At 41.1% G+C, this 57,671-nt stretch carries 58 protein-coding genes, 1 tRNA gene and 1 other annotated feature; of the genes, 53 read left to right on the top strand and 6 right to left on the bottom strand.

The genetic code is table 11. The features are described 5' to 3' along the window. Positions 1-222: 222 nt before the first annotated feature. Both Q0A12_RS13235 and Q0A12_RS13230 read right to left on the bottom strand, forming a co-directional pair. A tRNA-Arg gene (locus Q0A12_RS13235) sits at positions 223-296 on the bottom strand. Positions 297-386: 90 nt separating this feature from the next. After that, entirely contained in the window at positions 387-1,079 is a 693-nt protein-coding gene (locus Q0A12_RS13230) for an O-methyltransferase (protein ID WP_291293106.1), read from the bottom strand. Between the two features lie 607 nt (positions 1,080-1,686). Between Q0A12_RS13230 and Q0A12_RS13225 the strand changes: the two genes are divergently transcribed. Genes Q0A12_RS13225 through leuD form a run of 4 tightly spaced genes read left to right on the top strand, consistent with a single transcriptional unit; the run spans position 1,687 to position 6,211 of the window. Continuing rightward, positions 1,687-3,207 (top strand): 2-isopropylmalate synthase, encoded by a 1,521-nt coding sequence (locus Q0A12_RS13225; RefSeq protein ID WP_291293105.1) that lies wholly within the window; start codon positions 1,687-1,689, stop codon positions 3,205-3,207. Then, complete coding sequence (gene leuB, locus Q0A12_RS13220; RefSeq protein ID WP_291293104.1) at positions 3,204-4,241, top strand: 3-isopropylmalate dehydrogenase; 1,038 nt, start codon at positions 3,204-3,206, stop codon at positions 4,239-4,241. Before Q0A12_RS13225 ends, leuB begins: the two co-directional genes overlap by 4 nt. Further along, complete coding sequence (gene leuC, locus Q0A12_RS13215) at positions 4,242-5,621, top strand: 3-isopropylmalate dehydratase large subunit (protein WP_291293103.1); 1,380 nt, start codon at positions 4,242-4,244, stop codon at positions 5,619-5,621. Further along, positions 5,621-6,211 carry a 3-isopropylmalate dehydratase small subunit gene (gene leuD / locus Q0A12_RS13210; RefSeq protein WP_291293102.1) on the top strand — a complete coding sequence of 197 codons (591 nt, stop codon included), beginning with the start codon at positions 5,621-5,623 and terminating at the stop codon, positions 6,209-6,211. The genes leuC and leuD overlap by 1 nt, the downstream gene beginning before the upstream one ends. Before the next feature lie 18 nt (positions 6,212-6,229). Here leuD and Q0A12_RS13205 read toward each other — a convergent pair whose 3' ends face one another. Continuing rightward, on the bottom strand, positions 6,230-6,877 hold the full coding sequence (locus tag Q0A12_RS13205; protein ID WP_291293101.1) for a uracil-DNA glycosylase: 648 nt from the start codon (positions 6,875-6,877) through the stop codon (positions 6,230-6,232). Between the two features lie 145 nt (positions 6,878-7,022). After that, positions 7,023-7,094, top strand: a sequence feature (ribosomal protein L21 leader region). Between the two features lie 19 nt (positions 7,095-7,113). Here Q0A12_RS13205 and rplU point away from each other — a divergent pair. The 42 genes from rplU to Q0A12_RS12995 all read left to right on the top strand — a co-directional run bounded on the left by rplU (position 7,114) and on the right by Q0A12_RS12995 (position 47,713). Then, positions 7,114-7,422, top strand: a complete 309-nt coding sequence (gene rplU, locus Q0A12_RS13200) for a 50S ribosomal protein L21 (RefSeq protein ID WP_291293100.1) — start codon at positions 7,114-7,116, stop codon at positions 7,420-7,422. Positions 7,423-7,449: 27 nt separating this feature from the next. Then, entirely contained in the window at positions 7,450-7,794 is a 345-nt protein-coding gene (locus Q0A12_RS13195) for a ribosomal-processing cysteine protease Prp (RefSeq protein ID WP_291293109.1), read from the top strand. A gap of 12 nt (positions 7,795-7,806) precedes the next feature. Continuing rightward, positions 7,807-8,100, top strand: coding sequence for a 50S ribosomal protein L27 (gene rpmA, locus Q0A12_RS13190; protein WP_003126181.1), 294 nt, complete (start codon positions 7,807-7,809; stop codon positions 8,098-8,100). A 93-nt stretch (positions 8,101-8,193) separates the two neighbouring features. Then, positions 8,194-8,646: a GNAT family N-acetyltransferase gene (locus Q0A12_RS13185; RefSeq protein ID WP_291293099.1), complete on the top strand. Its 453-nt coding sequence runs from the start codon at positions 8,194-8,196 to the stop codon at positions 8,644-8,646. A gap of 515 nt (positions 8,647-9,161) precedes the next feature. Beyond that, a complete protein-coding gene (locus tag Q0A12_RS13180; protein WP_291293098.1) occupies positions 9,162-10,088 on the top strand; it encodes a phosphate/phosphite/phosphonate ABC transporter substrate-binding protein in 927 nt (308 codons plus the stop codon). A gap of 79 nt (positions 10,089-10,167) precedes the next feature. Then, entirely contained in the window at positions 10,168-10,956 is a 789-nt protein-coding gene (phnC, locus tag Q0A12_RS13175; RefSeq protein WP_291293097.1) for a phosphonate ABC transporter ATP-binding protein, read from the top strand. Beyond that, positions 10,953-11,735 (top strand): phosphonate ABC transporter, permease protein PhnE, encoded by a 783-nt coding sequence (gene phnE / locus Q0A12_RS13170; RefSeq protein WP_291293096.1) that lies wholly within the window; start codon positions 10,953-10,955, stop codon positions 11,733-11,735. The genes phnC and phnE (Q0A12_RS13170) overlap by 4 nt, the downstream gene beginning before the upstream one ends. After that, entirely contained in the window at positions 11,732-12,517 is a 786-nt protein-coding gene (gene phnE, locus Q0A12_RS13165) for a phosphonate ABC transporter, permease protein PhnE (protein WP_291293095.1), read from the top strand. The genes phnE (Q0A12_RS13170) and phnE (Q0A12_RS13165) overlap by 4 nt, the downstream gene beginning before the upstream one ends. 129 nt (positions 12,518-12,646) lie before the next feature. Beyond that, positions 12,647-13,552, top strand: a complete 906-nt coding sequence (locus tag Q0A12_RS13160) for a diacylglycerol kinase family protein (protein WP_291293094.1) — start codon at positions 12,647-12,649, stop codon at positions 13,550-13,552. A 96-nt stretch (positions 13,553-13,648) separates the two neighbouring features. Then, positions 13,649-14,182, top strand: coding sequence for a GNAT family N-acetyltransferase (locus Q0A12_RS13155; RefSeq protein ID WP_291293093.1), 534 nt, complete (start codon positions 13,649-13,651; stop codon positions 14,180-14,182). 241 nt (positions 14,183-14,423) lie between these two features. After that, the gene (locus Q0A12_RS13150) at positions 14,424-17,249 is read left to right on the top strand and encodes a sigma-54-dependent transcriptional regulator (protein WP_291293092.1); all 2,826 of its coding nucleotides are present in this window, start codon (positions 14,424-14,426) and stop codon (positions 17,247-17,249) included. 225 nt (positions 17,250-17,474) lie between these two features. Continuing rightward, complete coding sequence (locus tag Q0A12_RS13145; RefSeq protein WP_291293108.1) at positions 17,475-17,969, top strand: mannose/fructose/sorbose PTS transporter subunit IIB; 495 nt, start codon at positions 17,475-17,477, stop codon at positions 17,967-17,969. 70 nt (positions 17,970-18,039) lie between these two features. After that, the gene (locus tag Q0A12_RS13140) at positions 18,040-19,029 is read left to right on the top strand and encodes a mannose/fructose/sorbose PTS transporter subunit IIA (RefSeq protein ID WP_291293091.1); all 990 of its coding nucleotides are present in this window, start codon (positions 18,040-18,042) and stop codon (positions 19,027-19,029) included. A 30-nt stretch (positions 19,030-19,059) separates the two neighbouring features. Beyond that, positions 19,060-19,863 (top strand): PTS mannose/fructose/sorbose transporter subunit IIC, encoded by an 804-nt coding sequence (locus Q0A12_RS13135; RefSeq protein WP_291293090.1) that lies wholly within the window; start codon positions 19,060-19,062, stop codon positions 19,861-19,863. Positions 19,864-19,883: 20 nt separating this feature from the next. Beyond that, the gene (locus Q0A12_RS13130; RefSeq protein WP_291293089.1) at positions 19,884-20,795 is read left to right on the top strand and encodes a PTS system mannose/fructose/sorbose family transporter subunit IID; all 912 of its coding nucleotides are present in this window, start codon (positions 19,884-19,886) and stop codon (positions 20,793-20,795) included. A 115-nt stretch (positions 20,796-20,910) separates the two neighbouring features. Continuing rightward, positions 20,911-21,276, top strand: a complete 366-nt coding sequence (locus tag Q0A12_RS13125; RefSeq protein WP_291293088.1) for a DUF956 family protein — start codon at positions 20,911-20,913, stop codon at positions 21,274-21,276. A gap of 72 nt (positions 21,277-21,348) precedes the next feature. Next, entirely contained in the window at positions 21,349-21,588 is a 240-nt protein-coding gene (locus Q0A12_RS13120) for a GlsB/YeaQ/YmgE family stress response membrane protein (RefSeq protein WP_005471142.1), read from the top strand. Positions 21,589-21,678: 90 nt separating this feature from the next. Then, a complete protein-coding gene (locus tag Q0A12_RS13115; protein ID WP_291293087.1) occupies positions 21,679-22,188 on the top strand; it encodes an RNA polymerase sigma factor in 510 nt (169 codons plus the stop codon). Continuing rightward, positions 22,181-23,239: an anti sigma factor C-terminal domain-containing protein gene (locus Q0A12_RS13110; RefSeq protein ID WP_291293086.1), complete on the top strand. Its 1,059-nt coding sequence runs from the start codon at positions 22,181-22,183 to the stop codon at positions 23,237-23,239. Before Q0A12_RS13115 ends, Q0A12_RS13110 begins: the two co-directional genes overlap by 8 nt. A gap of 103 nt (positions 23,240-23,342) precedes the next feature. Then, positions 23,343-24,407, top strand: coding sequence for a Xaa-Pro peptidase family protein (locus Q0A12_RS13105; protein ID WP_291293085.1), 1,065 nt, complete (start codon positions 23,343-23,345; stop codon positions 24,405-24,407). 202 nt (positions 24,408-24,609) lie between these two features. After that, positions 24,610-25,035 carry an Asp23/Gls24 family envelope stress response protein gene (locus Q0A12_RS13100; RefSeq protein ID WP_291293084.1) on the top strand — a complete coding sequence of 142 codons (426 nt, stop codon included), beginning with the start codon at positions 24,610-24,612 and terminating at the stop codon, positions 25,033-25,035. Then, entirely contained in the window at positions 25,028-25,480 is a 453-nt protein-coding gene (gene nusB / locus Q0A12_RS13095; protein ID WP_291293083.1) for a transcription antitermination factor NusB, read from the top strand. The genes Q0A12_RS13100 and nusB overlap by 8 nt, the downstream gene beginning before the upstream one ends. 127 nt (positions 25,481-25,607) lie before the next feature. Then, the gene (locus tag Q0A12_RS13090) at positions 25,608-26,006 is read left to right on the top strand and encodes a hypothetical protein (protein ID WP_291293082.1); all 399 of its coding nucleotides are present in this window, start codon (positions 25,608-25,610) and stop codon (positions 26,004-26,006) included. A gap of 13 nt (positions 26,007-26,019) precedes the next feature. Continuing rightward, positions 26,020-26,871 carry a bifunctional methylenetetrahydrofolate dehydrogenase/methenyltetrahydrofolate cyclohydrolase gene (locus Q0A12_RS13085; protein WP_291293081.1) on the top strand — a complete coding sequence of 284 codons (852 nt, stop codon included), beginning with the start codon at positions 26,020-26,022 and terminating at the stop codon, positions 26,869-26,871. A gap of 1 nt (position 26,872) precedes the next feature. Continuing rightward, on the top strand, positions 26,873-28,225 hold the full coding sequence (xseA, locus tag Q0A12_RS13080) for an exodeoxyribonuclease VII large subunit (RefSeq protein ID WP_291293080.1): 1,353 nt from the start codon (positions 26,873-26,875) through the stop codon (positions 28,223-28,225). Then, positions 28,206-28,424, top strand: a complete 219-nt coding sequence (locus tag Q0A12_RS13075; protein ID WP_291293079.1) for an exodeoxyribonuclease VII small subunit — start codon at positions 28,206-28,208, stop codon at positions 28,422-28,424. Before xseA ends, Q0A12_RS13075 begins: the two co-directional genes overlap by 20 nt. A gap of 8 nt (positions 28,425-28,432) precedes the next feature. Then, positions 28,433-29,320 carry a polyprenyl synthetase family protein gene (locus tag Q0A12_RS13070; RefSeq protein WP_291293107.1) on the top strand — a complete coding sequence of 296 codons (888 nt, stop codon included), beginning with the start codon at positions 28,433-28,435 and terminating at the stop codon, positions 29,318-29,320. Next, on the top strand, positions 29,317-30,138 hold the full coding sequence (locus tag Q0A12_RS13065) for a TlyA family RNA methyltransferase (protein WP_291293078.1): 822 nt from the start codon (positions 29,317-29,319) through the stop codon (positions 30,136-30,138). Before Q0A12_RS13070 ends, Q0A12_RS13065 begins: the two co-directional genes overlap by 4 nt. A gap of 94 nt (positions 30,139-30,232) precedes the next feature. Beyond that, complete coding sequence (argR, locus tag Q0A12_RS13060) at positions 30,233-30,682, top strand: arginine repressor (RefSeq protein ID WP_291293077.1); 450 nt, start codon at positions 30,233-30,235, stop codon at positions 30,680-30,682. Positions 30,683-30,694: 12 nt separating this feature from the next. Next, positions 30,695-32,365 (top strand): DNA repair protein RecN, encoded by a 1,671-nt coding sequence (recN, locus tag Q0A12_RS13055; protein ID WP_291293076.1) that lies wholly within the window; start codon positions 30,695-30,697, stop codon positions 32,363-32,365. Between the two features lie 111 nt (positions 32,366-32,476). Beyond that, complete coding sequence (locus tag Q0A12_RS13050) at positions 32,477-33,196, top strand: alpha/beta hydrolase (protein ID WP_291293075.1); 720 nt, start codon at positions 32,477-32,479, stop codon at positions 33,194-33,196. Positions 33,197-33,614: 418 nt separating this feature from the next. After that, positions 33,615-34,469, top strand: a complete 855-nt coding sequence (locus tag Q0A12_RS13045) for a phosphate ABC transporter substrate-binding protein PstS (protein WP_291293074.1) — start codon at positions 33,615-33,617, stop codon at positions 34,467-34,469. A 118-nt stretch (positions 34,470-34,587) separates the two neighbouring features. Next, positions 34,588-35,508 carry a phosphate ABC transporter permease subunit PstC gene (gene pstC, locus Q0A12_RS13040; RefSeq protein WP_291293073.1) on the top strand — a complete coding sequence of 307 codons (921 nt, stop codon included), beginning with the start codon at positions 34,588-34,590 and terminating at the stop codon, positions 35,506-35,508. Then, entirely contained in the window at positions 35,508-36,392 is an 885-nt protein-coding gene (gene pstA, locus Q0A12_RS13035) for a phosphate ABC transporter permease PstA (protein WP_291293072.1), read from the top strand. The genes pstC and pstA overlap by 1 nt, the downstream gene beginning before the upstream one ends. Positions 36,393-36,405: 13 nt before the next feature. Then, on the top strand, positions 36,406-37,212 hold the full coding sequence (pstB, locus tag Q0A12_RS13030) for a phosphate ABC transporter ATP-binding protein PstB (RefSeq protein ID WP_291293071.1): 807 nt from the start codon (positions 36,406-36,408) through the stop codon (positions 37,210-37,212). Between the two features lie 31 nt (positions 37,213-37,243). Next, positions 37,244-38,002 carry a phosphate ABC transporter ATP-binding protein PstB gene (gene pstB, locus Q0A12_RS13025; protein ID WP_291293070.1) on the top strand — a complete coding sequence of 253 codons (759 nt, stop codon included), beginning with the start codon at positions 37,244-37,246 and terminating at the stop codon, positions 38,000-38,002. A 12-nt stretch (positions 38,003-38,014) separates the two neighbouring features. Next, positions 38,015-38,692 carry a phosphate signaling complex protein PhoU gene (phoU, locus tag Q0A12_RS13020; protein WP_291293069.1) on the top strand — a complete coding sequence of 226 codons (678 nt, stop codon included), beginning with the start codon at positions 38,015-38,017 and terminating at the stop codon, positions 38,690-38,692. 376 nt (positions 38,693-39,068) lie between these two features. Next, positions 39,069-40,637 (top strand): daptomycin-sensing surface protein LiaX, encoded by a 1,569-nt coding sequence (liaX, locus tag Q0A12_RS13015; RefSeq protein ID WP_291293068.1) that lies wholly within the window; start codon positions 39,069-39,071, stop codon positions 40,635-40,637. A gap of 51 nt (positions 40,638-40,688) precedes the next feature. Continuing rightward, positions 40,689-40,994 (top strand): PspC domain-containing protein, encoded by a 306-nt coding sequence (locus Q0A12_RS13010; protein ID WP_291293067.1) that lies wholly within the window; start codon positions 40,689-40,691, stop codon positions 40,992-40,994. After that, a complete protein-coding gene (locus tag Q0A12_RS13005) occupies positions 40,994-41,353 on the top strand; it encodes a phage holin family protein (protein ID WP_291293066.1) in 360 nt (119 codons plus the stop codon). The genes Q0A12_RS13010 and Q0A12_RS13005 overlap by 1 nt, the downstream gene beginning before the upstream one ends. Before the next feature lie 611 nt (positions 41,354-41,964). Next, positions 41,965-42,690, top strand: a complete 726-nt coding sequence (locus Q0A12_RS13000; protein ID WP_291293065.1) for a LytTR family DNA-binding domain-containing protein — start codon at positions 41,965-41,967, stop codon at positions 42,688-42,690. A 28-nt stretch (positions 42,691-42,718) separates the two neighbouring features. After that, positions 42,719-47,713 carry a bacterial Ig-like domain-containing protein gene (locus tag Q0A12_RS12995; RefSeq protein ID WP_291293064.1) on the top strand — a complete coding sequence of 1,665 codons (4,995 nt, stop codon included), beginning with the start codon at positions 42,719-42,721 and terminating at the stop codon, positions 47,711-47,713. A 217-nt stretch (positions 47,714-47,930) separates the two neighbouring features. On the opposite strand, the gene Q0A12_RS12990 is transcribed toward Q0A12_RS12995, so the two are convergent. After that, entirely contained in the window at positions 47,931-49,631 is a 1,701-nt protein-coding gene (locus tag Q0A12_RS12990; protein ID WP_291293063.1) for a M3 family oligoendopeptidase, read from the bottom strand. Positions 49,632-49,792: 161 nt separating this feature from the next. On the opposite strand from Q0A12_RS12990, the gene hprK reads away from it, so the two are divergent. The 6 genes from hprK to Q0A12_RS12960 all read left to right on the top strand — a co-directional run bounded on the left by hprK (position 49,793) and on the right by Q0A12_RS12960 (position 54,901). Next, complete coding sequence (gene hprK, locus Q0A12_RS12985; RefSeq protein ID WP_291293062.1) at positions 49,793-50,728, top strand: HPr(Ser) kinase/phosphatase; 936 nt, start codon at positions 49,793-49,795, stop codon at positions 50,726-50,728. Positions 50,729-50,743: 15 nt separating this feature from the next. Continuing rightward, positions 50,744-51,574: a prolipoprotein diacylglyceryl transferase gene (gene lgt, locus Q0A12_RS12980; RefSeq protein WP_291293061.1), complete on the top strand. Its 831-nt coding sequence runs from the start codon at positions 50,744-50,746 to the stop codon at positions 51,572-51,574. Positions 51,575-51,648: 74 nt separating this feature from the next. Continuing rightward, on the top strand, positions 51,649-52,671 hold the full coding sequence (locus Q0A12_RS12975) for an NAD(P)H-dependent glycerol-3-phosphate dehydrogenase (RefSeq protein WP_291293060.1): 1,023 nt from the start codon (positions 51,649-51,651) through the stop codon (positions 52,669-52,671). Positions 52,672-52,689: 18 nt separating this feature from the next. Next, the gene (galU, locus tag Q0A12_RS12970) at positions 52,690-53,610 is read left to right on the top strand and encodes a UTP--glucose-1-phosphate uridylyltransferase GalU (protein ID WP_291293059.1); all 921 of its coding nucleotides are present in this window, start codon (positions 52,690-52,692) and stop codon (positions 53,608-53,610) included. Positions 53,611-53,780: 170 nt separating this feature from the next. Next, a complete protein-coding gene (locus tag Q0A12_RS12965) occupies positions 53,781-54,206 on the top strand; it encodes a DUF948 domain-containing protein (protein WP_291293058.1) in 426 nt (141 codons plus the stop codon). A 14-nt stretch (positions 54,207-54,220) separates the two neighbouring features. Beyond that, the gene (locus Q0A12_RS12960; RefSeq protein WP_291293057.1) at positions 54,221-54,901 is read left to right on the top strand and encodes a YtxH domain-containing protein; all 681 of its coding nucleotides are present in this window, start codon (positions 54,221-54,223) and stop codon (positions 54,899-54,901) included. Between the two features lie 301 nt (positions 54,902-55,202). On the opposite strand, the gene Q0A12_RS12955 is transcribed toward Q0A12_RS12960, so the two are convergent. Then, positions 55,203-56,075 (bottom strand): NAD-dependent epimerase/dehydratase family protein, encoded by an 873-nt coding sequence (locus tag Q0A12_RS12955; protein ID WP_291293056.1) that lies wholly within the window; start codon positions 56,073-56,075, stop codon positions 55,203-55,205. A 15-nt stretch (positions 56,076-56,090) separates the two neighbouring features. After that, positions 56,091-57,191, bottom strand: coding sequence for a Xaa-Pro peptidase family protein (locus Q0A12_RS12950; RefSeq protein ID WP_291293055.1), 1,101 nt, complete (start codon positions 57,189-57,191; stop codon positions 56,091-56,093). A gap of 195 nt (positions 57,192-57,386) precedes the next feature. Here Q0A12_RS12950 and Q0A12_RS12945 point away from each other — a divergent pair. Further along, a partial coding sequence (locus Q0A12_RS12945; protein WP_291293054.1) for a LacI family DNA-binding transcriptional regulator occupies positions 57,387-57,671 on the top strand: 285 nt, incomplete at its 3' end.

Raw genomic sequence — 57,671 nt, 5'->3', positions numbered from 1 at the left:
GGCACACAAAAAAACGTGTGAAACTTTCGATACAACGGATCCAGAGTTTGCCATTTTTCTTTTCGGCACAATTTTATTGTTGGTAGGCGTATATTCATTTCTGATGTGACGAAAATCTGATGAGTGTCGAAAAAATGTCCCATGTTGCTTATGAATGGCAAACAAAAACCGCTAGGAATTGATAGCCCTAACGGTTTGTCTGTAGTTCCTATTATAATATAACGTCACAGGAGGGATTCGAACCCCCGACCGTCCGCTTAGAAGGCGGATGCTCTATCCAGCTGAGCTACTATGACAAGTTAGCAACAAATAACATTATAGGAAAAGAAGTATCTAATGTCAATCACTTTTTGTTCTTTTAGCTAACTTTTCTCGGAAATAATTTCTTATTCGTTAGTGTCCAGTTCTACATGATCTGTTTCTTTTGTAATCAGAATCACACCGTCGCCTAAAGGCACTAAACTAGAAGTCAATTGAGGATGATCCATCACTGTATCTAGGAAAAGATTTAACTTACGATGAATCGCCCGCTGACCTCGGGGGATTTCTTCAATAGGTTGCAAAATCGTACCACCTTGAAAAATGTCATCTACCATCAATACGCCACCTTTACGCAAAAGGCGCAAACATTCTGGCAAAAACTCGATGTATTTAGACTTTGCGCTGTCCATGAAAATAAAATCGTAAGGGCCTTCAAGGGTTGGTAAAACATCTGCTGCTTGACCTTCGAGAAGCGTGATTTTATCTTCAAGTTCCAATTGTTGGTAAGTTTCTTTTGCTTTTTTGATCATGACATCATAGCGATCGATAGTTGTGACATGACCATCACCAACATATTGTGCCATCAGACTAGAGGAAAATCCGATGGCTGTGCCGATCTCTAATATTTGCTTTGGTTTTATTTGTCCTAATAAGAATTGCAGGAACACCACTGTCTCATGGGGAATGATTGGTACTTCTTTTTCATGAGCCACTTGTTCGATTTGACCTAATTTCCCAGTTAATTGCTTTTGTTTTTCCCGCATAAACGCCACTAGTTCTTTTTTTACTACTGGACGATGCATCATTTCGTTACGCATCCTGATCCTCCTAAATAATTACTGTTACTTATTATACGGATAACTATCGTTGAGTTCAATCTTTTCTACTTTGAAAAAAGAGCAAGGACTTTCCCATAAAGCAAAAAAACCAGTCGAAGGACTGGTAGGGGAGAAAGGTTGAAAAATTATTTTTGGTATACATAGATAGTAGCAAATCATTGTTTAAATTGTGTTAAGAGTCTGTGAAGATATGCCCAGTATTTACTGAAAAAAATCTGTTTTAAATGGAGGTCTGACAAAAGGTTTCTAATGGATGAGAAAATAAAAGCGCTCGTTTTTCTCTGAATTTTCTATCTAAATATTCAGAAAATTCAATTAAAAGCATTGACAGATGATCGAGCTTTCGGTATCTTCTTATATAAGGCAACAAGAAACCGAAAGCGACAGGTGAGCGGCATGAGAAAAAATAACCAAATGAACACAAACAACTTATTATTATTGTAGGGACTCTTTTTTGTATTTCATGGTCAGACGACGTGAAGACGTGAAACAGAAGAGTCCTATTCGCATTGCATAAAGGAAACCCCTTTATGGAGTGCTTTTTTTATACACTAAAAAGAAAAATGAACCAGAGGAGGAAATGAAAATGAGAAGGATTCAATTTTTTGACACGACCCTTCGTGATGGGGAACAAACGCCAGGAGTGAATTTTAATACGAAAGAAAAGGTTCAGCTAGCTTTACAGTTGGAAAAGTGGGGGATCGATACGATCGAGGCTGGTTTTCCGATTGCTTCGGAAGGTGATTTTGCTGCTGTTCAAGCAATTGCTGCGGCTGTAACCACGATGACCGTTGCAGGATTGGCTCGTTGTCAAAAAAAAGATATCGATCGCGCGTATGAAGCATTGAAGGATGCTGTAAGTCCTCAGATCCATGTGTTTTTGGCAACCAGTGAAGTCCACCGCCGCTATAAATTAGCGATGTCAAAAGAAGAAGTGATTCAGTCAATCAAAGAACACGTTGCTTATGCCAGAACATTATTCGACAAAGTTCAGTTTTCGCCAGAAGATGCGACTCGTACGGAAAAGGAATTCCTGTTGGAGGCGGTCCAGGCTGCGATTGATGCTGGGGCGACAATCATCAATATCCCCGATACAGTCGGCTATAGCAACCCTACTGCCTATGGCGAATTATTTGCTTTTTTGATTGCTAATACAACGAGCAAGGAGCCAATCATGTTTTCTTCTCATTGTCATGATGATCTGGGAATGGCAACGGCGAACGCACTAGCTGCTATTGAAAATGGTGCCACTCGTGTGGAAGGAACCATCAATGGCATTGGTGAGCGGGCAGGGAATACGGCGTTAGAAGAGGTAGCGTTGGCGTTGCATATTCGCCAAGATTTTTATGATTGTACAACAAAGATCCAGTTGGAAGAGACTAAGCGAACCAGTGATCTGGTTGCCCGTTTATCAGGTATTGCTGTTCCCAAAAATAAAGCAATCGTCGGCGGAAATGCATTTGCCCATGAATCAGGGATCCATCAAGACGGTATGTTGAAAAATCCTGAAACTTACGAGATCATTACTCCGCAATTAGTTGGTGTTCAGACGAATGAACTGCCATTAGGAAAATTATCTGGTCGCCATGCATTTGTCGAAAAAATGAAGCAGTTAGGCTATCAGTTCGATGCAGAAGAAACCAATGCTTTGTTTAAGCGATTTAAAGAATTGGCAGATAAAAAGAAACAAGTAACCGATCAAGACTTGCTGGCATTGGCTGCAGATCAAGGACGAACACAAGTGGAAGGTGTGGACTTGGAGTCTGTCCAACTGCAATATGTTTCCAATGGTCATCAAGGGGCCATCGTATCGATCATAAAAGAGCAGCAGCCCCATGTTGCTTCAGCAATTGGTGCTGGGAGTATCCAAGCAATCTATAATTCGATCGATCAGATTTTTGAACAGCAACCGAAATTGTTGAATTATGAAATCACCGCACTGACTAGTGGAGAAGATGCGCAAGCAGAAGTGCATGTAACTATCGAATCTGCAAAAACGAAACAACAAATTAGTGGCATTGGTGTGGACTTTGATGTGTTGCAAGCTTCTGCCAAAGCTTATGTCCAAGCCAGTGCAGCGTTGAAGAATCGAGGGGAGAAGAAATGAAAAAGATTGTCGTTCTTGCTGGCGACGGCATCGGACCAGAGATCATGGCTAGCGCATTAGAAATCCTAAAGGTGTGTTTACCTCAAAGGGCCGACTTTTCTTTTGTGCATTGCGCTTTCGGCGGACAAGCTATTGAAGCTTATGGTACTCCACTGCCAGAAGAAACCTTAGCAGCTTGCCAACAAGCGGATGCGATTTTGCTTGGAGCAGTCGGAGCGCCAAAATGGGAAGATGCGGTCTATTCTCCTGAGAAAGGGTTGCTAGATTTAAGACGTGCCCTTGGACTTTACGCCAACATTCGTCCCATCAAAGTGACGGATGCCTTTTTACCTCTTTCACCACTAAAAGAAGAAATCGTTAAAGGAACCGATCTGGTTTTGGTACGAGAGTTGACCAGCGGCATCTACTTTGGCGAGAAAAAGATCTCGGCCACCGACGCTTCTGATTTGAATTATTATCATAGTGAAGAAATTCGGCGAATCTTACGAAAAGCATTTCAGATTGCAAGAACCAGACAACGCCGGGTGGTCTCTGTGGATAAAGCCAATGTTTTGGCAACAAGTAAATTATGGCGAAGGCTTGCGGAGGAAGTGGCAAAGGAATTTCCTGACTGCCAGCTGAGCCATCAATATGTGGATTCGGCAGCCATGAAGATTGTGCAGCAACCGACAGCCTTTGATGTGATTGTTACTGAAAATCTTTTTGGTGACATTCTCAGTGATGAAGCGTCAGTTCTTCCTGGATCATTGGGGGTTTTGCCTAGTGCGAGCCATAGCCTTTCAGGGGTTTCGCTGTATGAACCGATTCACGGTTCCGCACCAGACATTGCCGGCAAAGGCATTGCCAATCCAATTTCAATGATTCTATCGGTGGGCATGATGCTAAATACTTTCGGGATGCAATCACTGGCTAATCAAATGGAGCAAGCTTGTTATCAAGTGATGGAGGACGGGATCGTGACTTGTGATCTTGGCGGACAAGCGACGACAAAAGAATTTACGGATGCCGTAATCAAACAGTTAGGGGGTTACTGAATGGGCAAAACACTCTTTGATAAACTCTGGGAACGCCATGTAGTGCTGAAAGAAGGCGAAGCACAGTTGTTATACGTCGATTTGCACCTGATCCATGAAGTGACTTCTCCTCAAGCCTTTGAAGGATTGCGGCAAGCAGGTCGTCGTGTGCGTTGCCCAGAAAAAACCTTCGCAACAATGGATCACAATGTACCCACTAAAGACATTTTTACGATCACTGATTTAATTGCAAAGAAACAGATGGATACATTGCGTTCCAACTGCCAAGAATTCGGGATAGACTTGTGTGACAACGGCTCCGATAAACAAGGAATCGTGCATATGGTGGGACCGGAAGTTGGTCTGACGCAACCAGGCAAAATAATTGTTTGTGGGGATTCACATACAGCCACTCATGGCGCATTCGGTGCTATCGCCTTTGGGATTGGAACCAGTGAAGTGGAGCATGTGTTTGCGACGCAAACCATTTGGCAAACCAAACCAAAACGTATGGGGATCGAGATTAAGGGAACGCTTCAACCGGGGGTGTATGCCAAAGACATCATTCTTGCGTTGATCGCTGCTCACGGCACAGATTTTGGCGTCGGTCATGCCATTGAATTTTATGGCGAAACAATCCGGAATTTGTCGATGGAGGAACGCATGACGATTTGTAATATGTCGATTGAAGGTGGGGCGAAGATGGGATTGATCGCCCCTGATGAGACGACATTTACCTATATTGCTGGTCGGGAATATGCACCAAAAGAGCTAGCTGATGCGATTGCAGATTGGCAGACATTGCGAACCGACGAAGACGCTATTTTTGATACACAGCTGACGATTGATGCCTCTCAGTTAGAACCATATATCACTTGGGGCACTACTCCTGAGATGGGGGTGCCAGTCAGCGAGCAATTTCCAGAAATCCGTGATCATAATGACGAACAAGCTTACCAGTACATGGCACTCCATCCGGGACAGCGAGCCCAAGATATTCCAATCGAATACATCTTTATCGGTTCTTGCACCAATGGCAGACTATCGGATCTGCAAGAAGCTGCCGCTATCTTAGCAGGCAAAAAAATCAAAGCAGGCGTCACTGGCATTGTCGTTCCCGGATCGCGACCGGTCAAAAGGGCTGCAGAAAAACTAGGATTAGATCAAGTGTTTAAAGAGGCTGGATTTGAATGGCGAGAGCCTGGATGTTCCATGTGTTTAGGGATGAATCCCGATAAAGTACCTGCTGGTGTTCATTGTGCGTCTACTTCAAACCGAAATTTCGTCGGCCGTCAAGGAAAAAATGCCCGAACTCATTTATGTAGTCCTGCTATGGCCGCTGCTGCCGCTGTCCATGGTCACTTTGTAGATGTTCGAGAAATAGTTGGGAGGAAAAGTTGATGGAAGCCTTCACTTACTATCAAGGAAAAACAATCCCGTTAATGAATGACAATATTGATACCGATCAAATTTTACCGAAAAATTATTTAAAACGGGTTGAAAAGACCGGCTTTGGCCAATACCTTTTTGATGACTGGCGCTATTTGACAAAGCGCCAACCCAATCCTGAATTTATTTTGAATTTTCCCGAATACCAAGAAGCATCGATTCTCATAACAGGAGATAATTTCGGGGCGGGTTCTTCCCGTGAGCATGCGGCTTGGGCGTTGATGGATTATGGCTTTCACGCGGTGATTGCTGGAAGCTTTAGCGATATTTTCTATATGAATGCAACAAAAAACGGCTTATTGCCCATCGTTTTGCCACTGCCCGTTCGACAGGAATTAGCTGCTTTGCCACCTGATGAAAAAATTGCGATTGATCTTCCTAACCAGCAAGTGATCGTCAAACAAACAAGTTATGCATTTGAGATCGATGCCACATGGAAGCATAAGCTAGTCAATGGATTGGATGAAATTGGTATCACATTGCAAGAAGGAGAGAAAATCACTGCTTATGAAAAGACGATACCAAATTATCGCAGCAACTGAATGCCGCATTCTAAGTGGTTATGATAAAAGGTGTGCTCGAATACGATTCAAATCAGACCAGTCTTGCTGGATCCGCTCAGCCAATGTTCGATTATAAAAAATGGCAGCGGGATGATACATAGGAACGATCGTGTATTGTTTGTCAGACCATATATAGCCATTTTTTTCAGCATTTGTCTGTTGGATCACACTTTTGATTGGCTGTCCATGGACCTCTGTAATGGAGAACCGATTACCTAATAACCGCTGCAATCCGATATTTCCAACCGTAGCAATCAAAGGCGGGTCTACTTTTTGGATTTCGTAATCTAGTAAAGGAGCGTGTAATAAGACTTCTTTTTTTGTTGGTGTTCGATTAGGATGCACTATTTCAGGAGCACCCGTTCGTTTATTGATTCGCTCTTTGATCGAATAAGGGCGGCTGCGTACAGCACTTGTGATGTATACATCCTCACGTGTCAGTCCGGCTAACGCTAAAGAGGCCATCAGCTCTTTGCCTGCTTGCCCACTGAAAGGAATAAAGTTCTCGATTTCAGTACGTCCAGGTGCTTCACCAACGATCATTAATTTAGGGTTAAGGGGACCTTGTCCTGGGACAAAACCTTCAAGCTGAAAGGCTTTCGATTGTTCAATAACCAAATCAGCCAGCTTTTTTGGGTAGTTCATTTTAACACCTCATTTGTTTCTTTCTTCTATAGTAAAACAACTTACTTAAAAAAAATAGTAAAGTGACATGACGAAAATAAATCCTTATTTTTCATTGACTTTACGGAAACATTTTGATAAAGTTAATCTGTTGTAATTGTGGACTCCACAGCTACAACCGCACAGAACAAGTTATTAAGTACGAAAGTCACTTGGGATGGCGAGTCTAAGTATAATAGAAGGAGGTGCTTTAGAGCATGTACGCAATTATCAAAACTGGTGGAAAACAAGTAAAAGTTGAAGTGGGTCAAGCAATCTATGTTGAAAAATTAGATGTAGAAGCTGGACAAAAAGTTACTTTTGATGAAGTGATCTTAGTAGGTGGCGAATCAACAAAAGTTGGTGCCCCAATCGTTGCTGGTGCAACTGTTGAAGGAACTGTAGAAAAACACGGCAAACAAAAGAAAGTCGTAACTTTCAAATACAAACCTAAAAAACATACACACCGTAAACAAGGTCACCGTCAACCTTACACAAAAGTTGTTATTGACGCAATCAATGCATAATTCTTACGAAAAAGTAGGGTAATGAATATGATCATAGGGACATTCAAGCGTAATGACTCTGGTCGGATTATTTCTTTTGAACTTACCGGTCACGCGCAAGCAGGAGAATATGGCAAAGACATCGTCTGCGCAGCTGCTTCAGCATTAGCGATCAGTGCGGTAAATGGGATCGATGCTTTGGCTGGTGTAACGCCAATCGTTGAAGCGAACAATGAGGAAGGTGGCTACCTTCTTGTTAAACTTGTTCCTCGATTGACCCAGGAGCAGTCGAATATCTCTCAGATTCTTTTAGAGAATCTATTGATTGGTCTGCAATCTGTTCAAGAAGAATACAGCGATTATATCCAAATCAAAACAATCAAAGAAAATTAGGAGGTGCATCTCATGTTGATGAAAATGAATTTGCAATTCTTCGCTCACAAAAAAGGTGGCGGTTCTACTTCTAACGGACGCGACTCTCAATCAAAACGTTTAGGTGCTAAACGTGCTGATGGTCAAACTGTTTCAGGTGGATCAATCCTTTATCGCCAACGCGGTACTAAAATTTACCCAGGAGTAAACGTAGGTATCGGTGGAGATGATACATTATTTGCAAAAGTTGACGGCGTTGTTCGTTTCGAACGCAAAGGCCGCGACAAAAAGCAAGTTTCTGTATACCCAGTAGCGCAAGAAGCTTAATAAAAACAGCCAGATGATTTACTATATTTTTAGTGAATCATCTGTTTTTTTGTTTATTGGACTTGAAAGCGATTTAATTAGTGGAGGTGGAAAATGATCCAGTTAAAACCAATCATAAAAGAGAATTATCGCAGTTGTATCGAACTGAAAACCACTGCAGCGCAAGAAAATTTTGTTAGTCCTAATTGGTACTCTTTGCTAGAAGCTGTATATGAAGAACCGCGGCAGGCTTTCGCGATTTATCACCAGGAAGAAATGATCGGTTTCTTATTGTTTAGTTATTATGAAGCGGATGAAGATTATGCCAAAGAATCATGGTGGATCGAGCGATTTATGATTGATCATCGCTTTCAGCAAAAAGGATATGGGACACAGGCAATGGAAGCAGCGATTGAATGGTTTCGGCAGACGATCCAAGCAAAAGAACTAAGGATTTCTTCGGTGAAAGAAAATACGATCGCTAAACAGATGTACGAAGGTTTTGGATTTGTGGCAACAGGAGAACTTGTAAATGACGAGACTGTGTTGTTGAAAGAATGGCGATAATCCAGCCGAAAATAAACTCATGGTGTTGTTGGATGTGAGGATCCGACAGCCATGAGTTTTTTTGCGCTTGAAAGACTGCTGTAAGTGCGGGGAAGAATAGGCGGTCATCTTTTCGATGTGTCTCTTCAAAATTTTGGTAATTTCGTCAAACTAGCTGCTGGTAGATGAGGAGAGAGAATTGTAGCCTCAAAAAAGGAATGTTTTCTGATTGATGACATGTCCAATAGATCACAACTATCTCCGAGAGGGTTAACAGAAACTTTACGTGTTGTAAATACAAACAATAAATTGCTTTGGTACTCTTTTTAAAGTAGAGCAAAGCAATTGACAGACTGTGAAATACACTTTGATTGAGAAAAGACACACAAGTTAATGTTCGTGATTCGCTTGATTTAACTAAAAAAATACCCATTTATAGCGAAAAAAAGTTGTAATTAAATGTACGTTTTTCTATAATCAAAAAGGTAAAGTTCGTTAATTGGTTGTTCTAATTTTTAACACAAAGGAGAAGAAGAATGAAGGTTTGGAAAAAGGTAGGAATCGTTGGATTAGGGTTAGTAACTGGATTGGCATTAGCAGCTTGTGGAGCGGGAGAATCTAGTTCGAGTGCAGAGGATCAATATGTTCCAGAAAAGTTGACAGTTCAGTTTGTGCCTTCGCAAGCAGCAGAAACGCTAGAGGCTAAAGCAAAACCGCTGGAAAAGCTGCTAAGTGATAAACTAGGAATTCCAGTTACAGTAAGTGTTTCAACGGATTACAATACGATCGTCGAAGCTATGGCTTCTAAGCAAGTGGATGTGGGCTTTTTGCCTCCGAATGCTTATGTTTTGGCCCATGAACAAAGCAATGTAAAAGTGTTGCTGCAGGCACAACGATATGGGATCAAACAGCCTGGTGGGGAAGCGACAGATGAATTGGTGGATAGCTATCGATCAATGGTTGTGGTCAAGAGCGGCAGCGATATCAAGGAATTGGCTGATTTGAAAGGGAAGACGATCGCTACACAAGACGTGACTTCTTCGGCGGGGTATGTTTGGCCAGTCGCGGAACTTCAAAAAGAAGGGATAGACATCAACAAGGATGTAACGACAGTCCAAGTCAAAGGACATGACCAAGCAGTCTTGGCTGTCTTAAACGGAGATGTGGATGCGGCTTTCGTTTTTGAAGATGCGCGAAATACAGTGAAAAAAGATTATCCAGAAATTATGAATGACGTCGAACCGATGTATTATACGGAACCAATCCCGAATGACACCATTAGTGTTCGTAGTGATATGAGTGAAGAATGGGACAAAAAAATCCAAGATGCCTTCATCGCCATTGGTAAAGATGAAGAGGGGCATCAGATCATTTCGGATATTTACTCTCATGAAGGCTATGTCGTTTCCAAAGATAGTAATTTTGATATTGTTCGTGAATATGCAAAACAAGTAGGACAATAAGCAGTGGGAAAGGGTATCGTAGCAAGAGATACCCTTTTCAATTGTATAGGAGTAGGAAATAAGAGAAAGTAGGAGAACCATGGCATTAGCAAATGAACCGATCATTTCGTTTAGAAATGTAACAAAAGAATATCCCAATGGTGTGTTGGGATTAAAAGACTTGAACATTGACATCAATCAAGGGGAATTCGTGATCGTTGTTGGTTTGTCCGGGGCGGGGAAATCCACCATGCTGCGCTCCATCAATCGTTTGCACGAAATTACCAGTGGGGAAATTTTGATTGATAATCGCTCCATTACAAAAGCAAAGGGCAAAGAACTGCGCTTGATTCGCCGAGACATTGGCATGATTTTCCAAAGTTTCAATTTGGTGAAACGTTCGAGTGTCTTAAGAAATGTTCTTACAGGACGAGTGGCTTACCATCCAACGTTAAGGATGCTTTTGGGACTGTTTCCTCAAGGGGATAAAGAATTAGCCTATCAGTCGCTGCAAAGAGTGAATCTAGCCGAAAAAGTCTACACAAGAGCTGATCAGTTGTCTGGTGGCCAGCAACAGCGGGTCTCGATTGCACGGGCATTGACTCAGGAGCCAAAAATCATTTTAGCGGATGAGCCGGTTGCTTCTCTGGATCCCATGACAACAGAAAAGGTTATGAGTGATTTAAAGCGGATCAATCAAGAGTTGGGTATTACGATCGTCGTTAATTTGCATTCCGTGCAATTGGCGAGAGACTATGGTACACGGATCATTGGGTTACGTGATGGTCGTCTTGTTTTTGATGGTCCTGTTCGTGAAGCCACTGATCAAAAATTAAAAGAAATCTACGGCAGTGAGATTATCGAAGAGCAAGGAGGCAAAGAAGAATGACCACTCAACTGTTGCCTAAACGTAGTGGGCTATGGAAAAATCTCCTTTGGTTGGTGCTTTTTTTGCTCGTTCTGATTTTGAGTGGTTCGATTACGGGCGTCGATCTTCGCCGTTTTTTTGAAAATGCGGATCAAATGAATGTGATACTGATAAAAATGCTACAGCCGGATTGGTCCTATAGTACGATTATTGTGGAGCCTCTTCTCCAAACCATTCAAATGGCGATTGTCGGAACAACCTTTGGCGCACTCGTTGCTTTGCCCTTTTCTTTGCTGGCAGCCAGAAATATTATAACCATTCCTTGGTTATCGGGGCTTTTTCGCTTCCTTTTGAATATTGTACGAACGATTCCCGATTTGATGTTGGCAGCCTTGTTCGTGGCCATTGTCGGTATTGGTCCGGTAGCTGGTGTGATTTCAATTTCCATCTTTTCATTTGGAATGATTACGAAATTATTTTATGAGTCGATTGAAACGATTGATGCGGGACCGATCGAGGCTGTCACAGCATCAGGTGGATCGAAACTGGCGATTATCCGTTACGCGGTACTTCCGCAGGTGATGAGTCATTTTTTGAGTTATCTGTTGTACGCTTTTGAGATCAATGTGCGGGCCTCAACGATCTTAGGGTATATCGGCGCAGGAGGAATCGGTGTCTTTTTGCAACGGTCATTGAGTCAATTTCGCTACGATCAAACGGCAATTATCGTTTTGGCGATTTTTATCGTTGTTCTTCTGATTGATACCATCAGTAATAGAGTAAGGGAGCGATTGCTATGATGTTGCCAGCAGAACCGAAAAAGAAACGAAAATGGGTACTTTTTCTTATTTTAGCAGCGATTTATATTTGGGCATTTGCAGGAATTCCCTTAGCAGGTATCAAAGAAAATGTTGGCCAAATTTTAGGGGCGATCTTTTATGGATTGATTCATCCGGATTGGAGTTATGTCTATACCGGAGATGGTGAAGATTTGATCAGTCTAATGGTCGAAACTGTAGCGATTGCATTTGTGGGAACTTTTATTTCTTCTTTGCTCAGTATTCCTTTTGCATTTTGGGCGGCCCGGAGCAAAAATACGCCTCGCTTATTATCGGGGACTGGAAAAGTCATCTTGACAGCGATCCGTACCTTTCCTGAGATTGTTCTAGCTATCCTGTTTATTAAAACGGTCGGTCCGGGATCTTTTGCAGGTGTTTTAGCCGTAAGTGTCCATTCCATAGGGATGTTGGCAAAATTATACAGTGAAGCAATAGAAAACATGGATCAAGGACCTTCGGAATCGGTTATTAGTGCAGGAGGAAACCGGTGGAGTGTGTTAGGATTTGCAACTTTGCCGCAGTTGATCCCAGAATTCTTGTCGTTTACTTTATATCGTTTTGAACTAGCAGTTCGTTCGGCATCGATTCTTGGCATGGTAGGAGCTGGAGGGATCGGTACGCCGATGATTTTTGCAATTAATGCACGGTCCTGGAGCCGTGTAGGGATTATTTTGCTTGGGATTATCCTGACCGTCACCTGTATTGATTTCATTTCGGGACGTTTACGCAAACGATTAGTCTAAAAAACACTCGGTTGATTAGGCAAAGTAAACAAACTAGCGAAGGATTAGCGATAAGTTGCAAAAAAAGACAGATTGAGTAGCTCTTTGTTATACTAATCTATGAAAAGGACTAACAAGGAGGCAGCGTAAATGAAAGCATTATTGATTGTGAATCCTAGCTCAGGAGGCGAGAAGGCCACAGAGTACGAGGAATTGGCAACAAAAAAATTGCAGGAACTATTTGATGAAGTGTCTGTTGCACACACCGAAAAAGCTGGTGATGCCCAGCGTTTTGCATCTGAAGCGGTCGGCTCCGTCGACAGTGTGTTTGCAATGGGTGGCGATGGGACGGTCAATGAAGCAATCAGTGGTCTTGCTAGTCATGAGGAGCGTCCGCGTTTTGGCTTTTTTCCTTTAGGGACAGTCAATGACTTGGCTCGTGCATTGGCTATTCCTCTTGATCCTAAAGAAGCGATCGAATCGTTTTCGCTGGATCATTCTCGCAACATCGATATTGGGAAAATCAATGATGCTTATTTTATGAATGTAGTGGCGATTGGCATCATTCCAGCGGCTATCAACAATGTGGAAGTTGAAGAAAAAACGAAACTTGGAAAAATGGCTTATTTCCTTTCTGGGTTGCGGGAAGTCCGCAAAAATGAAAGTCATCCCTTTGAAATTATCACTAGTGGTCAAGAGGCAATAGAAACCACCGTAGAAAGTAGTACACTGATTATAGGCTCATCGAATTCAATTGGTGGGTTTGAATCGTTGTTACCAAAAGCAAGTACGAGTGACGGAAAGCTACACTTAATCTACATTAAAGATAGTAATCTTTGGGAAACTATCAAGAGTATTCCTGAATTGCTAAAAGGAGTAACAGAATCCAACGAATCCATCGGGTATTTGGCTTTTGAGAAAGCACAGATCAATATTCTGGATGAAGCAACGATCGAAACCAATGTCGATGGAGACCCTGGCCCAAAATTACCGATTACACTGCAAGTATTGCCGCAACATCTTACAGTGTTTTGTGGAGAAAACCATCAAGGGTAACGTAAAGTGAAAAGATGATCCTGATTTTAAATCAAGGATTGTCTTTTTTTTGTTGGAAAGGTATACTGATAAAAATTTGAAGAGAGAAGGAATGATATGAACATTCGCCAGGCTACTAGCGCAGATGCCAGAGCATTGCTGAAAATTTATGCCCCTTATGTGACCCAAACGGCTATTACTTTTGAAACCGAGATCCCGACGGAAGAAGCATTTGCTCAGCGGATTGCAGAGACCCTTCAGCGTTATCCTTATTTGATTGCGGAAGAGAATGGGGTTATCTTGGGGTACGCTTATGCCACCGCTTATAAAACACGAGCGGCATACGATTGGACGACAGAAGTGACAGTTTACATTGATCAAGAGGTAAAAGCAAAAGGGATAGGCACCAGGCTTTATCAACAGTTAGAGTCTGAATTGAAAAAGCAAAACATCGTGAATTTGACAGCCTGCATTACCGCTGGAAATGAGGGCAGTGTACGATTCCATCAGAAATTCGGCTATAAAGAAGTAGCTTTTTTTCCAAAAATCGGTCACAAATTTAATCAGTGGTACGATGTCTTATGGATGCAAAAAGAACTACAGCAGTTTGACGGCGAGATTCCTAGTTTTGTGCCATATGCTTCCCTGTAATAGTTCAAATAGCTTTTGATTGTCTTTTTTTTGATAAATGCTTTATTCTTATGTTAGTCAAAAGACGTTTAAAACAGGATATCGAACCATTTTTAGTGCGGTTATTTTCTCTAAGCGTAGGATCAAACATCAATGGATGAAGGAATGGGTTGTTTCGTGCAAATTTTTTAGGAAGAATTTGCAATTTTTGTTCAAACCCATTAAAGTATTCAAGAATAAAACTTTCAAGGAGGCGGAGCTGTTGGGGAAACGGATTGAGCGTATTTATCAATTTTTATTGGAAAATACAGAAAATGGCTTAAATGAAAAAGGAATGACAACATCAGAGGTCGCTGATCAATTGATGATCCAACGTAGCAATGCCAGCAAAGATTTGAATCAACTCGTTAAGGAAGGTCGGGTTCAAAAAAGTGACTCTCGACCGGTAAGGTATTGGGTAACGAATAATGCACGAGATCTGCAAGATAAATATGTACCGAGTTACAAGGAAAATCGGTCTCAACGCGAGAAAGCCGCCCCTCAAAGAGTTGACGTCAAATTAGGAAATCGCGATATTTTTTCAACGATCATTGGCGTGAATGGCAGCATGAAAAATGCTGTTGAACAGGCGAAAGCTGCAATTTTGTATCCACCAAAAGGATTGAACTGTTTGATTACCGGGCCTACCGGTTCAGGAAAAACGTACTTTGCCCATGCGATGTTTCAGTTTGCAAAAAGCAATCAAGTGATCGAAGAAGAAAAAGAGCTGATCGTTTTCAACTGTGCGGATTATGCCAATAATCCAGAACTATTGATGAGTCATTTGTTTGGTTACGTTCGAGGTGCCTTTACCGGGGCAGACCAAGAAAAGACGGGGATCATTGATGAGGCAGACGAAAGTATGTTGTTCCTTGATGAAATTCATCGGTTGCCTCCTGAAGGGCAAGAAATGATCTTTTATTTTATGGATCATGGCACCTTTAGCCGATTGGGTGAAACAGGGAAAAATCATCAAGCCAATGTCCGGATCGTTGGAGCGACGACGGAAGATCCTAATTCCACCTTGCTAGATACCTTTACCCGGAGAATCCCTATCAATATCCAGCTGCCTTTTTTTGAAAAACGGCCTGCATCGGAAAAAGTGGATCTCGTTCGCGTACTGGTTGGACAAGAAGCTACCCGAATCCAGCGGACGATCACATTGAGCGAAGATGTGGTGAAAGCGTTGATTGGCAGTGTCAGCTTTGGCAATATCGGTCAGTTGAAATCGAATGTTCAATTAGTCTGTGCTCGTGGTTTTTTGAACCATATGCAACAAGAAGAAATAGAGATTGATTTAGATGAACTTCCTGAAGGTATCCGTTCAGGATTGATGGTATTAGGAAATCGGCGAGATGAGTTGGCAGAATTGTCCAAGATACTTGAACCGACTGTACGTGTGCAACCCAATCAAAACCTGAATAATATTCAATCGGATGCCTATGAATTGCCTTATAATCTTTATGATATCATCGGTGATAAAGCCGCTTTGTTAAAAGCTGATGGATTGGATCAAGAAGCCATCAATCACTTTATTTCTACCGACATCAATGTTCACTTAAAATCCTTCTACAAAGACCACGGTTTCTCTTTCAATTCAGAAAATAAATTAAGTGAGTTCGTTGATCAAAAGGTGATCACTGTGACAAATCATATCTATGATTTGGTGCGGGCCCGTTTGAACTATGAATTTCAGCAGAATTTTGTTTACGCAATGAGTTTGCACATTAGTTCCTTTTTGAAAAAAATCCATCTTGGAGAAGAACGACATACCAATGACAATATTCGTCAAATGGTGGCCGATTATCCGAAAGAGTTTGAAGTCGCGAAAGAGATTCGCACATTTATCGGGGATAGTTTCAAAGTATCGATTCCCGAAAGCGAAACTTACTATTTAGCTGTTCTCCTTGTTTCCTTACGAACTGCTCATTCCTCTGGCAAGATTGGCGTGGTGGTCGCGGCTCACGGGAACAGTACGGCAAGCAGTATGGTTCAAGTGGTTCAACAGTTGTTAGAAGTGGATCAAGTTGCCGCAGTAGATATGCCCTTAGATATGCCTCCCACCGTGGCACTGAAAAAAATTGAGGAAAGTGTTCAAGCGGTAAATGATGGCAGTGGGGTAATCTTGTTAGTGGATATGGGCTCGCTGGCTACTTTCAATAATGAGATTCAAAGGGAAACCGGAGTGATTGTCCGAACGGTCGACATGGTCACGACGTCGATTGTTTTGGAAACTGTCCGCAAAGCGTCAGTCATTGGCACGGATATCGATAGTTTGTATGAATCACTAAGAAAATTCCGTGGATATGGTTCGGTGGAACAACCGGAGGAACATCAAACGAACCACCATCGAAAAGCCATTTTGGCAGTCTGTGCCTCCGGACAAGGAACGGCACAAAGAATCAAAGAGTTGATCCAAAACTCGCTTTCAAAACGGCAAAATCAAAATGTCACCGTCGTCACTCTTTCAGTAGCGGATTTAAAGACGGAACTAGAACCGATTCAAAGACAATACCAACTGATTGCTGCAACGGGAATCATTGATCCGAAAATCGATGCTCCTTTTATCTCTCTTGAACGATTTATTGATCAAGATGTGGACCAACTATTAGAGGAAATCTTATTAGAGAATGATCTAAGTTTTGAACAAGATGTGGCGCTTGGAGAAGAGCAAGCAAAAGAAGTTTGTCTAAAGTATATGGAGCAAAATCTGACTTTTGTGAATCCGCAAAAAGTGATTGAGCCGTTATGGCAATTTGGGTATCAATTGATCCATGATTTAGAATTGATCGATGCAATACCTGGGTTTCAGATTAATTTTGTTCTTCATTCTGCCGGGATGATTGAACGGATCGTGTTACAACAACCTTTGACAGTGGATGAGGCTCTTGTTTCAGCATTGAAGCAAGAAGCGTTATACCAAAAGCTTCATGTTCACGTGCGATCTTTTTCTCGTTTGATGAATGTAGAAATCCCGGAAAGCGAAGAATACTTTCTCGCTGAATTGGTCAAAAACCATCAAGAAAAAACGATTTTGGCGGAACAATGATACATTATACAAAGAATACACTAAAAAGATACACTATTTTGCAGTGTGTCTTTTTTAGTGTATCGATAAAAAGGTGATTCTTAAAGGTTTTAAAAGATTAGTGTATCGATTCAAAGTTGGCACGCTTCTTGCTTCTATATAGATGGATACAGGAGGTGAATGAAAAAGTAAGGGATCCATAAATAGCCAACGGATCGATGGATGTAGGAGGTTTTTACGATGGGAATGGATATTCGTCTTGCTCGGATCGATGATCGTTTGATTCATGGTCAAGTAGCAACAGCTTGGTCAAAGATGACTGGGATTAACCGAATCATCGTTGTCAGTGATGAAGTAGCAAATGATCAGCTTCGTAAGTTTTTGTTGAAAGAAGCTGCACCACCAGGAATTAAATCCAACGTTGTCACAGTAGCGAAAATGCTTGAGGTTGCACACAACGCATTATTTGATACACAAAAAGTCATGTTATTATTTACCAATCCTCAAGATGTGGTCACACTTGTCAAAGGTGGATTGCCGATTCATTCAGTCAATATTGGTGGAATGAGTTTTTCAATAGGGAAACGGATGATCACTAATTTTGTTTCTGTCAATGATCAAGACATAGCTTCATTGCTTTATTTGCAAAAACAAGGCATTGAAGTTGAAATTCGGAAAGTTCCTGCTGATCGTAAAATCTATTTGATGGATATTTTGGAAAAAGAGGGTAGTCACACTTGATTTTTTCTTCGTTGCTTTTTTCGTTCATTTAAGTGTCACATTTATCGATTTTGAAATAGGAGGTAAAAAGATGGTAGGAATTATCCTAGCAAGTCATGGAGAATTTGCAAACGGCATTTTGCAATCTGGTTCAATGATTTTCGGCGAACAAGAAAATGTTAAAGCTGTAACATTGATGCCAAGTGAAGGCCCAGATGATATCAAAGCAAAAATGCAAGAAGCAATCGCCACATTTGATGATCAAGAAGAAGTATTATTCTTAGTTGATCTTTGGGGCGGTACACCTTTCAACCAAGCAAACAGCTTGTTTGAAGACCACAAAGACAAATGGGCGATCGTAGCTGGTATGAATTTACCGATGGTCATCGAGGCATACGCTTCACGTTTTTCAATGAATACAGCGCATGAAATTGCTGCGCATATCATTGAAACAGCGAAAGAAGGGGTCAAGGTCAAACCAGAAGAGCTTGAACCTGTAACAGCAGCAGCTCCAGCTGCAGTAAACGATCAACCTAAAGGATCACTTCCTCCAGGTACTGTACTGGGTGATGGCAAGATCAAGATCGTGTTGGCTCGTGTAGACTCACGTTTGCTTCATGGTCAAGTAGCAACTGCATGGACAAAATCAGTGAATCCATCACGGATCATTGTAGTATCCGATGCCGTTGCCAAAGACGACTTGCGTAAAAAATTGATTGAACAAGCAGCTCCTCCAGGAGTAAAAGCCAATGTTATTCCAGTAGACAAAATGATTGAAGTGTCAAAAGACCCTCGTTTTGGAAATACGAAAGCATTGCTGTTGTTCGAAAATCCAGAAGATGTATTGCGAGTTGTAGAAGGCGGCGTAGACATTCAAGAAGTCAATGTTGGTTCAATGGCTCACTCAGTCGGTAAAGTTGTTGTAAGTAAAGTCTTGTCTATGGGTACGGAAGATGTGGAAACGTTTGAAGAACTAAAATCACGGGGCATCAAATTTGATGTGCGTAAAGTGCCAAATGATTCCCGAGACAACATGGATGAAATTTTGCGTAAAGCGAAAAGCGAATTAGCGAACAAGTAAAAAAGTTTACAACTAAATAGGAGGTCTATCATGTCTATTATATCTATGGTATTAGTAGTAGTCGTTGCCTTTTTAGCTGGTATGGAAGGGATCTTGGATGAATTCCAATTCCACCAACCGCTAGTGGCATGTACATTGATCGGTCTAGTGACCGGTAACTTAGAAGCATGTATTATTTTGGGTGGATCATTACAAATGATCGCACTAGGATGGGCTAACATTGGTGCCGCTGTCGCACCGGATGCTGCATTGGCATCTGTTGCATCTGCAATTATTTTAGTTCTAGGTGGACAAGGAACAGGCGGCGTTGACACAGCGATTGCTGTTGCAATTCCTTTGGCTGTAGCTGGTCTATTCTTAACAATGATCGTTCGTACGTTAGCTGTGCCAATCGTTCACTTTATGGATGCAGCTGCTGAAGAAGGTAATATTCGTAAAATTGAAATGTGGCATGTGATTGCCGTATGTATGCAAGGGATTCGTATTGCAATCCCAGCAGCAGCATTGTTAGCAATTCCTGCTCAAACAGTTCAAAGCTTCCTAGAATCTATGCCTGCTTGGTTAACTGATGGTATGGCTATCGGTGGTGGAATGGTCGTTGCCGTTGGTTACGCAATGGTTATCAACATGATGGCAACTCGTGAAGTATGGCCATTCTTCATCATTGGTTTTGTGATTGCAGCGATTTCTGAATTGACATTGATCGCGATCGGTGCATTGGCAGTCGCTATTGCATTGATTTACTTGAACATCACAAAAATGGGCGGATCATCAAATGGAGGCGGCGGCAGCAACACTGGCGACCCTCTAGGCGATATCTTGAATGACTATTAGAATCGAAGGAGGAGAAAAAAATGGCAGAAAAAATTCAATTAAATAAAAAAGATCGTTTAGCCGTAGCATGGCGCTCTACCTTCATTCAAGGTTCATGGAACTATGAACGTATGCAAAATGGTGGTTGGGCATTCTCAATGATTCCAGCAATCAAAAAATTATACAAAACAAAAGAAGATCGTGCCGCTGCTTTGAAGCGTCACTTGGAATTCTTTAATACTCACCCATATATTGCTTCACCAATCTTAGGGGTAACCTTAGCACTAGAAGAAGAACGTGCCAATGGTGCTGCAGTTGATGATGTAGCGATCCAAGGGGTGAAAGTTGGGATGATGGGTCCTTTAGCCGGTGTCGGTGACCCAGTGTTCTGGTTTACTGTTCGTCCAATGTTAGGTGCATTAGGTGCTTCTCTAGCGTTAGGTGGAAATATCTTAGGTCCAATCATCTTCTTCTTGGCTTGGAATATCATCCGTTGGGCATTTATGTGGTATACACAAGAGTTCGGTTACCGTGCTGGATCAAAAATCACAGATGACCTTTCAGGTGGTTTATTGCAAGACGTTACAAAAGGCGCTTCTATCCTAGGGATGTTCGTTTTAGGTTCCCTTGTTCAACGTTGGGTATCCATTTCCTTTGCGCCAGTTGTTTCAAGCGTACCCCTTGATGAAGGTGCGTATGTGGATTGGGCAAAATTACCTTCAGGTCCTGAAGGGCTACAACAAGCATTCCAACAAGTCGCTGAAGGCCGTGCATTAACAGATACGAAAGTAACAACATTGCAAAATAACTTGGATCAATTGATTCCTGGATTGGCTGCACTATTGCTTACTTTGTTATGTATGTGGTTATTGAAGAAAAAAGTTTCTCCAATCATCATCATTATCGGTTTGTTCTTAGTCGGTATCGGTGGACACTTGATCGGATTGTTATAATCTTTCAATTAAAAAGTGCTTGGGGAAAACCCAAGCACTTTTTATCTATTCGCCAAAAAACATCAGAACAAGTATAATAGGATACAATCAGACATAGAAATGGGGCATATAAATTATGGTACAATCCCTAAATACCAAAGTTGATTTGACGATCGATGCGACTTCGTTTTTGGGTATCAATGAATATGGCAAAATTATGATCGGCGACAAGGCTTTTGAATTTTATAATGATCGTGACCAACGGAAATTTATTCAGATTCCTTGGGAAGATGTCGATTATGTCATTGCCTCTGTCATGTTCAAAGGTCGTTGGATCCCAAGGTACGCCATTCGGACGAAAAAAAATGGCACCTATACTTTTTCTTCGAAAGAGCCTAAGAAAGTTTTGCGGGCGATCCGTGTCTATGTTGATCCGGATCATATGGTTCATTCTCTTGGCTTTTTTGATGTGTTAAAGCGGTCATTCACTCGCAGAAAATAACATACAAGCATATTTTTGTTCAAACTATAATTGATATGGTACCCTTTTATTAGAAAGTTTAGGAGGGGTATTATGCATTTTTTATGGACATTGATCGTGGGTGCGGTCATCGGATCAATCGGAGGCGCAATCGCTGGTGAGAAACGCGGTTGTATCTTTGATATCGTAGCAGGGCTAGTTGGAGCATCGATTGGCCAAGCGCTATTTGGAACATGGGGACCACAGATTGCTGGAATGGCAATTGTTCCTGCCATTATCGGAGCGGTCATATTTGTCGCTGTCGTTTCGTTCTTCTTGGGACGTAGAAAATAACTTGCAGTCATTCATTTTTTAATGAATGGCTTTTTTTTTGTGACTTTTTCTCTGTGAATTCGTATAGTAGATATAAAGGGGTGTGGGTCTGTGTCGGGGGATGAACTCTTAGCGAAGATGTATCAAAAATATGCGCAGGACTGTTATTTGTATGCGTTTTACTTCACGAAAAACAAAGAACAAGCACAAGACTTAGTTGGTGAGGCGTTTCTCGTCTTAGCGGAATCTCTTGATGAGATGAAGGAGAAACAGATCAAGTTTTTTTTGTTAAAAATAATCAAAAATCGCTTTATTGACTGGACGCGTAAACAACAAGTACGCCATCGATGGTGGCAATCACCGCAAGTGCAAACTTTCGAAATAGAAGGCGTGAATCAATTGACTCCATTAGATGAAATGATGGTACAAGAGAAAAAAAGAGCGTTGTATATCGGTATTGAAAAACTGCCTCAAGATACGCGAGAAGTGATTTTGCTTTACTATTTTTTAGACTGGAGAATCGATGACATCGCAACCTATAAAGAGTGGAGCTACACACAAGCGAAGAATCGCTTGTATCGGGGAAGACAATTACTCAAGGAGGATCTGACAAATGAATGAACCCTTTCACTTTGAACAACTGCAAAAAAAAATCAAAAAACAACGCTACAAACGAGGTGTCTACTTTTTATTAGCAACAATAGTGGTGACAACAGCAGTCATCCTCGCATTGCCAAAGTTTGTGTCTTTTTTTTATTATGATCCACGGCAAAGCAGCCTCCAAGTCAATCGAGATAGTTACATCATGAACCGTCAAATCAATAATGAATTGACGACTCAAAATCATTTTTTGTCCAATTATGACATTCGATCTTTAGGTTTTGGTAAGTATGAGGTGTCAGAAGTTTACCAAAACCGCGATCAGAATCAGTCTACAGTTCAAACCGTTACCATCGATAAAAATCACTTGTTGAGAAATCCTCTCTCTAGTCGACAAGAAACTGATGTTCTTTTTGAATTGCGAATGCGAAACTCATCAAGTAAAGAATTCTCTGAGAATCAGTCAGCGCAACAAAACCTTTTAGCCAATCTAAAAAAGCTGCCCAAAAGTACATCTTTGATAACCACGCTTATTTTTGAAAAAGACGTATCATTGGAAGAATTGAAAGAATGGCAACAATATCAAATGTCCGATGGGGAAGTTCTCTGGACGGCTGTTCGGACAGGGGTTCCAACTGGAGATCAGGATTTTCAGCCAATTGGGTTTGCTAATAGTTTTTCTAGTGTCATTCCTGAAGAAAAATCAGTAGATGAAAGTTTTTTAAAAGACTTTCCTTTCTTAGACCCTTTTGAAGCAACGGACAAGCAGCAAAGGGATTATTCCGAAACAGAACAATCCGCTGCACATTTTGAATCGATGTTAAACTATTTGCTTACTCAAAAAGACTTTTTAGCATTGGAAGCGAATGATGCTCGTGATATTCTATCGGAGGAACAAATTGAAGAAGCGCTAGCCTATATTAAAAAAAACGGTATACGATCCTATGGTGTTTCAGCCGTCATGACTGTTGATGCCTTAATCAAATTGCTTGAAGAGGGGGAGAATATTTTAACAGCACGTGTAATGGAGACAAATGTCTTTCCTTTGATGAGTCAGACAGTTCAGAAGTAAAGAATAAGGAAGAGTAGAAAATTTTTAAGGATATTTTTTCATTCTTTTCGCTTTTCTGGGAAGTTTGCTATAATAATACAGAATAAGAAAGTGGGGAGAATAAATGATAAGAGTTGAGAAATTAAGAGAAGCAATGAGAAAAGACGCTGTGGATGGCTTTTTGATCACGAGCCCATACAATTTACGTTATCTAACGAACTTTACTGGCACAACTGGTTTAGCAGTTATTACGTTAGAGAAAGCATTTTTCGTTACTGATTTTCGTTATACAGAGCAAGCTGCTGCTCAAGCACAAGGATTTGAAATCGTTAAGAACAGCGGACCGATTTTTGAAGAAGTAGCGACTATTTGTGAAAACGAAGAAATTAATGTACTTGCTTTTGAAGAGAGCCATGTGAGCTTTGCGGATTACTCAGTGTTAGAAGAGATCATCGAAGAAACATCGTTAGCTCCTGTTTCAGGGATGATAGAATCTTTACGAGAAGTGAAAGATGAATCGGAAATTGCTCTGATTCAACAAGCTTGCCATATTGCAGACCAAGGATTTGAACACATTTTAAAAGTGATTCGTCCAGGAATGACAGAAATAGAAGTAGCCAATCAGTTAGACTTCTTTATGCGTTCATTAGGCGCCACAAGTGTCTCTTTCGATACGATCGTGGCAAGTGGATTGCGCTCTGCAATGCCTCATGGAGTAGCTAGCGAAAAAGTGATTGAACATGGCGATTTAATCACTCTTGATTTTGGGTGTTACTATCAAGGCTACGTGTCGGATATGACCCGCACCTTCGCCGTTGGTGACCCCGGGGATAAATTAAAAGAAATTTATCAAATCGTTCTCGAAGCACAAGAAAAAGTTTTGGCAGCAGCAAAACCTGGTATGACGGGTATTGAATTAGATGCGATTGCACGAGACCATATTGCCTCTTTCGGGTATGGAGAAGCCTTTGGCCATTCGACAGGTCACGGAATCGGTCTAGAAATCCATGAAGGACCAAATGTTTCTTTCCGGGCAGACAAAGCGTTTGTTGCAGGGAATGTCATTACGGATGAACCAGGAATCTATCTTCCAGGCATCGGTGGGGTCCGAATCGAAGATGATTTATTGATTACAGAAACGGGCAATCAAGTTTTGACGCATTCCCCTAAAGAATTGATCATCTTATAGATCAAAAACCTCGTTTGTTTCAGAAAATTCATTGAGAATAGTGGGTTATTATAGATTCTCAGTGCAGAAAATGATAAACTTAGAGCGAGAAGGAACCTCTATGCAAGTGGAATGGTCTATCTAAGCGATCGCTGGTCAAAAGGATTCCCTGTTTGACAAGATAGATAACAATGTGTGGAAGTTTAGAATGGAGGCAAAACTTATGAATGAAGATAAAAATCTAGTTTTAGACGCAAGTCCTGAATTAGGAGAAATCGTAATCGCACCGGAAGTTATCGAGATTATTATCGGTATCGCAGCATCTAAAATTGAAGGTGTCTATGGGATGCGCGGTACATTCGCAAATAACGTGACAGAATTGCTAGGTCGTTCTGCTCATGGCAAAGGTGTCTACTTGACCATCGATGAGACTGGCATCAAAGTGGATCTTTATTGCTACTTGAGTTATGGTGTTTCAGTACCTAAGGTAGCGATGGAAATTCAAGATCGTGTAAAACAGCAAGTATTGTTCATGACAGATGTTCATTTAGCGGAAGTCAATGTCCATGTGGTAGCTGTTGTGCCAGAGAAAATCGAACAACCAGATATTGAAGAATTATTCGGAAGCGACGAGGAAGAAAATGAGTAAAGAATTATCGCGTCATGAGATTCGGAAAATGGCATTGCAAGCCTTATTTCCTTTAGATTTTAATAAAGATTTGACCAAACAAGATGCAATCATCCATGCCATTGAACTGGAACACCATGAATTAGTTGATGAAGAGCAGGAGCACTTCGTTCCCGCCTACTTAGATCAACTTGTGGCTGGTGTCTGTCATTACAAGGAATCTTTAGATGAAGTGATCCAATCTCACTTGAAATCAGGATGGAAGATTCAACGATTGTCAAAAATGGATGTGACGATTTTACGCATCGCATTGTATGAGATGCTGTATGTCGACAATGTTCCTAATCGAGTGGCATTAAATGAAGCCATCGAATTAGCTAAAACATTCAGCGATGACCAATCCAGAAAATTTGTGAATGGCATTCTTTCCAATGTCAACAGTGAAATTGAAACCGTAGAAGGTTAATAAGCCATGAAAACCAGTTTCAGCAATAGGCTGAAGCTGGTTTTTTCTCTACCCAAATTTTAAATTCTGTTTATGACCGCTTATTAGATGATGCCAACACTACTCATGCTTGGGATGAAAACAAGCGGTGGGAAACGATGACTGCTGCCAAAAAAGGACTGATGGAAACAACTGCCGGTATGATCCTTATCAGCCAAAATCAAAACTCAGTGTTGCAAAAACCTTCGATTTCGGAATTAAACTACCACACTTTTGCGGCACCAATGACTCTCAGAAACCCTGTGAAAAAATAAGCCCAACAAAGATCGCTCAATTTGATTTGTTTAAAGTGAATCCTTTTATTTTATATAGTAGTGAAATCCTTGCAGTCCTTTTTGAAAAGGGCTGCTTTTTGTTATCTGCACAAAGCATTGATGAAGCAGAGGTTGGAAGAAAATGCTATGATACTAGAGATGAGAAACTACGATTTTCCTGCCGGAAATCATTTTTCTTCAAAGCGAACTATGCTAGAATAGAAAAAAGTTAGAGGAGTTGTCGATATGGGTATTTTGATTAATGGAAAAGAATTAGCAGAGAAGATGCAAGCGGATCTTACTGCAGAAACCGCCCTTTTAAAAGAGCAAGGGATTATTCCCGGACTAGTTGTTTTGCTCGTGGGTGAAGATAAAGCAAGTCAAACATATGTCCGAAACAAAGAACTTGCTGCGGCAAGAATCGGCATACGATCTAAAGTTGAACATTATCCCGAGTCGATAACGGAAGAAGAACTGCTTAGCGAAATCGATAAGTACAACAAGGATCCAGAATTTCATGGGATCTTAGTCCAGCTCCCATTGCCTGAACAAATTAATGAAGAGAAAGTATTGCTGTCGATTCGACCAGAAAAAGATGTTGATGGCTTCCATCCCATCAACCTAGGTAAATTATTCGCTGGTGTTCCAGATCGAATTCCATGTACGCCTTACGGTATCATGAAGATGTTTGAAGCATATGATATTCCTCTTGAAGGCAAAAATGCCCTGGTGATCGGCCGAAGCAATATCGTAGGCAAACCAATGGCGCATTTGCTTTTGGGAAAAAATGCTACTGTCACTATCGCTCATTCAAAAACCCAAAATTTACCGGCATTGGCTCGTCAAGCCGATATCTTAGTGGTGGCGATTGGACGTGGCCATTTTGTAACCAAAGAATTTATCAAAGAAGGAGCCGTCGTTATTGATGTGGGAATGAATCGTGATGAAGCAGGCAAATTGATCGGGGATGTGAAATTTGACGAAGTCGAACCCATCGCCAGCTATATCACCCCAGTTCCCCGTGGTGTTGGACCAATGACGATCACGATGCTGATGGCACAGACTATAGCAGCGGCAAAGGAGACGTTAAAGAGATAATATGGCACAACAATATTTAACTGTGACCGCATTAACCAAATATTTAAAACGCAAGTTTGACGCTGATCCATACTTGGAACGGGTGTATTTGACGGGGGAAATCTCCAATTTTCGCAGACGACCCAACCATCAATATTTTAGCTTAAAAGACGATGGAGCCAAAATTTCAACGGTTATGTTCAAAGGCGCCTTTGATAAGCTGCGCTTTCAGCCAGAAGAAGGCATGAAAGTGTTGGCTGTTGGCCGTATCTCACTTTATGAGGCTAGCGGCAATTATCAAATGTACATTGAACATATGGAGCCGGATGGAGTAGGCGCATTGTATCAAGCCTATGAACAGCTTAAGAAAAAGTTGGCAGAAGAAGGTCTTTTTTCAGCGCCCAAAAAAGTGCTCCCAAGGTATCCGAAACGGATCGCAGTCCTTACCAGTCCTAGCGGGGCAGTGATTCGAGATATCATTACAACAGCGCAGCGCCGCTACCCGATTGCTGAAATCGTCTTGTTTCCAACAGTTGTCCAAGGAGACAAAGCAGCAGATGATGTCGTGAAAAACATCCAACGAGTGGAAGCAGACGGCGCTTTCGATACTATGATCATTGGCCGTGGTGGGGGTTCTATTGAAGATCTTTGGCCCTTTAACGAGGAACGGGTTGCTCGTGCGATATTTGCCGCCCAGACACCAGTCATTTCTTCGGTAGGGCATGAGACGGATACCACGATTGCTGATTTAGTCGCTGATGTCCGGGCAGCTACACCAACTGCTGCTGCAGAATTGGCAGTCCCTGTTCTCTCAGAAGAAATTTTGCGGATCGAAGAGAAACAGACAAGGCTTGAACAAGCATTTATGTATCAGATTCAGCGAAAACAGGAACGGTTTCAACGGGCAGTCGGTTCTTATATTTTTCGCCAGCCGGAGCGCTTGTATGAAGCGCAAGCAATCAAACTGGATCAGCTGCAGCAACGGATGAATCAATCACTGCAAACGCAGCTTTACGATAAAGAGAAATTGGCTAGCCAATTGATCCATCGTTTGGAACAGCAGCTTCCCAAAGCACGATTAACAGCTGCCGAACAAGAGGTCAACTACTTGACGCAGCGATTAGAAAAAGCCATCCAGTTGAGTGTTGAGAAAAAAGAACAGCGCTTTTTAAGCGCCCTCCAATCACTGGACCTTTTGAGTCCACTAAAAATCATGGGACGTGGCTACAGCTTTACCACGAAAGATGACCAAGTTGTTAAAACGATCCAAGATATTGAAACTGGTGATGAGCTGAATGTTCACTACCAAGATGGTTTGGCACTTGTTAAAGTTATCGCAACAGAAGGAGAAGAATATGGCAAATCCAACATTTGAAGAATCATTACAAGAATTGGAACAAATCGTTACTCGGCTAGAGCAAGGCGATGTTCCATTAGAAGAAGCGCTTGATGCCTTTCAAAAAGGAATGGTGTTAAGTAAACAGTGTAAAGATACATTGGCAAAGGCAGAAAAATCATTGACAAAAATGATGACTGAAAACAATGAAGAAGTTCTTTTTGACGAGGAAAACTAATGGATAATATGCAACAATTTCAAGAAAAATATCTTTCAGAGATCGAAGCAGTCATTGTTCGTTTTTTAGAAGAACACACCAGTGATCAAACCTTGAAAGACAGCATGCTTTACTCCATCCATGCTGGCGGCAAACGCATACGGCCACTTCTCTTAGCCGCAACCGTTGCTTCTTTTCGCAAACCTATGACTTTGGGGGCCTATCAGACTGCGGCAGCATTGGAAATGATTCATACGTATTCATTGATACATGATGATTTACCAGCGATGGACGATGATGCGCTGCGTCGAGGCAAGCCCACCAACCATACTGTTTATGGTGAAGCGTTAGCAATTCTTGCCGGAGATGGGCTGCTGACGGCTGCATTTCAGCTTTTGTCATTGGCTGATATTGAATCGAATAAGAAAATTCTGCTATTGCAGCAACTTAGTCAGGCTGCCGGTACAGCGGGAATGGTGGCTGGACAAGCAGCAGATATCCAAGGAGAAAATCAACAGCTTACTCTTGAAGAGTTGATTGCGGTTCATGAACGAAAAACTGGGGAGCTGATTCGTTTTGCTGTGATTGCTGGTGGGATTTTGGCCGATCAGACAGAAGAAGTCATTGATCTATTGGATCAGTTCGCTCGTCATTTGGGCTTGGCTTTTCAGATTCGCGATGATCTGTTGGATGTCACTAGTACCACAGAAGCACTGGGGAAAATCGTCCATCGGGATGATGCGTTAGCCAAAAGTACGTATCCGGCTTTACTGGGGCTTGAAGGCGCTCATCAGGCATTAACCGATGAGTTAACGCAGGCCTATGCACGATTAAATGAGTTGAGTCATTTCGGACATTTCGAGCAAGACTTGCTCGCAGCCGTTGTCAAACAATTCGAGATTAGAGGAAAGCAATGAAAAAAGAACGAGTAGATGTGTTAGCAGTCCAACAAGGGCTTTTTGAAACAAGAGAGCAAGCAAAACGCGGTGTCATGGCTGGGTTAGTTTATACAGAAAAAAACGAACGCTTGGACAAGCCAGGGGAAAAAATTAGTAGTGAGACCGAACTTCAAATCAAAGGGAAAAAACTGCCTTATGTTTCTCGGGGGGGATTGAAGCTTGAGAAAGCATTGAAAACCTTCGACTTTGATGTCAAAGACAAGATTCTTTTAGACATTGGGGCTTCCACCGGAGGCTTTACTGATGCCGCTCTACAAAACGGTGCGAAAATGAGTTATGCGCTAGATGTCGGTTACAATCAGTTGGCGTGGAAGTTACGGCAAGATCCGCGGGTCGTCGTGATGGAGCGAGTGAACTTTCGTTATGCCAAACCGACTGATTTCTTAGAAGGATTGCCAGAAAGAGCGACCATCGATGTATCATTTATTTCCTTGAAGTTGATCTTGCCGCCTTTACATGAAATTTTAGTTGACCAAGGGGAAGTCATTGCCTTGATCAAGCCGCAATTTGAAGCAGGAAAAGCATTTGTTGGGAAAAATGGTATTGTTCGAGACCCAGCTGTCCATCAACGGGTTCTGGAAGAAATCTTGGACTTTGCTCAGTCAAATGGTTTTTCTATCCTTGATCTTAGTTTTTCACCGATCACCGGTGGGGAGGGCAATATTGAATTTCTAGTTCATTTGCAAAAAGGGACAGGGAGCAGTCAAGCAGAAATTTCGATTCCTCAAGTCGTGGCTGAAGCACATGAAACTTTTCATCATCCTAAAACGTATTGATTTATGTGGAGCTGGTATTTTGCGTACTGGCTCTCTTTCTTTCTGTTTCAAAATAGGATAAAATTAGTAGGAATTCAATCAGGAGGAACGAGAGATGAGAAAAAAAGAGCGTCATCGTTTGATAACACGATTGCTTAGTGAGCAAGATATTCAAAAGCAGGAAGAATTTGTCGAATTGCTTCAGGAAAAAGGAGTATCGGTGACACAGGCGACGATCTCCCGCGACATTAAAGAAATGAAGCTAGTCAAAGTCCCTTCACAAAAAGGCGGGTATCGCTACAGTATTCCTCAAGAAACAACGGAAGATGTCATAGCTAAATTAGAAAAGATTTTGAAAGCCGCTTTTGTTTCTGTTGATCGAATGGATAAATTTGTTATCTTACGCACGTTGCCAGGAAATGCTTCGGCATTGGCAAATTTGATCGATAAACAATATGCAAAGGAACTGTTTGGCACCTTAAATGATGATGACAATGTTTTGATGATCACTAAAACCGAAGCAGATGCCGACACATTGTTTAAAGACTTTCAACGATTTATCTAGAGGAGGTAATTCATGCTTTTAGAGTTGACCATTCAAAATTTCGCAATTATTTCCCATTTGCACCTTTCCTTTCACGAGGGAATGACCGCTTTGACAGGAGAGACCGGGGCTGGCAAATCGATCATCATTGATGCAATGGGCTTGTTAGCCGGTGGTCGCGGATCCACTGATTACTTGCGGCAAGGCACAGAAAAATGTCGACTGGAAGGCCTATTTGAATGGCCAAAACAGCCTGAATTTCAAGAACTGACAGAAGAGCTAGGGATTGACCAAGAAGATGTCCTGATCGTTCAACGGGATATCTCACAATCAGGAAAAACAATTTGTCGGGTCAACGGTCGTACAGTCACCTTAGCAAGTTTACGAAAAATCGGTCTTTTTCTAGTGGATATTCAAGGACAAAATGAGCATCAAGAATTATTGCAGCCGGAAAGACACCTAAGTTTAGTAGATGGTTTCGGGGATGATGCGTTCAAAGAAGATCTCTTGCAGTATCAAGCAGCATATCAAGAATACCGTAATTTAGAAAAGCAAGTTCGTCATATTCAGGAAAATGAACAACTATATGTTCAACGAATGGATATGTTGCGATTCCAACAAGAAGAAATTGCGCAGGCTGAATTGATCGAAGGTGAAGAAGAAACCTTGATCGAGGAACGGGAGAAGTTGACCAACTATCAGAAAATCGTCGATGCGTTAGGTCAAAGTTATGGCGCGCTCTCCTCGGAAGAAATGAGCAGTGTTGACGGAGTAAGCGTGGCACTATCCGAGATCCAATCGATCGCCCACTTAGATCAAGCCTATGAGAAGATCAGTGAAACGATCCAAAGTGCTTACTATTTGTTGCAGGATGCCGCTTCAGACATTTCGAGACAACTGGATAACCTTGAACTTGATGAAGGACGACTGGAAGAAGTCAATAACCGTCTGGAAATCATTCGGCAGTTGAAACGCAAATATGGAGAATCAATCTCTGTCATTTTGGCCTATTATGAAGAAATCAGTCAAGAAATTGCTGAATCTGCCTATACGGAAGGTCAGTTAGAACAATTAGAAGAGCAGTTGACAGCTAAGGCAGATGCGGTCTGGGCACTTGCTGAGCAGCTGCATGTCAAACGCCGAGAGATTGCGCATCGCTTGGAAAAAGAGATTGTGCAGGAGTTGAATGATCTCTATATGGAACATGCACAATTTGAAGTTCGTTTTACCAATAGCAAACAACTTTCGGCAACCGGTTTTGATAGTGTAGCTTTTTATCTCACGACCAATCCGGGGGAAGGGATGAAACCTCTTGTTCGGGTGGCATCGGGTGGTGAGCTGTCCCGTATCTTATTAGCATTAAAATCGATTTTTTCACGGAAACAAGGGATTACCAGTATTGTTTTTGATGAAGTCGATACCGGAGTCAGTGGGCGCGTGGCGCAGGCAATCGCTGAAAAAATCTCAAAAATCGCCTTGAATTCACAAGTGTTGTGTATCACGCATTTGCCACAAGTGGCGGCAGTAGCTGACTATCAATACTTTATTGAAAAAGCGATCCAAGAAGGACGAACGGAGACGCGAGTCAGTCAATTATCGTATGAAGCGCGTGTGACTGAGATTGCTCGTATGCTTTCGGGAGCTGAGATCACAGACTTGACGGTGGAACATGCCCGCGAATTACTTGCTTTAGCCCATCAGTAAAATATAAAAAATAAAACATGAAATGGAAACGCCAAAGCAAGTGCTCCTAATGGAAATGAGTCGACAACTTGCTTTACGCGGGTCCATTTTGTTTCTTTTGGAGGATGGAAAATGAAAAAATATCAAAAAATCTTACTTGGTCTCTTGATAGGCCTGTTTCTTTTAGGCGCAGGCGGCTGGTTTGGCTGGCAAAAATTGCATTATTCAGCAAGTGAAGCCGCTCAAACTGCTCTTGCAAAAGGGCAAGTGAAACAAGACGCGCTTTATTTCTCTGGGGATCCAGAAAAACCGTTAGTTGTTTTTTATCCCGGGGCTTTGGTTGATGCAGAAAGTTACAGTGTTTGGGCAGAATCCTTATCAGCAAAGGGATATGCGGTTGCAATCGTCAAAATGCCTTTTGATTTAGCGGTTCTAGGCGGTAATCGAGCAGAAGACATTTTGAAAGAATTTCCTCATACTGGCTATGTGATTGGCGGTCATTCACTGGGAGGGGTAATGGCTAGCCGTTACGCTGCGAGTCATGAAGATGGACTGAAGGGCGTCTTTTTCTTAGCAAGTTATCCTGATGAAAAAGGGAGTCTAGCTGATACCAATTTGTCCGTTCTTTCTCTGACGGCCAGCAAAGATGGCGTGTTGGATCAAGAGAATTATCAAGGGGCAAAAGAGTATTTGCCAGATTCAGCGCTTTTTGAAACAATCTCAGGAGGCAATCATGCTGGTTTTGGCAGCTACGGCCCGCAGCGAGGCGATGGAGTGGCCACCATCTCAAATGAAGAACAGCAGCAACAAATTGAGAATAAGCTAATAGAATGGTTAGAAAAACTGGAGTAAACTAGCTGGTTTATGAGAAAGAACAAACAAAAAGACGGCAGAAGCAGGCACCTAAGTGACCGCTTCTGCCGTTTTGATTCAACATACATTTGGGGAAATGTTGATGAAATCACGAAAACGTCGAACATAATTCAGGGCAATTCTTGATTGGGGAAGCAAGAAAGGTTATTATGTTCTTTTAATAATTGTTTTCTTATCCAGTATATCACAGGAGGAATTGACAATATAGTTATTTTTTCTAATTGAAAAAAATTTTTAATTTTAGAATTTTAGTTATTTTCTGTAAGTATTTTCTAGGAAAGGAGTAAATTTTTGAGCATAGTAGGAAATATTAGCAAATAATAATTTTCAACAATTTCATAAAATGGTAAAATGGAAATAATTGTATTTAACTTTCAAGAGAACAAGGAGCGTTATCATGAAAAAATTGAAATTTTTGGGACCAGTTTTAGGCTTGGTCATTCTTTTATCCGGCTGTGCAAAGTGGATTGATCAAGGAGAATCAATTACTGCTGTAGGCTCTTCCGCACTGCAACCATTAGTAGAGACTGTGGCAGAAGAATTCCAAAACGAAAATCCTGGCAGATTTATCAACGTCCAAGGTGGCGGTAGTGGTACTGGATTGAGTCAAGTGCAGGCGGGGGCTGTCGAAATCGGTAATTCAGATCTTTTTGCAGAAGAGAAATCAGGAATTGATGCCGATGCACTTGTGGATCATAAAGTAGCAGTTGTTGGCATTACGCCGATTGTAAATAAAAATGTCGGTGTTTCTGATATCTCTACAGAAAATTTACGTAAGATTTTCTTAGGTGAGATCACCAACTGGAAAGAAGTAGGGGGGAATGATCAAAAAATCGTTCTGCTGAACCGTGCAGCAGGTAGCGGAACCCGGGGAACTTTTGAAAAATGGATCATGGATGGAGAAACAGCGATTCCATCCCAAGAGCAAGATTCCAGCGGTATGGTGCGTTCGATCGTTTCCGATACCCCTGGGGCAATTAGTTATGTTGCCTTTTCTTATGTAACGGACGACGTCAACGTTCTTTCCATTGATGGTGTGGCGCCAACTGATGAAAATGTCACTACAAATGACTGGAAAGTCTGGGCGTACGAACATATGTATACAAATGGTGAACCGGAAGCACTGACAGCGGAATTTCTTGAGTATATTCTTTCGGATGAAGTGCAAGAACATATTGTAGGGGATCTTGGTTATATCCCTATTTCAAAAATGCAAATTGAGCGGGACGCGGAAGGAAACGTCATCGAGTAATCTTTACACAAAATTTACAAAGTTGGCGAAAAATTTACAAAAGGTTTAACTGAAATTGATGTTCGAGCGATAAACTAATATTTGTGAATTTAGTTTGATTTTTGAGGAGGAATCCCTCGTGGAAAATGTAAAAGAAGTGTTAACGAAAAAGTCTAAGCGAGCAAGAATGGAGCAGCGGGGAAGGCTCATTAGTTTTCTTTGTATCGCATTGATCGTTTTGGTTGTGATCTCAATTTTCTATTTTGTAGCAAGTCGTGGACTGGCCACGTTTTTCGTTGATAAAGTAAATGTATTTGATTTCTTATTTGGTACCCAATGGAACCCTAGCGCTGTTGGACCAGACGGACAGCCGCTTGTCGGCGCATTGCCGATGATCATTGGCTCCTTTGTCGTCACTTTCTTATCAGCAATCATCGCTACGCCATTTGCGATTGGTGCGGCTGTCTTTATGGTAGAGATTTCCCCTAAAAATGGTGAGAAAATTTTACAACCCGTTATTGAATTATTGGTGGGTATTCCTTCTGTCGTTTATGGTTTTATCGGGCTATCTGTGATCGTGCCAGCTGTTCGTTCTGTTTTTGGCGGTACAGGTTTCGGGATCTTGGCAGGAACATTCGTCCTTTTCATCATGATTTTACCGACAGTGACAACCATGACTGTCGATGCCTTGAGAGCAGTCCCAAGACATTATCGTGAAGCTTCACTTGCTCTTGGTGCAACCAGATGGCAAACGATTTACAAAGTTGTCTTGCGGGCAGCAGTTCCCGGAATTTTGACAGCAGTTGTTTTTGGGATGGCTCGGGCTTTTGGTGAAGCTTTGGCGATCCAAATGGTAATTGGGAATGCGGCATTGATGCCATCTAGTTTGGTCACCCCAGCTTCCACTCTAACATCGATTCTAACAATGGGAATCGGAAATACGATCATGGGAACTGTTGAAAATAACGTGCTGTGGTCATTAGCGTTGATCTTGTTATTGATGTCATTATTATTCAATGTTGTGATTCGATTGATTGGTAAGAAAGGAGCGTTGAAATAATGAATGCGAAACGCTCAGATAAAATCGCTACCGGCGTCCTTTATACGGTAGCAGGAATCATTGTTTTGATTTTAGCTTCTTTATTGCTGTATATTCTAGTCCGAGGAATTCCTCATATTAGTTGGGAATTTTTGACTTCTCCTTCTAAAGCGTACCAAGAAGGCGGAGGAATTGGGATTCAGCTATTCAACTCATTGTATCTGTTATTGGTTACAATGATTATTAGTTTCCCAATTTCGTTAGGTGCTGGGATTTATTTATCGGAATATGCGAAGAAAAATTGGTTTACAGATGTGGTAAGAACGTCGATTGAGATTCTTAGTTCATTGCCTTCAGTGGTTGTCGGACTTTTTGGTTTCTTAGTCTTTGTTATTCAATTCGGCTATGGTTTCTCGATTATTTCCGGGGCGTTAGCATTAACCTTTTTCAATTTGCCTTTACTCACTAGAAACGTGGAAGAATCGCTGCAGGCCATTCATTATACACAACGAGAAGCTGGCTTATCATTAGGCTTGTCCCGCTGGGAAACAGTTACCCGAATCATCGTTCCAGAAGCAACTCCGGGAATCTTGACCGGTGTCATCTTGAGTTCAGGACGTATTTTTGGAGAGGCCGCTGCATTGATCTATACTGCCGGACAAAGTGCTCCAGCATTAGATTTTTCAAATTGGAACCCGCTGAGTGTTTCCAGCCCGATCAGCATTTTCCGACAAGCGGAAACATTGGCTGTCCATATCTGGAAAGTCAATACAGAAGGAACGATGCCTGATGGGATGCAAGTCTCAGCAGGTGCTTCAGCAGTCTTGATCATCGCTGTTCTATTGTTTAACTTTGGCGCTCGCGCAGTCGGTAAACGATTGTATAAGAAAATGACGTCAGCATAAGGAGAATAACTGTATGAATGATTATAATTGGGAAGAACGGAATATCATTACCTTTGATCGACCAGAAGACGTCGCTCTTTACACAAATGATCTGCACGTATGGTATGGAACGAATGAAGCCATCAAAGGAATTGATCTGCAATTTGAAAAAAATAAAATCACTGCTTTGATTGGACCGTCTGGTTGCGGAAAATCGACCTATCTCCGTTCATTGAATCGCATGAACGACGGTATTGCCAATACGAAAGTCACGGGACAAATTATGTACAAAGGTGTCGATGTCAACACCAAAGAAGTCGATGTCTATGAAATGCGTAAACGGATCGGCATGGTTTTCCAGCGTCCAAATCCTTTTAGTAAATCGATCTATGACAATATTGCCTTTGCTTTGCGTCGTCATGGCGAAAAGGACAAGAAAAAATTAGACGAGATCGTTGAAACAAGTTTGAAACAAGCCGCTTTGTGGGATCAAGTCAAAGACAGTTTGGATAAAAGTGCCCTTGCATTGTCTGGGGGACAACAACAACGTCTGTGTATTGCTCGTGCCATTGCTATGAAACCAGATATTTTACTTTTGGATGAACCAGCAAGTGCACTTGATCCAATTTCAACCGGAACGGTTGAAGAAACATTGGTCAACTTAAAGCAAGATTATTCCATCATTATCGTGACGCATAATATGCAACAGGCTGCACGGATCAGTGACTATACCGCATTCTTTTATTTGGGAAATGCGATTGAATATGATCACACACGAAAAATATTTACACGTCCTAAGATCCAAGCAACAGAAGATTATGTATCAGGTCACTTTGGCTAATCTGATCCGATCAGTAAACGGAGGCTAAGAAATGGCAGAAGAAATTATCACATCAAAAGATCTGCATTTGTATTATGGAAAAAAAGAAGCACTTAAAGGAATCGATCTTTCCATCAACAAAGGAGAAATCACCGCAATGATTGGACCTTCTGGTTGTGGCAAATCGACGTATCTTCGTTCGTTGAATCGGATGAACGATCTGATTCCCGGCGTCACGATTACAGGAAGTGTCGTCTATAAAGGGAAAGATATCTACAGTCCCAAACAAGATACAGTAGATTTACGGAAAGAAATCGGCATGGTTTTCCAACAACCAAATCCTTTTCCTTTTTCAATTTACGAAAACGTTATTTATGGGTTAAAATTAAAGGGTGTCAAAGACAAAGAGATTCTCGATAAAACAGTGGAAGAAAGTTTGAAAGCTGCCTCAGTCTGGGAGGATGTCAAAGATAAGCTTCATCAAAGTGCGCTTTCTTTGTCTGGTGGTCAGCAACAGCGGGTCTGTATTGCCCGGGTATTGGCTGTCGATCCGGAAATCATTTTATTAGATGAGCCAACGAGTGCGTTGGATCCTATATCATCAGGTAAAATCGAAAACACCCTTTTAGCACTGAAAGAACGCTACACAATGATCATTGTGACTCATAACATGTCTCAAGCTTCAAGAATCTCTGACAAAACAGCCTTCTTCTTAGACGGCAACTTGATCGAATTCAATGATACCAAGAAAGTATTCTTGAGTCCGAAAGAGAAAGAAACGGAAGACTATATTTCAGGAAGATTTGGTTAGGAGGAAAAAGCAATGTTGCGTACACAATTTGAAGAAGAATTACTGAATCTTCATAATCAATTTTATGAAATGGGGATGCTTGTAAGTAATGCGATCCATAAATCTGTTCGTGCGTATGTGAAGCATGATAAAGGAATCGCGCAAGAAGTCATTGAGAATGATGAAGCAATTAACAATATGGAAGTGCGATTAGAGAAAAAAAGTTTTGAAATGATTGCATTACAACAGCCTGTGACCACTGATTTGCGAATGATCATTACGGTGATGAAAGCCAGTTCAGATTTAGAACGTATGGGCGATCACGCAGTATCTATTGCAAAGTCGACGATTCGTGTCAAAGGAGAAACTCGGATTGCGGAGATCGAAAAAGAAATTTCCGATATGTCTGACTATGTCAAAAAAATGGTGGACAATGTTTTGGTCGCTTATGTAAAAACAGACCAAGAAGACGCTCGGATGATTGCGCAAATGGATGAGCGTGTCAACGAATTCTATAAGGATATCTATTACAAAACAATTGAAAGTATGAAGGCCAATCCTGAGACAGTAGTCAGTGGTACCGACTATCTTTCAGTTGCTCAATACCTTGAAAGAATCGGAGACTATGTGACTAATATTTGTGAGTGGATCGTTTACTTAGCTACTGGTAAAATCAGTGAGTTAAATACCAATCGCACAGAAATGATCTAATGAATATTCCTTTGTCTCAGAAGTAATGATTCATTGCTGTGTTTCATTGTGACTTGTACTATACTATAGAGGGGGAAATAGTTTACCTAGAGCTATGGATTCTTGGGAAACTATTGAATAAGTTTGCGGATCTTCTTCCGCTAGCTGCCTCAGCTATAGTATATTTTTTTGCTTTTCGATTTTGAGCAATTGGCATTTTGTTTAGAAAAGGGTTCTTTTTTACTTTAATACTGTGTTGTGGCATGATTTTTTTTGAAAGAACTTCGGATTGATAAAAACTTGGTACTTTAGACCTATGACAGTTTCCAGAAAAACAGGCATAATATGTTCGTAAGCTAAACTTGCAAACAAAAATTTGCTGAAGGAGGCAATTTCCATGAACGAAAGAGAACGTGTATTGGATTTAGTGAAAAAAGGTGTGCTTTCTACAGAAGAAGCATTGGATTTGCTTGAAGGAATGGCAAAAGCCAAAGATGAGAATCAAATCAACAAAGCTGCAGCTGAAGTATCTGCTGATAAGACAAATAATGACTTTTTTGTAGAAGTTGAAAAAAACCACGAAAAAGAAGAAGCTTCTTTTGATGGGGAAGAAAAACTACGACAAAATGAAGCGCAAGATAAAGAAAATCTTGAAAAAATTTTGGATGAATTGGCGACTGAGGCAAATCAAGCTTCTGCTGAATTAGATGAAATCAATGTAGAAATTCAAGGTGTGAAAGCAGAACTGAAAGAAGCACAAGAAGTTCTCATGCAGTTGAATACGAAAGAAGAATTGGATCAGTTATCTGAAGAAGAATTGGCAACCCGTCATGAAACGGAAGCGACGATTGGTTCTCTAGAAGATTCACTTGATCGCTTGAGTGAAGAAAAAGCGACATTAGATGCGAAACTAAAAAATATTCGCAAAGACCAATGGTCACAAACCAAAGAAAAAATTAGTCAAAAATTAGATATTCCAGATGACTGGAAAGAGCAAGCAACAGATACATTCACTCAAGTCAGTGAAAAAATGGTTGATGCAGGAACTCAATTTGGTCAATTCTTGAAAAAAACCGTTCGTGCTGTATCTGAATCAGTGAATGACAACATGGAATGGAAAGATATCAACTTGAAAGTTCCTGGCGTTGCAGCAACGAAATTTGAGCATACTTTTGAATATGCTGAAACAGAAGCGACACTGATCGATGTGAAATTAGCGAACGGAAATGTTGAATTCCGCTTGTGGGATGAACCAGGTGTGAAAGTCGACGCGAAAATCAAGCTTTATGGTAAAATGGACGCGGCTACACCTTTTGATGCATTCGATGCCCGAAGCCAAATTGATGTGGACGATGAACGTATTTCCTTCCAAATTCCGAACAAACGTATCCGTGCGGACTTGGTCTTCTATCTACCAACTCGTACCTATGATCACGTTGCAGTGAAATTGTTGAATGGGAATGTAACGTTTACCGAATTAGTGGCAAAAGATGTCTATACGAAATCTACCAATGGTACGATCGATTTCCGCAAAGTAGATGCTACGATGTTGGAAATTGAAGGTGTGAATGGTAACATCTTAGTTCAAGAAGGCGATATTCTTGATGCAATCATTGAAACTGTCAATGGGGATGTTACACTTACAGCAACACCGCAAAACACAGGAATCTCACTAGTGAACGGTAATATCCGTGTCACCTACAAAGAAGATCGGGTACAAAAATTGAATGCCAGCTCAGTTAACGGAAATGTTAAAGTAGCTTTACCACAATCTGTTGGTTTTGAAGGCTTGGCAAAAACCAGCTTGGGCAGTATCAATCAACGATTGAGCGACTTTGAGATCGTACGTGAGAAAAAAGAACGGATGAATCAGTTGCTGCAATTCCGTCGGGTAGCCGATAAAGTAGCTCAAGTCGATCTTTCTACGACGACTGGGAATGTTTTTATCAAAGACACAGAACAATAATCTGATTCCATCAGATCTATCGATAGATTGTCAGAAGGAAGGTGAAGGTAAATGAACAAACGATTAACGAAATCAACCAACAATGTAGTGATTACAGGTACTTTGGGAGGTTTAGCAGAATACTTGGGAATTGATCCAACGATCATCCGTGTGATCTATGTCTTTCTATCATTAGTAACTGCTGGATTCCCTGGGATCACCCTTTATGTCATCATGGCAATCTTGATCCCTTCTGGACGCAAGAGCTCTGGTGGATATGGACATAATAATCAATACTACAATGCGAACAAAAAAGAAACAAATCGTCCGCGCAAAGAAGCAGATAAAGTGGAGGATGAGGACTGGAGTGACTTCTAATGTCCTACTTTCAACGATTGATAATGAATACACTCACCTTTGTTGCACTGGCAGTACTGCTACCAAACATGGTCCATGTTCGTAGTATTGTGATGGCATTAGTTGCCAGCTTTGTTCTTTCCATTTTAAATGCATTGATCAAACCAATCTTGAGTATTATCTCATTTCCGTTGACGCTGTTGACATTTGGGCTTTTCAGTTTTGTGATCAATGCGCTGATGCTAAATTTGACCTCAACTTTTGTTGGCGCAGCTAACTTTGGTTTTTCCTCATTTGGCGCAGCAATTTTGGTGGCTTTGATCATGTCAGTGATCAACATGATTGTGACAGAACACAATATTGAAAAATATACGAGATAAAAACATCCACACATTCTTGAGACATAAGTAATTATGTTGAAGGAATGGGGGGTGTTTTTTTTGTTTTTTTATAACAACTAGCTATGTGAACAAACAAGTTGATGCGATGAGAAAAGAAAATCCGTGGATCTTTTTCCTACCTCCTTAAGAAACGGCGGACACGTCTAATGGATGTAGCAATTAGCTTTTTTTTGTCATGTTCACCTAGGCGTGTCATGTTAAATTAAGTAGAAAAATTTGTGAAAGTATTTTTTTATGAATGTCAAAAGTTATTTTAAAAAAATCAGAGGTTTTGAAAGAGATGATACTTTGAAAAGGAATAGGTGAAATACTTGTGGCAACGTTTTGCATTGAGAATAGCAACTCAGTCTAGCTAATAACTGCTCAACCAAACCAAATAGTCTAATCTACTAAAGTTCTCATACTTGAGCCATATTCTAGAATCACTAAACACTTATTAAATCCAACATGACTAGCCATGGGACTAGGTACGATTGTTCTTAAATCCGCTTAAGTTTTTGCACAAAGGTTCTTTTAATGCGTCTGAAAGGGCAGGCGAGCATTTTTGATTAATAATACAATTAAAAATGATGTAAAAAAGGAGAACTTAAATGTCTGCAAATTTAAGCAAGTTTGCTGTTTATGTAGTAGATGATAATTTTTTTAATGGAAATTTGATAAAAAAAGCGATCCAAGAATGCCAACTTCCTTATTCTTCAGTAGAAATTTTCCTGCCGGATCAATTTGAACATTTTATTCATGAGCGATCTACTGATGTCAATGATTTATTCTTTTTTTCTACTGATATGAAAGGCTACGATCGAAGTTTTCATCTCGCAAGATGGCTAAGAAATCAATGTAAAAAGTGTCAAATAGCTTTTTATGGAATAGATGCTTCAAAGATACAGATGAGGAAAATGAATCTTTTGTGTTCATTAGGGATCATCGATACAAAAGAAACCTTCAAACATCAGCTAAGAAATTTATTAATTGAAGCAATCGAAATAAAGCAATCATTTTTAGGTAAAAGGCATTTGTTAAAACTTGAAAACAAACGGGAGTTGATCGTAATGGATGCAGAATCAATCAACTATATCACAACAGTCAAAGAAGAGCGTAATCAAATTGTTTTTCATCAAAAGAAGTCGATCGAGTACATTGAGATGTCCTTGAAAGTTATCAAGCAAATGGACCTACCTGCTTATTTTAAAGTGTTTAAATCCTACATTATCAACACAGGGCAAATTAGGAAAATTGATCGAACGAACGATGTGCTCTTTTTTTTTAGCGGTGAAGAATTAGAAGTCGGCAAAAAAATAAGAAAAGCGATTGGTTAAAAATACATATTTAAGTTGGAGGAGAAAAATGAAAAAAATCACTAAAAAAATTAGTCAAAGTATGGTTGTACTTACATTAGGTTTTACTCAAATCATCACACCGGCATTGGCGATTGCTGAAACATCTGAGACGAATCAAACCGCTGAAACAACTAGCAAAGCAGAAAATGAGAAAAATCTTGACATTGCTTCCTCTGAAATTGAAGCTTCCTCAGCTACATCAAGTAGTAAAGAAGAAGTGACTGCTTCCTCCAGTGAAAAGACTGGGACCGATCACAGGGAGAAAACGTCAAGTATCAAAGATTCCAGTGTTGAAGAACCAGAAACCAAAACTACCGATTCTTCTTCCAATTCAAAAGCAGATAAGAAAGAAAACGCTTCTCGTGCCAATCGACAAATAACGGCGCAAGAACTTTTGAAAAAGGGAACACTGCTTACGATGGCTGATGAAGAATACAGTCAAACACAGGAAACAAGAGTACCGAATAATACACCAGTTAAACTAAAACTGGATTTTGAAATTATTGACGAAGATTACTTGGCTGGAACATCCGTTGTCTTTCGCTTGCCGGACACCCTTGGGTTTTCCGATACTCAAGGGACGATCCAAGGCATCGATGCAACTTGGCAAGTAGACAGTACCAATCGTCAAGTAACGATTACGTTTAACCAAGCTATTCACGATGCAACATTCTCCCTTGAATTAAAGAGTTATCTTTATTCAGAGAGTACTCCGCAAATCAAAGTGACGATTGATGATCTGAATCAAACCAGTTATGCAATTGATCTTTATGAAGATGTGGAATCATTGAAGTACGAGGAACAAAAAAACATTTTCGGTCTAGATGGTACAGTCTATTATAATTTAGACCGCAAACTCTCGGGAACGGAAACACTCTCTTTGCAACTTATGGACACCCCAGGAGCCGTTTTAAAAAAAGTAGAATCGCAACCGCTAAAGGTTTATAGCTATGATGTAGATATCAAAGGAAATATCAAGCCAGAAACGCAATCGGAGCTAGTCGCTGGCACAGATTATTCAATTACAGCAAATGAATTACAAAATACAGCAGTTGAAATCAAACAAATGGATCAGCAAAAGGCTTACGGTGTTGTCTATCAATTCACAATGAGCGTATCTGAACTTAGTGATTATCAGTATTCGTATTATAAGAATTATCCAACCACCGGTTTTGGGTCAGTAAATCTTAAACCCTCAGCTGGGGAATACCGTGGAATTTCTTTTGTGGCAAAAACGAGTCAATCTGAAAAGGAGATTTCAGCAAGATTTTATTCGGCTGTTGCTGCTGGAAATCTATATTCCAATGAAAAGGGATCCTACTATCTAACATTACATGCTATGCCAACTGAAATGAAAAAAGGACAGCAGATCACGATATCCGCTGAAAATGGACAGGAACTTACAGTGAAGCAACTAATGGCCAATGATGCTTTTTATCAAAATGTACCTTTAGACGAATACTTTCAAGTCGAAAATTCTAATGGTACGCTGACCTTGACGGCAATCAAAGACAGTAACTTAGCATTTTCCATGTTTCATCTTACAGTTCCTTTTGATCAAAAGGATATCATATTAAACGTTACGACACCGTTGATTCCCAACGAAAAATTCAAAGTGATTGGTGATGATTACGTACAACCAATCTCAGTTTTACATCCTGATTCAGCTGAGACGGCCTGGGGGAACTACAACCAAAATGGTGCCTATTCAAATGATACCTCAGTCAACGTTGAAGGAAGCACGACAAAACCTGTCGAAAATCTTAAAATCTTTGTCGAACATCCTGACTATTTGACGCTTAGAAAAGTACCAGAAGTGAATTACTATTACAAAATCGATCAAGATTATCGTATTGAGGAGGTTGAAGGAGGCACCCTAGTTACTTTTATTACGCCAATCAATCGCTCCATTCAATTTGATATTGGATTTAATTATGTGCCAAACAGTCTCCCTTCGACAACGCGGATCCCAGTAGATAAAATTCCGGTTAGCATTTCAGCGGATGGCTTGGATACTGTCGATACAACAGTTACCACTGGAAGAAAAAACTATTCAGAACAAACATTGCAAGGGAGCAAAAATCAATTTTTAGTCAATGCCCGGCAAGACACTATCAAAGACTTGAAGGTGGAAACACACATTCCAAAGAATACAGATGTCGTATTTTCCATTATCGATGTCTCCAATGATCAAGTGGAGGGAATATATCCTCAATACTGGGATCGGGGGCAATACGATACGCAAGTCATGAAAGAATCAGATCCGAATTATCCTACCATCACGCATGATGAAACTACAAATTATTACACGTTTGATTTTGGCACTACGGATCACCGGTATATTATTGCCTATAATTATGCGAATAGTTGGCAGGAAACGAACTCAATTCTGATACCGGGATTTGCTAAAGAACCACTGTATGGTAATCAACAAGGATCAGCAACAGTCACTGTCGCTAATACTGCAACAGACATTATCGGTATTAGCCAAAGTACGGTTATTAACGCAAAAAACGTAACCCAAGTCACTGTGAAAACGAAAAATATTGATGAGGGGACCAAAAAAGTTGTAAATCCAACCTTAACATTGAAATCGATTGGCAACACCAATGGTGAAATCGATCCAAACTCCATCAGAATCTCAAATGTTCCTGATGACAGTTATCAAGTAGAGAAAGTGAATGGTGAGATTCAGCTGGTTTTTGCTGACTATGTGCTTAAGAAAAACGTGGAGATCAGCTATACCGTTCTTTCTCAAAATGCCGGTCAAATCTCTGCGTCAGCCACCATCTCATCCGAGACGATTGATACATTGTCCGAAGCAAAGCGCACCGCGACATCCACTGTCGCAAATCTGCAATTTTCAGCAGGTGATTCAGAAGGGGTTATCTATAAAACATCAGCTTTGCTTGATGTTTTTGATACAGAAATGCCAACAAAAAAGATTGCCGGGGTTTCATTAATGTTGATCAATCAGTTGACTGGAACTGTGATCAACACCACCACTGATCAAGTAGGCGAGTCGCAGTTGACAGATATTTATACAGGAAAATACAAGGTATACGTTTCAAAAGTCCCTGAAGGATATATTGTCCCAGAAGACATCCAATCGGGTATAGATGTTCAAATCAATCGAACGGGAAACCAGATATCTATTGGCATTACACCAGAAAAAGATTTATCCAGCATTTCAGTAAAAGACAGCACCTTGTATGTAGGAGACACATGGCAAGCCGAAGATAACTTTGTCTCTGCGACGGACAAACAAGGCAATAATGTATCGTTTTCAGAAGTAACTGTTAGCGGCGATGTCGATACTTCAAAAGCTGGTAGTTATCAAGTGACCTATACAAATGGAAACGCTAAGTCAGTGGCAACGATCACCGTCGTGTCTAATCAAGCAACCGTGGTAGCCAAAGATAGTACGCTCTATGTTGGTGATCAATGGCAGGCGGAGGATAACTTTGTATCCGCCACAGATAAAGATGGAAAAGCAGTATCACTCGCTGATGTAACCGTCACAGGTACGGTAGATACTACAATGCCTGGAAAATATGAAGTCAGCTACCGCAATGGAAAAGTCGAAGCAGTAGCGACTATCACAGTTTTAACAGATCAAACGAGTGTCAAAGCAAAAGACAGCACCTTGTATGTAGGAGACACATGGCAAGCCGAAGACAATTTTGTCTCTGCTACAGATAAAGATGGAAAATCATTGTCAATCGCTGATGTAACTGTTAGCGGCGATGTCGATACTTCAAAAGCAGGTAACTATCAAGTGACCTACAAAAATGGGAAAGCTGAGTCAGTGGCAACGATCACTGTCGTGACTGATCAAGCAACCGTGGTAGCCAAAGATAGTACGCTTTACGTTGGTGATCAATGGCAAGCCGAAGATAACTTTGTCTCTGCCACAGATAAAGATGGAAAAGCAGTATCATTCGCTGATGTAACCGTCGCAGGTACGGTAGACACTACAACGCCTGGAAAATATGAAGTCAGCTACCGCAATGGCAAAGTCGAAGCAGTAGCGACTATCACAGTTTTAACAGATCAAACGAGTGTCAAAGCAAAAGACAGCACATTATATGTAGGAGACACATGGCAAGCTGAAGACAACTTTGTTTCTGCTACAGATAAACAAGGCAATAATGTATCATTTTCAGAAGTAACTGTTAGCGGCGATGTTGATACTTCAAAAGCAGGTAACTATCAAGTGACCTATACAAATGGAAACGCCGAATCAGTGGCAACGATCACTGTCGTGACTGATCAAGCAACCGTGGTAGCCAAAGATAGTACGCTCTATGTAGGAGATTCGTGGCAGGCGGAAGATAACTTTGTCTCCGCCACAGATAAAGACGGAAAATCATTGTCATTCACTGATGTAATCGTCACAGGTACTGTAGACACTACAACGCCTGGGAAATATGAAGTCAGCTACCGCAATGGAAAAGTCGAAGCAGTAGCGACCATCACAGTTCTAGCAGATCAAACGAGTGTTGTTGTTAAGGATTCGGTGCTCTATGTTGGGGATCCATGGCAACCAGAAAACAATTTTGTTTCAGCAACGGATCGTGACGGCAATCCTCATGCATTTGAACAACTTCTTATTGAAGGCTCTGTGGATACTAACAAGGTCGGTACGTATCAAGTAAGCTATTCCCTTGTTTCAGATGATAAAGAAGCCAGTCCATCGCTGCTTGAACGCTTATTTGGGACAACCAAACAATTGGCTGTTACAGCTACGGCTACGATTCAAGTCATCGAAAAGCAACCAGCAACAGATGATGGGAAAAGTCCTCACAACAATCAAACAAAACCAGTTGTTCCAGAGCAAAACGATGGAAGTAAACCGATTAAAGCAACTGCTAAAGATCGCCATAAGCGTGTTTTGCCAAAAACTGGCTCGAGTGTTAATCCAGCTTATCCATTAGTGGGGCTTACATTCATAGGGATTGTTGTCGGCATAATCGTTAGAAGAAAGAAAAGAGCGAACTAAGTTATGAATAACATTGGATAACAATAACCATACAAAAAGCAGCGAGATTCCGCTGCTTTTTTGTTTTCCTATAACAGATCTTAGCTGCTAATTAAAAAATCATTTTTGCCGTAGGTTGTGGGCTACTTGCTGGCTGTCAATCGACTATATAAAGGACTGTAATGAAAAATGGAACGAAAAAACCATTAAAGGTTCCTTCGTTCCATGGACGAGTGGTCTATTTTAGTTGTTCTTCGGCGACAGCTGCTAAGTAATCGTCAACAGCTTTCAAAGTATCGTCCAAAGCGCCTTTTTCAAAAGGCGACCGTAAATTGGCAGTTTTTAGGATCTCTAGGAATGTTTGGGTTCCGCCAACTTGGCAAATGGCCAAGTAATCTTGCCAAGTAGTAGGATCTTGGGCTACGATCGAACGATACCAGAATTGAAAGGCGCAGACTTGCGCTAATGTATAGTCGATATAATAAAATGGCGACTCGAAAATATGGCCTTGTCTAAACCAGTAAAGTCCCCGGTCCAAATCAGGAAATTCGCTGTAGTCACGTTCAGGACAATAACGGCGCTCTAGCTCTCTCCAGCACGCTTTTCGTTGCTCGGGAGTCCAATCAGGATTTTCGTAGACTTCTTGTTGGAAGTGATCGACTAATACACCGTAGGGAAGAAATTGCACACTGCTAGCCAGATGCGCAAACTTGTATTTTTCAGTTTCTTCTTCAAAAAAGCGATCCATCCAAGGCCAGGCAAGAAATTCCATAGACATAGAATGAATTTCGCAGGACTCGTAATTTGGGAAAAGAATTTCTGGTTCCTTGATCCAACGGGATTGATACGCTTGAAAGGCATGACCAGCTTCGTGGGTCAAAACGTCTACATCACCAGAAGTCCCGTTGAAATTTGCAAAAATGAATGGGGATTGATACTCCTGAATAAAGGTGCAGTAGCCGCCGGATTGCTTGCCTTTTTTACTTAAAAGATCCAGCAGTTCGTGTTCCACCATAAAATCAAAGAATTCTCCGGTTTCTTGAGATAATTCTCGATACATGGTACGAGCTTTGTCTACTAATTCTTCTGCACTTCCTTTTGGTGTTGCATTCCCATTCGGATAAACGAGGGGCAGATCAGCGAAAGTAGCTTTGTTCAGCTGATTACGCTCTCTTTGCCGAGCGTAAAGCTTTTGAGTGATCGGCACCACTTTTTCTAAAATTTCTTGGCGATAGGTTTCAATCATTTTGCGGTCATAATCCCAGCGATTCATATGGACATCTGCAAAAGCAACATAATTTTCAAAGCCTAATTTATGAGCAATCTCGGTACGCACTTTGACCAATTCATCGTAGATCGAGTCAAATTTCGACTCATTGTCAGCAAAAAAAGCGGTTTGAACTTGGATTGCTTCCAAACGAATTTCACGATTTTTGTGTTCAGTAAAAGGACGTAGTTGGGCTAATGTATAGGTACTTCCTTGGAACGTCAGTTGAGCAGAAGCAATCAGTTTACCATAATCAGAAGTGAGCTGATTTTCTTTTTGGAAAAGTTCAATCAACGCTTCATCGAATAATTTTACCCGACTTTCAGCAAATAAAAAGAGTGTTTTTGGATAGATCGTTTTTAATTCTTCCAAAAGCGGAGAAGTCAATAGACAACGATAAAACTGAAAATCTAGTGATTCAAAATGCGGTTGATATTCATTCCAAAAAGCATCCTCCTCTTCATAGAAATGATCGGTCGTATCAATGGAATGGCGAATGGCTGCTAGATTGGCTGCGGTATCGATGGTTGCTCGCAAATGATTTAACGCATCAATTGCGGACTTGGCTGTTTCAAGAGTAGTTGCTTCCTCAAGGTTGTGTAACGCTTCCAAATAGTTTTGTTTATAAGAATCAAAATCTGGTCGTACGTAAGTATAGTCTGAAAATTTCAATTAAATCCCTCCTCTTTAGAAATAATAGCATAAAATAAAAAGAAATAGGGAGTTCCGATAACACGTGTAGTAACTTTTAAGATAGAATGATAAAATAGAGAAGAACAGTTTGCGAATGCAAAGCGACTGAAGAATCTATGGAGATGAAGAGAGGGACTACTATGACAGAAACCGTCAAGGTCAGTGAGTTGGCTGAAGCTTTGAACTTGGAAATCGTCCAAGGGGATGAAACAAGCTTGGAACGGACAATCATCACAGGAGATATTTCACGACCGGGATTAGAATTGACCGGCTATTTCAATTATTATTCCCATGATCGATTGCAATTATTTGGAAGTAAGGAAATCACATTTGCGGAACGCATGATGCCAGAAGAACGATTAATGGTCTTGCGTAAAATGTGTTCAGAGGATACACCAGGATTTATTGTCTCAAGAGGGCTTGAGATTCCAGATGAAATGATCCAAGCCTGTGGCGAACATAACATTGCCATTTTGCGTTCCCCTATTTCCACCTCACGCTTGTTAGGCGAACTTTCCAGCTATTTGGACGGACGCTTAGCGGCTCGTACAAGCGTCCATGGTGTTTTAGTGGATGTTTATGGATTGGGTGTGCTGATTCAAGGGGATAGTGGTATTGGGAAAAGTGAAACAGCGTTAGAATTGATTAAGCGAGGCCATCGTTTGATTGCTGACGATCGGGTAGACGTTTATAAACAGGATGAGCTGACATTGATTGGTGAACCTCCCAAAATTCTGCAACATCTGATTGAGATTCGTGGAATCGGGATCATTGATGTCATGAATCTGTTTGGCGCCAGTGCTGTTCGAGGCTATATGCAGGTTCAGCTTGCAGTTTATCTTGAAGCGTGGGCAAAAGATAAAAAATACGATCGCCTAGGAACGGACGATACGACTGTTCAAATTGGTGAAGTCGATATTCCACAAATCAAGATCCCCGTGAAAACTGGGCGCAATGTAGCCATTATTATCGAAGTTGCGGCCATGAATTTCCGGGCGAAAACGATGGGCTACGATGCAACGCAAACATTTGAAAATCGTTTGACACAGTTGATCGAAGAAAATTCTGGAAATTAGAGAGGATCTTTTTTTATGTTAGCTTTAGTAAATCGCGTGGCTTTTGAGCTGTTTGGTCTGCCAATCTATTGGTATGCGATCATCATTGTCTCTGGTGTCATTATTGCTATGTGGCTGAGTACCAGAGAAGCGGTCCGTGTTGGATTGAAAGCAGATGATGTAACAGATTTTATGTTGATTGGTCTACCCGTTTCAATCATCGGCGGAAGATTGTATTATGTTTTATTTGATTTAGAACCGTATTTGAAAGATCCTATTCAAATCTTCAATACCCGCTCAGGGGGATTAGCGATCTATGGCGCATTGATTGCTGGGGGAATCTGGCTGTATTTCTTTTGCCGACGCAACTTTATTTCACCAGTAACTTTTTTGGATATCGCGGCTCCAAGTGTTTTGTTAGCACAAGGGATCGGTCGCTGGGGCAACTTTATGAACCATGAAGCTCATGGAGCAGAAGTTAGTCGCTCATTTCTTGAAAGTCTCCATTTACCGAAGTTTATTATTGATAATATGAATATCGATGGTGCTTACCGGCAACCCACTTTCTTATATGAATCGGTTTGGAATGTCTTAGGGTTTATTGTTTTAATTGTCCTTCGAAAAAAGAAAGGACTGCTAAAAGAAGGGGAAGTTTTCTTGGGTTATCTGATCTGGTATGGTTTTGGCCGCTTCTTTATTGAAGGAATGAGAACAGACAGCTTATACTTGTTTGGACCTATCCGAGTATCTCAAGTGTTGTCAGCTGTGTTATTCTTCGGGGCGATCATTGTTTTGGTTTGGCGCCGTAAAAAAACAAAGGTCAAAGATTACAACCGTTCCTATGGAGAAAATGAATATGTAATCTAGCAGTTATTTTTCGACGGATATGGTAAAATAGTTAAGTGAAGTTTTATTGTAAATGAACAGAGGAGGTTTCCATCGTGAAACAAAAAATAGCCGTATTAGGCCCCGGTTCTTGGGGGACTGCGCTAGCGCAAGTATTATCCGAGAATGGACATGAAGTAAAAATCTGGGGCAACAATCCAGCTCAAATCGATGAAATCAATACGTACCATACGAATCGACATTACTTGCCGGATTTGAAGCTGCCGGAAAATATTTTAGGAGTGAAAGCTCTGGAAGAAGCGATCAGTGATGCAGACGCGATTCTTTTTGTTGTTCCTACCAAAGCGATTCGGGCTGTTGCCAAAGAATTTGCTGAAAAGGCAGCGAATCGTCCAGTAATCATTCATGCATCAAAAGGGTTGGAGCAAGGCAGCCATAAGCGAATATCTGAGATCTTGGCAGAAGAGATTCCAGAAGACAAACGCCAAGATATCGTCGTGTTATCTGGTCCTTCCCATGCGGAAGAAGTTGCTGTCCATGACATTACCACGATCACTGCTGCTTGCGAAAATGAAGCGTCAGCTAAATATGTACAAGAACTATTCATGAATGACTACTTCCGGATTTACACCAACAATGATGTCATTGGTGTAGAAACCGGAGCGGCACTAAAAAACATCATTGCCATTGGTGCTGGAGCCATCGCCGGTTTAGGCTTTGGTGATGATGCCAAAGCAGCGATCATGACCCGCGGATTAGCTGAAATCAGTCGGCTGGGGGTAGCCATGGGAGCGAACCCGTTAACATTTATTGGGTTGAGTGGTGTCGGTGATTTGATCGTGACCTGTACCAGTGTCCATTCACGAAATTGGCGTGCCGGTAATTTACTTGGCAAAGGCCATCGTTTGGAAGAAGTGTTAGAGAATATGGGAATGATCGTTGAAGGCGTATCAACCACCAAAGCAGCTCGTGAGCTAGCTACTGCATTACATGTTGAGATGCCGATCACTGAAACCATTTATTCTGTACTTTATGAAGGAAAAGCGATTGAACAAGCAGCCAAAGAAATCATGTTGAGAGACGGCAAAGAAGAAAACGAGTTTACACTTGAAAAGTAAGGATTAGGAGAGAGAGAAATGAATGTAAAAAAAGCAGTTATTCCAGCAGCAGGATTAGGGACACGTTTCTTACCGGCAACAAAAGCAATGGCGAAAGAAATGCTACCGATCGTTGACAAACCAACGATTCAATTTATTGTTGAAGAAGCTTTGCAATCAGGGATCGAGGATATTTTAATCGTTACCGGAAAAGCGAAACGTCCAATTGAAGACCATTTCGATGCGAATTTAGAGCTTGAAATGAATCTGCAAGAAAAAGGCAAAACAGAATTATTGAAATTAGTGGAAGAGACGACGGATGTGAATCTTCATTTTATCCGTCAATCCCATCCTAAAGGATTAGGACATGCTGTTTTACAAGCACGAGCTTTTGTAGGAAATGAACCCTTTGTGGTAATGCTTGGAGACGACTTGATGGAAGATGAGATCCCGTTGACTAAGCAGTTGATTGACGACTACGAAACGACCCATGCTTCAACGATTGCTGTCATGGATGTTCCCCATGAAGACACGTCAAAATATGGTATCATTGATCCTGGCATGCAAGTAGACAAAGGATTATACAATGTGAAAAACTTTGTTGAAAAACCTACGCCAGATAAAGCCCCTAGTGATTTGGCGATTATCGGACGTTATTTACTGACACCGGAAATTTTTGATATTTTGGCCAATCAGAAACCAGGAGCCGGCAATGAAATTCAATTGACGGACGCGATCGATACCTTGAATAAAACGCAACGGGTATTTGCTCGTCAATTTACTGGCAAACGTTATGATGTGGGTGACAAATTCGGCTTTTTAAAAACAAGTATCGAATATGGGTTGAAACATCCAGAAGTCAAAGATAGTCTCAAAGAATATTTGATCGAATTGAGCAAAGAACTAGTACCCGCTGAAAAAACAGTGTCACAACCAAAACCAGCAAAAGAAAACAAATAGTTAACAATGCCGAACAACCGTGCGAAGTCATCGTTGTTCGGCATTTTTCTGCTTTTGTATGAAAGCGGATAGCTTTTAGCAAAAAAAAACAAGTTTCTATTGTCTTTTATTTGTCGAACGACGTTTGAAATGCTATTCTTAATATATGTAAAAGGGGAAGGAGACATTTTATGACAGGAGGAGAAATTGCAGCACTGATTGCTGCGATTGCGTTCGTCGTACTTGTCGTTTTTGTTGTACGATTGTTGATGCAAGTTAGCAAAACGATGACCAAAGTAGATAAAACGGTGGAAGAAGCCAATACTACGATTCGGGTCATCACCCAAGATGTGGATATCCTTTCAAAGGAAGTGGAGGGATTATTGGTTAAGACCAATGAGTTGTTGCAAGACGTGAATGGTAAAGTTGCAACGATCGACCCACTTTTCACCGCTGTAGCTGATTTAAGTACCAGCGTCTCAGAGTTGAATACTTCAGGAAAGAACCTCGTCTCTCGAGTTGGTAACTTAGGGCGAACAACAGCAAAAGCAACAGTTGCTGGTAAAGTAGGTCAAACGGCAATGAAGTTTTTCAAAGATCGTAATAAACAAGAATAAGAGGAGGAATTTTAATGAGTAAAAAAGGTGGATTTCTATTAGGTGCAGTAATTGGTGGAACAGCAGCAGCAGTAGCAGCCTTGTTGTTAGCACCAGAATCAGGTAAAAATTTGCGAGATAAATTAGCTAAACAAGCAGATGATTTATTGGACAAAGCTTCTGATTATGGCGATATGGCTAAAGAAAAAAGTACAGATATAGTGGAAATCGCCAAAGATAAAGCCTCTAAACTTGGAGAACAGGCTTCAGGATTTACCGATTCCTTAACTGCAAAAGTAGATGATTTAAAAGATAACGCCGCTAGTTCCTCTAGCGACACAGTCGAAGAATTGAAAAAACAAGCAGGAGACCTATCTGAGCGTTTTAAAAAATCAGCGGATGAAGTCAAAAATTCTGCTGGTGACATTCGTGACGATGTGCAAGATACAACGGAAGACATCTTTATTGATGCGAAATCATCTGCAGCAGATATGAAAGATACGATTAAAGAAGGGGCAGAAGAAGCGAAACCAATCGTGGATGATGCGGCAAAAGAAACAAAATCAGCGACAAATGAATTGAAGCAGGAAGCAAATAAAAAAGCAGCTGATGTGAAAGAAACAGCAAAATCAGAAGCCAAAGATGCGAAAGATGATTTTAAAGAGGCCAAAGAAGAATTAAAAGATAAGATGGAAAAAAACAATCCAGAAGCATAATCTTTTTCTTTGCGCAACGAAGCAGCTTTTCACGTAAAGAATAAATGAGAAAACATCCGAAGGAAGATGGACTGGGACTTTGACATAAGTCATCATCCAACAAGTTAAACCGAATCATATGCTATTGCTATAGATTCCTCTGACTTTTGCGACGAGGAGCCACTGCACCGCAGGAGCAATACTATATAATGTTCGGATATGGTTACTTGTAGGAGACTTTTGTCAAAGCCCCCCTCGTGAATCATATGATCACAGAGGTAGTCATCATTCTTTCGGATGTCTTTTTGTTACCAGAGAAGATTCAGCTCTGGGCATTCTTTATTTCTTGATCGCAAAGTGCATAAATCCAATCAGATAGTTGAGAAAACTGAAAGCCATTTGCTTCAGCTAACGCTACATTGATGGAATAAGGGGGTGTCCCGTTGTATTTCCCAGCCTCGCCATCTGGAGACAAGAGTGGTTTTAGACCAGTTTTCTCTGAGACATAAGTGAAAATTTCTGCCAGTGAGATAGTGCCTTTGGCAGCAGCATTGACTGGACCTGTAAATGTATTGGTTCCTAAGAAGGCTAAGAACTTACCTGCTTCCTGAGAGTCGATAAAACTCATTTGGTGGGTAAGATTGTCAATGGACATGGCTTTTTGCTGACAAAGAGATTGAATATAAAAAGACAAACGCTTGGTATAGTCATCGATGCCTATCACATAAGGAAAGCGGACAAAGGCTGAATTTTGCGGATATTTTTGGCTTAAAATCTCTTCCACACTGCGTTTTCCTTCTGCATAATTCACTTGGTCATAAGTGACCAGGCGATAAGCTTGTGCGGTAGGGTCAAAATCCTGCTCAACTAGATTTTCATGGAATGTTGGATAAACAGACATCGAGCTAGTAACGATATAGCGTTCAGTGGTGACATGACGCATCAAAATGTCGATATCATTTGAGGTATAAGCGATATTGTCATAAATCACGTCATAGGTTTCTTTCGTCAAAACCGATTGGATACTTGTTTCATCTTCTCGGTCAAAAATCAATCGCTCAACGGAAGAACCGAAGGAGTCTGGTGTTTTTCCGCGTGTAGCAATCGTTACCTTCATTCCTTGGGCCAGCAGTTCATTGACAAGGTGCTTGCCAAAAAAGCGTGTCCCACCTAAAACCAATACATTTTTTGTCATAAGCCATCTCCTTTTTTATTGCACTACCAATAGGTCCTTAGCTGTTTTTGTAAACGGCACACAACCAGTTTCAGTGACATAGACACAATCTTCGATACGCACACCAACTTGTTCAGGAATGTAGATACCTGGTTCAATAGAGAAACACATGCCTTCTTCAATCACTAAGTCATTTCCAGTGATCAATGATGGAAATTCATGAACGGTGGTACCGATACCATGGCCTAAGCGGTGGTTGAAGTATTCGCCGTAGCCATAACTTTCGATGACCCCGCGAGCAATTTCATCCAGTTGTCCTGCAGTGATGCCTGGTTTGACAGCGGCTTGTGCCGTCAATTCCGCCTCAAGGACGATGTCATAGATTTTCCGTTGCAATTCAGTCGGTTCTTTGTAAGCAATCGTTCGAGTAGCATCGCTGCAATAACCATTCCAAATCACGCCTAAATCAAAGAGCACCAATTCGTTTGGCTTGATTTGCTGTTTACCCGGTACACCGTGAGGACTGGCGGCATTGGCACTAGCTAAAACGGTGGTATCAAAGGACATTTGAGAAACACCGCGCTTTTTCAGCTGGTACTCAATTTCTGCAACGATTTCCATCTCTGCTACGCCTTCTTTGACAGCAGAAAAACCAATCTCAAAGGCCACATCCGCCCAGTTACCGGCTTCCAATAATGTGTCGATTTCTGCAGCTGTTTTTGTTAACTGCATTTTTTGAATCATTGGTGTGACATCTAGTGAAAAATCAGTGCCAGGAAGGAGGCGATTCAATGCTTCATAACGTTCAACCGTTAGATCATTCTTCTCGAGCGCTAATCGCTGAACATGGTAACGAGATTCCAACTCTGAACAGATTTTTTTCCAAGGATCTTCACTATCTAAATAACCGATGACATCATATGGCCAACCGCTGTTTTTCGCTTCTTCGACTTCTAATGCTGGAGTAAAAAGGAAAGGATCATTGTCTGGGGAAAAGAAGAGTGCCAAGACGCGTTCATGGGGTTCACTCTTAAAACCGGAAAAATAAGCAATCGTTGAGGGGTTAGAAATATAAGCCGCCTCAGCTTGATTGCTAGCTAACCAAGTTGTCATTTCTTGTATTTTTTCTTTATTCATGAAAAAACCTTCTTTCAAGTATTCTTTTTCTATTTTAGCACGCTTTCCTGGAGAATGCTTGTCCGTAAATATGTAAAATTGACTAAGTTTTCATGAAAGCAGAATTAAAACGGTTGCATATTCGCAAAAAGTTTGCTATTCTATCAAAGAAATGTAAATAAGATTTTCTGAAAACAGAATAAAGGGAGATATATCATGGAAAAACAAACAATTACGATTTATGATGTTGCTCGTGAGGCAAATGTTTCGATGGCGACTGTTTCTCGTGTAGTGAACGGCAATCCAAATGTTAAGCCAGCGACACGCAAGAAGGTTCTGGAAGTCATTGATCGCTTAGATTATCGTCCAAATGCTGTTGCACGAGGATTGGCTAGCAAAAAAACAACTACAGTCGGTGTAATCATTCCCGATGTCAGCAATATGTTCTTTTCTTCATTGGCTCGTGGGATTGATGACGTGGCAACAATGTACAAATACAAC

Origin of the sequence: Enterococcus sp. (genome assembly GCF_022711995.1) — a bacterium.
Classification (GTDB): domain Bacteria; phylum Bacillota; class Bacilli; order Lactobacillales; family Enterococcaceae; genus Enterococcus_D.
The sequence above is the reverse complement of the archived record's forward strand: the minus strand, read 5'-3'. Positions and strand labels throughout refer to the sequence as shown.

What these genes read in the sequence shown, in the direction of transcription:
- phnC (WP_291293097.1), top strand. Translation starts at nt 10,168, where the DNA reads ATGGCATTAGCAAATGAACCGATCATTTCGTTTAGAAATGTAACAAAA.
- Q0A12_RS13180 (WP_291293098.1), top strand. Translation starts at nt 9,162, where the DNA reads ATGAAGGTTTGGAAAAAGGTAGGAATCGTTGGATTAGGGTTAGTAACT.
- Q0A12_RS12960 (WP_291293057.1), top strand. Translation starts at nt 54,221, where the DNA reads ATGAGTAAAAAAGGTGGATTTCTATTAGGTGCAGTAATTGGTGGAACA.
- Q0A12_RS12965 (WP_291293058.1), top strand. Translation starts at nt 53,781, where the DNA reads ATGACAGGAGGAGAAATTGCAGCACTGATTGCTGCGATTGCGTTCGTC.
- recN (WP_291293076.1), top strand. Translation starts at nt 30,695, where the DNA reads ATGCTTTTAGAGTTGACCATTCAAAATTTCGCAATTATTTCCCATTTG.
- Q0A12_RS13185 (WP_291293099.1), top strand. Translation starts at nt 8,194, where the DNA reads ATGATCCAGTTAAAACCAATCATAAAAGAGAATTATCGCAGTTGTATC.
- nusB (WP_291293083.1), top strand. Translation starts at nt 25,028, where the DNA reads ATGAGTAAAGAATTATCGCGTCATGAGATTCGGAAAATGGCATTGCAA.
- Q0A12_RS13140 (WP_291293091.1), top strand. Translation starts at nt 18,040, where the DNA reads ATGGTAGGAATTATCCTAGCAAGTCATGGAGAATTTGCAAACGGCATT.
- phoU (WP_291293069.1), top strand. Translation starts at nt 38,015, where the DNA reads ATGTTGCGTACACAATTTGAAGAAGAATTACTGAATCTTCATAATCAA.
- Q0A12_RS13130 (WP_291293089.1), top strand. Translation starts at nt 19,884, where the DNA reads ATGGCAGAAAAAATTCAATTAAATAAAAAAGATCGTTTAGCCGTAGCA.
- Q0A12_RS13045 (WP_291293074.1), top strand. Translation starts at nt 33,615, where the DNA reads ATGAAAAAATTGAAATTTTTGGGACCAGTTTTAGGCTTGGTCATTCTT.
- Q0A12_RS13120 (WP_005471142.1), top strand. Translation starts at nt 21,349, where the DNA reads ATGCATTTTTTATGGACATTGATCGTGGGTGCGGTCATCGGATCAATC.
- Q0A12_RS13005 (WP_291293066.1), top strand. Translation starts at nt 40,994, where the DNA reads ATGTCCTACTTTCAACGATTGATAATGAATACACTCACCTTTGTTGCA.
- Q0A12_RS13155 (WP_291293093.1), top strand. Translation starts at nt 13,649, where the DNA reads ATGAACATTCGCCAGGCTACTAGCGCAGATGCCAGAGCATTGCTGAAA.
- Q0A12_RS13105 (WP_291293085.1), top strand. Translation starts at nt 23,343, where the DNA reads ATGATAAGAGTTGAGAAATTAAGAGAAGCAATGAGAAAAGACGCTGTG.
- Q0A12_RS13125 (WP_291293088.1), top strand. Translation starts at nt 20,911, where the DNA reads ATGGTACAATCCCTAAATACCAAAGTTGATTTGACGATCGATGCGACT.
- Q0A12_RS13145 (WP_291293108.1), top strand. Translation starts at nt 17,475, where the DNA reads ATGGATATTCGTCTTGCTCGGATCGATGATCGTTTGATTCATGGTCAA.
- Q0A12_RS13135 (WP_291293090.1), top strand. Translation starts at nt 19,060, where the DNA reads ATGTCTATTATATCTATGGTATTAGTAGTAGTCGTTGCCTTTTTAGCT.
- lgt (WP_291293061.1), top strand. Translation starts at nt 50,744, where the DNA reads ATGTTAGCTTTAGTAAATCGCGTGGCTTTTGAGCTGTTTGGTCTGCCA.
- Q0A12_RS13205 (WP_291293101.1), bottom strand. Translation starts at nt 6,877, where the DNA reads ATGAACTACCCAAAAAAGCTGGCTGATTTGGTTATTGAACAATCGAAA.
- argR (WP_291293077.1), top strand. Translation starts at nt 30,233, where the DNA reads ATGAGAAAAAAAGAGCGTCATCGTTTGATAACACGATTGCTTAGTGAG.
- xseA (WP_291293080.1), top strand. Translation starts at nt 26,873, where the DNA reads ATGGCACAACAATATTTAACTGTGACCGCATTAACCAAATATTTAAAA.
- Q0A12_RS12955 (WP_291293056.1), bottom strand. Translation starts at nt 56,075, where the DNA reads ATGACAAAAAATGTATTGGTTTTAGGTGGGACACGCTTTTTTGGCAAG.
- phnE (WP_291293095.1), top strand. Translation starts at nt 11,732, where the DNA reads ATGATGTTGCCAGCAGAACCGAAAAAGAAACGAAAATGGGTACTTTTT.
- rplU (WP_291293100.1), top strand. Translation starts at nt 7,114, where the DNA reads ATGTACGCAATTATCAAAACTGGTGGAAAACAAGTAAAAGTTGAAGTG.
- Q0A12_RS13075 (WP_291293079.1), top strand. Translation starts at nt 28,206, where the DNA reads ATGGCAAATCCAACATTTGAAGAATCATTACAAGAATTGGAACAAATC.
- Q0A12_RS13225 (WP_291293105.1), top strand. Translation starts at nt 1,687, where the DNA reads ATGAGAAGGATTCAATTTTTTGACACGACCCTTCGTGATGGGGAACAA.
- Q0A12_RS12995 (WP_291293064.1), top strand. Translation starts at nt 42,719, where the DNA reads ATGAAAAAAATCACTAAAAAAATTAGTCAAAGTATGGTTGTACTTACA.
- Q0A12_RS12950 (WP_291293055.1), bottom strand. Translation starts at nt 57,191, where the DNA reads ATGAATAAAGAAAAAATACAAGAAATGACAACTTGGTTAGCTAGCAAT.
- leuD (WP_291293102.1), top strand. Translation starts at nt 5,621, where the DNA reads ATGGAAGCCTTCACTTACTATCAAGGAAAAACAATCCCGTTAATGAAT.
- hprK (WP_291293062.1), top strand. Translation starts at nt 49,793, where the DNA reads ATGACAGAAACCGTCAAGGTCAGTGAGTTGGCTGAAGCTTTGAACTTG.
- phnE (WP_291293096.1), top strand. Translation starts at nt 10,953, where the DNA reads ATGACCACTCAACTGTTGCCTAAACGTAGTGGGCTATGGAAAAATCTC.
- liaX (WP_291293068.1), top strand. Translation starts at nt 39,069, where the DNA reads ATGAACGAAAGAGAACGTGTATTGGATTTAGTGAAAAAAGGTGTGCTT.
- pstB (WP_291293070.1), top strand. Translation starts at nt 37,244, where the DNA reads ATGGCAGAAGAAATTATCACATCAAAAGATCTGCATTTGTATTATGGA.
- galU (WP_291293059.1), top strand. Translation starts at nt 52,690, where the DNA reads ATGAATGTAAAAAAAGCAGTTATTCCAGCAGCAGGATTAGGGACACGT.
- Q0A12_RS13085 (WP_291293081.1), top strand. Translation starts at nt 26,020, where the DNA reads ATGGGTATTTTGATTAATGGAAAAGAATTAGCAGAGAAGATGCAAGCG.
- pstA (WP_291293072.1), top strand. Translation starts at nt 35,508, where the DNA reads ATGAATGCGAAACGCTCAGATAAAATCGCTACCGGCGTCCTTTATACG.
- pstB (WP_291293071.1), top strand. Translation starts at nt 36,406, where the DNA reads ATGAATGATTATAATTGGGAAGAACGGAATATCATTACCTTTGATCGA.
- rpmA (WP_003126181.1), top strand. Translation starts at nt 7,807, where the DNA reads ATGTTGATGAAAATGAATTTGCAATTCTTCGCTCACAAAAAAGGTGGC.
- Q0A12_RS13050 (WP_291293075.1), top strand. Translation starts at nt 32,477, where the DNA reads ATGAAAAAATATCAAAAAATCTTACTTGGTCTCTTGATAGGCCTGTTT.
- Q0A12_RS13110 (WP_291293086.1), top strand. Translation starts at nt 22,181, where the DNA reads ATGAATGAACCCTTTCACTTTGAACAACTGCAAAAAAAAATCAAAAAA.
- Q0A12_RS13000 (WP_291293065.1), top strand. Translation starts at nt 41,965, where the DNA reads ATGTCTGCAAATTTAAGCAAGTTTGCTGTTTATGTAGTAGATGATAAT.
- Q0A12_RS13160 (WP_291293094.1), top strand. Translation starts at nt 12,647, where the DNA reads ATGAAAGCATTATTGATTGTGAATCCTAGCTCAGGAGGCGAGAAGGCC.
- Q0A12_RS13230 (WP_291293106.1), bottom strand. Translation starts at nt 1,079, where the DNA reads ATGCGTAACGAAATGATGCATCGTCCAGTAGTAAAAAAAGAACTAGTG.
- Q0A12_RS13065 (WP_291293078.1), top strand. Translation starts at nt 29,317, where the DNA reads ATGAAAAAAGAACGAGTAGATGTGTTAGCAGTCCAACAAGGGCTTTTT.
- Q0A12_RS13100 (WP_291293084.1), top strand. Translation starts at nt 24,610, where the DNA reads ATGAATGAAGATAAAAATCTAGTTTTAGACGCAAGTCCTGAATTAGGA.
- Q0A12_RS13195 (WP_291293109.1), top strand. Translation starts at nt 7,450, where the DNA reads ATGATCATAGGGACATTCAAGCGTAATGACTCTGGTCGGATTATTTCT.
- Q0A12_RS13010 (WP_291293067.1), top strand. Translation starts at nt 40,689, where the DNA reads ATGAACAAACGATTAACGAAATCAACCAACAATGTAGTGATTACAGGT.
- Q0A12_RS13070 (WP_291293107.1), top strand. Translation starts at nt 28,433, where the DNA reads ATGCAACAATTTCAAGAAAAATATCTTTCAGAGATCGAAGCAGTCATT.
- leuC (WP_291293103.1), top strand. Translation starts at nt 4,242, where the DNA reads ATGGGCAAAACACTCTTTGATAAACTCTGGGAACGCCATGTAGTGCTG.
- leuB (WP_291293104.1), top strand. Translation starts at nt 3,204, where the DNA reads ATGAAAAAGATTGTCGTTCTTGCTGGCGACGGCATCGGACCAGAGATC.